The sequence below is a fragment of the Dokdonella sp. genome, assembly GCF_019634845.1.
GTDB lineage: Bacteria > Pseudomonadota > Gammaproteobacteria > Xanthomonadales > Rhodanobacteraceae > Dokdonella_A.
Window position 1 is genome coordinate 57,672 of sequence record NZ_JAHCAQ010000012.1, and the last position, 57,671, is coordinate 115,342.

Genomic DNA, 57,671 nt, shown 5'->3' on the forward strand with positions numbered 1-57,671 from the left:
GCGGATCGTGCCGTTGCGCACGAACGCGATGCGCTGACCGTCGGGCGAGAACGTCGGCCACGAATCGAGCGTGTTTACGGAGAGGTCGCGCACCAGGGTGTGCGTGGTCGCCGAATACAGGCCGATGTTGCCTTCCACCGGAATGCCGAATGCGCTCGGCCCCGGCCCACGCACGGCGACGACCCATTGGCCGTCGATCGAGCCGCTCGGATAGCCGATCTGCAGCGACGGATCGGTAGCGACCTGCACGTCGCAGGAGCTGCCGTTGCCGGGCGGCGGATATTCGATGCAGATTGTTGCGGGCGTGCCACGGCGCGCGACGATGACGTTCTCGCCAAGCCAGCCCTGTCCGGTCTGGTAGGTCGAGGATGCGATCGAAACAAAGTGACCGTTCTGGTCCGGAAAATAGTACGTGTACCAGCCAAAGCCTGCGAAGTACCAAGTCCACGACGCCTTCGTGCCGGACGGCGAAATGCGTGGCAGATCGTAGACTTCGCCGTAGGTCAGCACCTGCGCGGCGCCGCCGGCGAGCGGAACGAGGTAGATCCCGCCGGGATTCTGGCCCGGAGTCATGTACGCGGCCATGGTGCCGTCGGCGGTGATGCCGGCAGCGGTCGCGTTCTGCTTGATCGTGCGCTGCGTCATCGCCGGATGGTCGGGATCGACGGCGCAGACGGACGTGCCGCACTGGTAGACGATCGTCGATGCAGCTGGCGCAGCACTGGATGCGCAGGCCGCGAGTGCGCCGAAAAACAGTACTGCCGGGTGGGCGGGGCGATATGGAAGCAGGGTGCTGGGGTGTCGCATCAAAGTCAGCGCTCCTCGAATAATGAGCACCCCTGCGCGTTCAACGGTATCAGGGATGGGGCGGGCAGGCCAACCCCGGTCCGTGCGCTCGCATGCAACGTCGGAGGCGGCGCAGGTCAGTGCGGCGCTTTCCCGGTTGCGGTGGTTCGCCGGGCGTGCGCGCACGATCGCAAGCGCATGCGCAGAAGCGGCAGCAGCCGTTGCGGCATCGATGAGGTTGCAGTGGGCGGGCAGACCGTCGCGCAGTGCCATGGTGACGGTGGCACCGCTGTACACGTTGCTCAGGTGGGTCAGCGCCGGAGTGGTCGTGGTGAACATCCGGCTGCGGTCGTTGCGCGTTGGCCGCGGGTGACACCGCACGACGCCATCGGTTTGCGTGAACGCGACCTCCGTGTGGCGAGGGTCGCCATGCCGCCGGCGTCGGCGGGGGCGTCATCAGCACCATCGCCGGGGGCCGACATGGCGCCGTCACGCTGCGTCGCGCGGTCGGGGTCGATACCTGGCGCCGCTGGCCGGGGCCTGCCTCGTGCTGCCGGGTGCGGCCGGCAGCGTCTCAGCGGGACCGCTCCCGCGCTGCTGCGCGGCGGCGCGACGCGCTAGAATCGCCCGATGACCGAACGCCGCGCCCTGACGATCCTGTTCGCCGATGTCTCCGGCAGCACGCGCCTGTTCGAGACCCGCGGCGATGTCGTCGCCCGCCAGATCGTCGCCGCCGTGCTCGAGGCGCTGGCCGAGGTCACGCGGCGCCACGGCGGGTGCGTGATCAAGACCATCGGCGACGAGATCATGTGCACGTTTCCGGGCGCGCTCAACGGCCTGCTGGCCGCCACCGACATGCATCGGCGCATCAAGGCCGACGAGGCATTCCAGCACGACAACGTGGCAATCCGCGTCGGCCTGCATCACGGCGAGGCGCTCGTCGAGGCGGGCGACGTGTTCGGCGACGCCGTCAACGTCGCCGCGCGCATGGCCGACAAGACGCTGGCCCGCCGCGACCAGATCGTCACTACGGCGAGCACGGTCGAGGGCGTGACCAGCGTCACCGGCATGCGCATCCGCTCGCTCGGCAATGCCTGGGTACAGGGCAAACAGGCGCCGCTGGAGATCGTCGACGTGCTGTGGCAGGAGGACCTCGCGCCGGTCACGACCGTGCAGCGCGTCATGCAGTCCGAACAGGCCGCCACGGCGCGGGCGCGCCTGCTGCTGCGCTATCGCGGGCTGGTGTTCGAGCTCGGCGAGGACGCGACCTTCTCGATGGGCCGCGATCCGGCCAGCAGCCTCGTCGTCGAGACCGAATGGGTGTCGCGCAACCACGCGCTCATCGAGTGGAAGCGCGGCCACTTCATGTTTGCCGACCGCTCCACCAATGGCAGTTGGATCCGCATGGGCGCCGACCACGAAGTGCTCGTGCACCGCGACGAGGTGCACCTGCGGCGCGGCGGTTCGATCTGCCTGGGCCAGGCACACGGCGTCAACGAGGCCGACCTCGTGCACTTCGAGTGCAGCGACGGCTGAGGCCCGGCGAGCGCGAGCGGTGCTCGGCCGCCACGCCTCAGGCGCCGTCGAAACCGTTCTTGAAGATCTGGTCGAAATTGGCCGGCGGCAGGTCGCTGCCCTGGAAGATGCCGAGCGGCGAATAGCCCGAGTATCCGGGGAACACGTAGTAGATGTTGGGATTGGCCATGCGCCGCACCAGCGCCTCGCTGATGACGCGGCGATAGTCGGTGGTGGCGGCCACGTCGGTGCCCTCGTAGAGCTGCTCACCGGCCAGGCCCGGGAAGGTGCCGTAGGTGTGGCCGCCGTTGACGCGGCCACCGAGCGCGAGCATGACATTGCCGTAGCCGTGGTCGGTGCCGCCGTCGGCGTTCTCGAGCACGCGCCGGCCGAACTCGCTCAGCACGATCACGCTGACCTGGTTCATGTAGTTGGTGGGGCCTGCGGCCAGGTCGGTGTAGAACGCGTTGAGGCCCTTGGACAGGCTCTCCACCTGGTTGCCGAACCAGTCATAGCTCTGCGTCGGGTTGCCCTGGCCGACGTGGGTGTCCCAGTTGCCGAGGTCGATCGTCACCGCGCGCAGGCCCAGACCCCGCTTGATGAGGTTGGCGACATCGCGCAGTTGCTGGCCGAAGCCATTGTTGTAGGGCAGCGTGTAGTTGGCACCACCGGCCGGCGCGTAGCCGGCGAAGTCCACGTCACGCAGCAGCGCCAGCGAGGCCAGCGTCTCGGCACCGGCGCGCTCGAGCGCCGTGGTGCCGTTCCACAGGTTGTTGAGGCGCGCGATCGCGCCGGCACCGGCCACGCCCGGCGGGTCGGCGGCATCGCCGTCCCACGACCAGTGGAAGCTGTTGAGGCGGAAACTGTCGCCGCCGATCATCGTGATCGCATCGCTGCTGCCGAGCAGGCTCGCCGCAGTGATGTCACCCATCGACACCGCCGGCAACGGCACCGTGGCGGGCAGGCCGCCGCTGACGAGGTGGCGCGTGAACCAGCCGATGCTGTTGCCGGTGCCGCCGCCGATGCCGAACTCGAGATTGGCCTGCGCGTCGAAATGGCTGCGGATCACGGGCACCGGCTGCATCTGTCCGGCGGCGACCACCATGGCCAGATGCTGGCTGTTGTAGAGATCGCGCAGTTCGGCCGCACGTGGATGCAGCAGCCAGTCGGGCGTGCCGTTCAGCGCCAGGCCCGCGCCGGTGCCGGTGGTCGGGATGCGCGTGCTGCTGCGGTAGGACTGGTAGTGGCCACGGTTGGCATTGCTGGCGCTCGGCGGCAGCAGACTCAGACCGTCCATGGCACCGCGCAGGAACACGATCACCAGGGTGTCATTGCTGGCCGCGGCGGGCAGGAAGTCGCCGCTGGCGAACCAGGCCTTGGCGTGGCTGCCGCTGCCGGCGGCGAGCGTGAGCGCACTGACGCCCTTGAGGAAGTCGCGACGATTGAATGGGGTCATGGCGTCGATCCTCAGCGGCGCAGGAATTCTGGCGAGCACAGCAGCAGTGCCACCGTGGTGCGCAGGCGCGCAATCGTGTAGTGCTTGGACAGGTCGTTGGCGTTCCATCCGCCCGTGTGCGCCCCGTTGGGATCGTATTCGAGATCGAGGTCGGCGGTGGCGGCGGCATTCTGGCGCAGGAAATTGACCAGCGTGGTGCGCATCGGCTCGGGCCGGTAGCCGAGCAGGCGATCGCACCAGTAGCCGACGATATTGTCGGCGGTACGTTGCGCCTGGGTGGGCAGCGCAGCCAGCGTATGGCCCTGGATGTCGGCCAGAAATGGCGTGGCATTGTCGCCGTTGGTCGCGTGGAGCTCCGGAATCCGCGCGAGCATCCTGAAGGTCATGCCCAGTGCACTGCTGCTGGCCCAGGCCGTCTGCACGTCGGGGTAACCATTGGGGGTGGGCCAGTAGAACCAGCGGTGGCCGGTCTGCTGCACGCGGTAGACGAATTCCTGGGTGGTGGTCCAGGAGGTCGCCGGGATCGGCGTGAAGTCGGCGAGCAGGCCACGCAGTGCGCTCACCGCACTCATCGCCGGGCGCTTCATCTTGGTGCCCCAGCTCGTCTTGAACTCGCTCGATTGCAGGATCAGCGCGACGACCTGCTTGATCTGATCGGGGGCGTTGCGTGCGCTCTGGAACAGGTTCGCAGCGGCGTCGACGAGTGCGCTCGACGGATTGTCGCCGACGAAGCGCCGGCACAACTTGCCGGCGACGAAGCGCGCGGTGCCCGGATGACCGCACAGGATGTCGAACAGCTTGCGGCCGTCGTTGCCGTTGTCGCCGGCGTTGTAGGCGAAATAGCGGTTGAGGATGTACTTGTTCGACGGGTCGTGCCAGGGCAGGCGGTAGGTGTAGGTGCCGTCGTCCTCGGTCGGGTATTGCCAGTGGCCGTTTCTGATCGTCCAGCCGGTCAGCGCCCGGGCAGCCTCGTAGACATCGTTGTCGACGTACTTCAGGCGTACCGGATTGCCATCGCCGCCGACACCGATCGGCAGCGATGGATCGTCGGGGGCCAGAATGCCGCCGTAGTTCTCCACGCCGAGCGTGTGCAGCTCGAGCAGCTCGCGCGCGTAGTTCTCGTTGGGCCCGTCGCGATTGGATGCGTACTGGTCGAGGTAGTACATCATCATCGTCGACTTGGCCACTTCCTCGAGCATCGTGCGGAAGTTGCCCAGCGCATTGGGGCGGATCACGTCACGGTCGTACTGCACGAAGATCGGGCCGCCGTCGTAGTCCCAGCCGAAGGTGCTGAAATGGTCGTGCCAGAAACCGACCATGACCTCGAACAGCTGCCGCTTGCTGTAGGTCTGGCGGATGATCGTCGCCGCTTCGACCTCGGCCATCGGGCGCATGCGCTCGAAGTAGTTGCTGCCGCCGATCTGGTTGCGACGCGACCACAGCTGCGGCACGGTCATGTCCAGGGTCTGGTATCCGGCGCTGGCGATGCGATTGTCGCAATCGCCATCGGCGATGCTGGCCGGATCGAGCTGCTGCGCGAGCCAGGCGGCCCAGCGGCTTTCGTCATCGGCGCCCAAGGCGATGAACTGGGCGTGCAGCGGGGTGCTGAAGCCGTGGCTGGCGCGCGTCAGCCAGCGCACCGCGGGCGGTGGCATGGTCAGCGCCTGCGGCGTGACCGGCAGGTCGAGTTCGCGCAGGCCGGTACGGCCAGGGCTGCGCATGGCTGGCGCAGCGGTGCCGCTGCTGGGCAGCAGCGCACCGAACAGGCGCCGGCGCGAGGCGATGAAGGCGGCATTGGCGGACATGGGCGTGGCTCCGGTGGGACGGGGAAGCACGACGCCGGCCCTGGCATCATCGCGTGCCGGGCCATTCTAGACAGGTTCCGGGCCCGTGGGACGTGACCGTTTCGCCGCTTTGCGGCCATCGGTGTGCGCGGGCGCGCTGCCGCGGCCGGGCCGCGCTGCGGCTGCGGCCAGGGCCGTTCAGACGATGCGCGGTTCGGGCTCGAGCTCGATGCCGAAGCGTGCGCGTACCGCCTCGCGCACGCGCTGCGCGAGCGCCCACAACTGGGCGCCGCTGGCGTTGCCGTGGTTGACGAGGACGAGCGCGTGCTGCGCCGACATGCCCGCATCGCCTTCGCGCAGACCCTTGCAACCGGCCTGCTCGACGAGCCAGGCCGCCGACAGCTTGACGCGCGCATCGGGCTCGGGCCAGTACGGCAGCTGCGGATGCGCGGCGCGCAGCGCCTGTGCCAGCGGCGCCGCCACCAGAGGGTTCTTGAAGAAGCTGCCGGCGTTGCCGATCCGGGCCGGATCGGGCAGCTTGCGCATGCGCAGGCGCATGACCGCCTCGGCCACCTGCGGCGCGCCGGCCTGCTGCACGCCCATGGCGGCCAATTCCTCGCCCAGGCCCGCATAGTCGAGGCGCAGCGCGCGCTCGCGCGACAGGCGGAACCGCACCGCGCTGATGATGTAGCGCTCGCGCTCGTGTTTGAACAGCGAATCGCGATAGCCGAACGCGCAGGCCGCGGCGTCGAGTCGCGCCAGGCGTCCGCTGGCGCGGTCCCAGACTTCGACCGCCTCGATGAATTCGGCCACTTCGACGCCGTAGGCGCCGATGTTCTGGATCGGCGCCGCGCCGACCGTGCCCGGGATCAGTGCGAGGTTTTCCAGTCCGCGCCAGCCCTTGGCCAGCGACCACAGCACGAAATCATGCCAGCGCTCGCCGGCAGCGACGCGCAGGCGCACCTGCGCGTCGTCCTCGTCGATCACCTCGATGCCGCGCGTGTCCAGGCACAGCACCACGCCGGGCCAGTCGCGCGTGAACAGGATGTTGCTGCCGGCGCCGAGCACGAGTGGCGCCTGGGTCTTGAACCGCGCGAATCCGAGCAGTTCGGGCAGGGCGGCTTCCTGCCGCACCTCGACCAGCAGTGCGGCGCGGGCCTCGACCCAAAGGCTGTTGCGCGTGCGCAGCGAGGCGTTCTCGCTGATGGTGTAGGCGGCGCCGTGCGCGCGGCTGTTCATGGCGTGGCATCCGTGCGCCGCGCGCGCAGCGCGTCGATGCATTCGCCGATCAGGCGCGGCCCGCGATAGACGAGACCGCTGTAGAGTTGCACGAGGCTCGCCCCGGCATCGAACTTCGCGCACGCATCATCGCCGCGCATGATGCCGCCGACGCCGACCAGCGGCACGCGCGCGCCAAGGCGCTGCGCCATGCCGCGCAGCACCGCTGTCGAGCGCTGCAGCAGCGGGCGTCCCGACAGGCCGCCGCTCTCGGCGGCGAAGCGGTGGCCTGCGACGGCATCGCGCGCCAGTGTGGTGTTGGTGCAGATGAGGCCGTCGATGCCGGTGGCGGTGACGACGGTGGCGATCGCGTCGAGCTCGGGCTCGGTGAGGTCGGGGGCGATCTTGAGCAGCAGCGGGCGCCGCGCGCCATGCCGCGCGGCGAGGCGTTCCTGCGCCTCGCGCAGGGTGCCGATCAGGCGCCGCAGCGCATCTTCCTGCTGCAGGTCGCGCAGGCCCTGGGTGTTGGGCGAGGAAATGTTGATCGTGACGTAGCTCGCGCGTGCGTACACGCGCTCGAGGCAATGCAGGTAGTCGTCGACCGCATGCTCGTTGGGCGTGTCCTTGTTCTTGCCGATGTTGATGCCGAGCGGGCCATCGAAGCGCGCACGTTCGACATTGCGCACGAGCACGTCGACGCCGGCATTGTTGAAGCCGAAGCGATTGATGATCGCCTCGTGTTCGGGCAGGCGGAACAGGCGCGGGCGTGGGTTGCCCGGTTGCGCGCGCGGCGTCACCGTGCCGACTTCGATGAAGCCGAAGCCGAGCGCCGCCAACGCATCGACGTGGGCGCCGTTCTTGTCGAGGCCGGCGCCGAGTCCGACCGGATTGGGCAACTGCAGCCCGAAGCATTGCAGCGGCAACGCTGCGCGCCGGCCACCGAGCAGCGCGCCGGCGCCGCTGCGCGCGGCAAGCTCGAGTGCGCGCAGCGAGAGGTCGTGCGCGCGCTCGGCGTCGAGGCGAAACAGCAGCGGGCGGGCCAGGGCGTACATCGCGCAGCGGCCGTCAGGCGCTCGGCATCGCGTGCCGGGCGCGCGGTGCGGTGATCGCGGCCGGCCTCATCGGCGCAGCGCGCTCAGTGCATCGAGGCGAGGAAGGCAAGCCCGCCCAGGAACAGGAACACGAACATGATCGCGAGGGCGATCAGCACCATCTGCGCCCAGCCGAGGATGAGGCCAGCCAGCGCCATGCCGCTGCCCTCCATCGTGCCCGGTGCCGCGCGACGGATCTCGCTGCGCCCCATGTGGCCGCAGATGATCGCGACCAGTGCGCCGATGAACGGCAGCACGAACCAGCAGACGATGCCGAACACGAGACTGATGACCGCCAGGGTGCTGGTCTGTGGCGTGGTGGGCGGAGCAGGGGCGGGGCTGTTCATGCTTGCGGGTTCCCGTCGCATCGGAGTGGCAGCGGCCAGCGTATTCGAGCCGCTGCATCGGTTCAATCGCCGCTGCGCGCCCCGCGTGGCGCGGCGCGCGCGGACCTCGGCACGCTCAGAACTCGAACTTGATGCCCTGTGCGAGCGGCAGCGCGTCCGAATAGTTGATCGTGTTGGTCTGGCGGCGCATGTAGGCCTGCCATGCCGTCGAACCCGATTCGCGGCCGCCGCCGGTTTCCTTTTCGCCACCGAAGGCGCCACCGATCTCGGCGCCCGAGGTGCCGATGTTGACGTTGGCGATGCCGCAATCCGAGCCGCCGGCGGCGAGGAAGGCCTCGGCTGCCTTGAGGTTCTGCGTGAAGATCGCCGAGGACAGGCCCTGCGGTACGTCGTTCTGCATCGCGATCGCCTCGTCCAGCGTCTTGAACTTGAGCACGTACAGGATCGGCGCGAAGGTTTCGGTCTGCACCACCTCGTCGGCGTTATCGAGGCCGGTCACGATGGTCGGCAGCACGAAATTGCCCTTGCCTTCGATGGCCGCACCGCCGCTGGCGATCCGGCCGCCGCTGGCCTTGGCCTTCTCGATGGCGCCCAGATAGGCCGCCACCGCGTCGCGGCTGTTGAGCGGGCCCATGAGGTTGTCGGGGTTGGTCGGATCGCCGATCTTCTTCTCGATCTGCTTGTAGGCGGCGACCAGCTTCGACAGCACCTCGTCGTGGATCGATTCGTGCACGATGAGGCGGCGCGTGGTCGTGCAGCGCTGGCCGGCAGTGCCGACGGCGCCGAACGCGATCGCCGGAATCGCCAGCTTCAGGTCGGCGCTGGCATCGACGATGATCGCGTTGTTGCCGCCCAGTTCGAGCAGGCTGCGGCCCATGCGGCGCGCCACGCGCTCGCCGACCAGGCGTCCGACCTTGGTCGAGCCGGTGAAGCTCACCAGCGCGATGCGGCGATCGTCGACGAAGTTCTGCGCCAGCTCGGTGCCGGCGTCGTTGAACAGGAAGAACAGATCGGGGAAACCGCCGGCCTTGAGCGCGTCATTGCAGATGCGCAGTGCGGCCACGGCCGACAGCGGCACCTTCGGCGACGGCTTCCAGATCGAGATGTCGCCGCAGATCGCGGCGATGAAGCTGTTCCACGCCCACACCGCGACCGGGAAGTTGAAGGCCGAGATGATGCCGACCAGGCCGAGCGGATGCCATTGCTCGTACATGCGGTGGCCGGGGCGCTCGGAGTGCATGGTCAGGCCGTAGAGCTGGCGCGACAGACCGACGGCGAAGTCGCCGATGTCGATCATTTCCTGCACTTCGCCGTCGCCTTCGGGCTTGGACTTGCCCATTTCCAGGGCAACCAGCGAACCGAGCGCGTCCTTGTGGCGACGCAGCGCGTCGGCACACAGGCGGATTGCCTCGCCGCGGCGCGGCGCCGGCGTGGTGCGCCAGGTCACGAACGCTTCCTGGGCGCGGCGCAGGATCGTGTCGTAATCGCTCTGGCTCGAGGCATGGACGCGCGCGATCACCTCGTTGGTGGTCGGGTTGACCGGCTGCAGCAGGCCGGCGTCAGTGGTCGTGGACCACTGGCCGTGGCCGAGGTAGGTGCCGGAATTGTCCTGGGACAGGCCGAGGGCTTTGAGGATCTGGGCGGGCATGACGACTCCACGAGTGGGCAGGGGGCGCGCAGCACGGCGCCGAAAACCGCCGATTGTAGCAGGCGCGCGGGACCGGCCTGCAGTTGGGGGCGCGGTGCGCAGTTGCAATCACGCGACTGCGCCGGCCGCTGCGCGTGGTGTCGGCGTGGCCGGCGGCACGCCGCGATGCCGTGGCTTGCAATGCCCCCGGCACGCGCCACGCCGGCAGCGCCGCGGGCGCGGCGCGTCCCGCCACCAGCGGGTGCTTTGCGCACCGCCGCCGCGGCGTGCCCGCAGCCCGTGCGATGCCGCCATTGCGGGATTGCTCGCAGTATCCCTAGACTTCCCGATTCCGGCCCCGTAGCTCAGCTGGATAGAGCGCGCCCCTCCTAAGGGCGAGGTCACAGGTTCGAATCCTGTCGGGGTCGCCATTTCCCGCCGCCGTGTGCGGCACCGGTCGGCGCGGGCGCTGCGATGCTCCATGGTCAGAAAATCGTCGTCGTCATGCCGGCCTATCACGCCGAAAAGACGCTGGCCGAGTGCCACGCGGCGATTCCGCACGACATCGTCGACGAGGTGCTGCTGGTCGATGACGCCAGTGACGACGCCACCCTCGAGGTGGCGCGTCAGCTCGGCATCCGCAGCCATCGCCATCGCGTCAACCGCGGCTACGGCGGCAACCAGAAGACCTGCTACCGGCTCGCGCTCGACGCCGGCGCCGACATCGTCGTCATGCTGCACCCGGACTACCAGTACGAGCCGCGCCTCATCACGGCGATGGCGGCGATGATCGCCTCGGGCGTCTACGACGTCGTGTTCGGCTCGCGCATCCTCGGCAATACCGCGATCGCGGGCGGCATGCCGCGCTACAAATACGTGTTCAACCGCATGCTGACCGCGTTCGAGAACCTCGTGATCGGCGCCAAGCTGTCGGAGTTCCACTCCGGCTACCGTGCGTTTTCCAGGCGCGTGCTGGAGTCGCTGCCGCTGGCGGTCAACTCCGACGATTTCGTGTTCGACAACCAGATGCTCGTGCAGGCCCACGCGTTCGGCCAGCGCATCGGCGAGATTTCGTGCCCGACGCGCTATTTTCCCGAGGCCAGCGAGATCAACTTCCGGCGCTCGGTGGTTTACGGACTCGGCGTCGTGCGCACCGCGCTGAGCTATCGCCTGTGGAAGTGGGGCCTGCACCGCTCGCGCCTGTTCTCGACCGATCCGGGCGACCGGCTCGATGCCCGACCCGTCGATGCGCAGTGACGCCCAGCGCCAGGCGCCGCGCGCAGGCTGGCCATGGTGGCTGCTGGCGGCGGTGGCGCTGCTCGCGGGCAGCTTCCTGCGCGGATGGCAACTGCGTTCGCAGATGCTCATGGACGACGAGTGGCATGCGGTGCGCAAGCTCATCGGCGCCGACATGGAAAACATCGCCGACCATTTCGGCGTGGCCGACTACTCGATCCCGCTCACGTTGTACTACCGCTGGCTGTACGACCACGCCGCGCTCAGCGAATGGGCCATGCACCTGCCGCTGTTGACGTGCGGCATCGCCTTGCTCGTGCTCGCGCCGTGGCTGCTGCGGACAACGCTGTCGCTGCCCGAGCGCGCCAGCTGGCTCGGCCTGCTCGCCGCCTCACCGCTGCTGATCTATTTCAGCCGCACGGCACGCCCGTACGCATTGCTCGCGCTGTGCGGCGTGATCGCCTTCGTGGCGCTGCAGCGCTGGTATCGCGCGGGCGGACGCAGCCTGGGCTGGGCCGCCACCTATCTGATCGCCACCTGCGTGGCCGGCTGGGCACACCTGCTCTCACTCGTGTTCACGCTGTGGCCGCTGGCCTGCGCCGGCCTGCTCGCAGCGGCCGGTTGCCTGCGTGCGCCGCAGCGCAGTCAGTCGCGCGCGCTGCTTGGGCGCGTGTTGGCGCTGGGCGCCTCGATCGGCGGCGTGCTGCTCGTGCTGCTGTTGCCGCCGCTGCTCAACGATTGGGCCGCGCTGGCCGGCAAGGCGGCCACCGATCGCGTGACCTGGCACAGCCTCTATCGCACCGTGCTGATGGATTACGGCATCGTCGATGCGAGCCTGCTGGTCGTGATGCTGGCGCTGACCGTGGCCGGCGCCGGCTGCCTGTGGCGGCGCGAGCGTTTCCTGACCGGCAGCGTCGCCAGTGCCTGCGTGGTCGGCCTTGCCGTCATCGCGCTGGCGCAACCGGCGTGGATCCAGCATCCGGCCGTGCTCGCGCGCTATTGCGCACCGGTGTTGCCGTTCCTGCTGCTGTTCGCTGCCTGCGGACTCGTCGCCGCGCTGGCGCGCGTGCGCGCACCGGCGCTGACGGCGCTCGGTGTCGCTGCGGTGCTTGCGCTGCTCGTCGTGCGCGGGCCGCTGCCGAGCTGGTACTACGACCCCAACCAGTTCATGGGGCATGCGCTGTTCCAGTTCGACTACGACGCGCGTGACAACCCCTACGTGACGCAGTTCGAACTGGGGCCGGTGTCGGCGTTCTATCGCGAGCTCGCGCAGCGGCCAGCGCGCAGCGTGACGCTGATCGAGACGCCGGCGCACATGCATTCGAACTACGTACCCGATCCGTGGTTGCAGCAGATCCACCACCAGAACGTCAAATACGCGCTCGCCTCGCCGGTGTGCGGCGAAGGCGACTGGGACGAGTACCCGTACACGGCCACCGGTGCGCACTTCACGCGCGTGGCGCGGCTCGGCGACATCGTCGATGGGGCGAACTGGGGCGCGGACTACCTCGTCATGCGCATGCGGCCGTGGACGCTGCCGTATGGCGACAAGTTTCCGTTTCCGGTGCCGTGGCCCGACATGACGGCCTGCGTGGCGGCCGTCCAGGCCCGACTCGGCGCAGCGGTGTTTCGCGACGAGCAGATCACGGTGTTCGCGCTCAAGCGCGACGCGCGCTGATCAGTCGGCGGCTGGCGCGGCGATCGGCGTGAACGGCACCGCCGGCCGCGCCGGCAGGGCCGCGCTCCAGCGCGCGAGCTTGGCCTCGATGCTCGGCGTGGTGGCGATCTGCGGTTCGGAATGCTCGACCGTGCCATCGGCATCCGGCTCGGCGTTCTCGCGCGCCTCGACCGAAGCCCGCGCCAGCTCGAATGCCGCGCTCGGCAACGTGGTGTGGTTGAACGCCTCGACCAGCAATGCCTTGCCGAAATAGGTGATGTCGGCATCGGCTCCGCAGCCGAACGAGGTGCGGTCGCTGCGCGCCGAGGTCATCACCAGCGTCGAGTCGTCGCGCAGCGCGTCGATGAAACCGCCCGAATAGCAGGCATTGACGATCACGACCTTCCAGCGCATCGCGGGCGTGGTCTTGAACGCATCGCTCAGGTCGGCCGGCGCGAGCTGGGCCAGCGGCAGCGGATCGAGGTCGACGAGCAGCTCGTGCTCGGGCGCGCCGTGGCTCGTGAGGTAGACCAGCACGATGTCCTGTGCCGGATCCATCACGCGGGCGATGGCCTGCAACGCGCGGTGCAGGCTGGTCCAGCTCGCCAGCGGCTGCGTCGTCACCGTGGCCGGGTTGTTGACGAGCACGACCACATGGCCGGCGGCGTCGAAGCGCTGCTCGAACAGCCTGCGCGCATAGTCGACCTCGTTGCGGAACACGTCCTCGCTGCCGTCACCGGCGAACGCGACCACGTAGAGGTTGGTGCGGCCGGGCGTGCGCGGCGCGAGGCGGGCGAGTTCGGCATCGAGCAGCGGCCCCTGCGCGTAGATGGCCTGCTCGGCGTCGAAGTCGGCGCGCACCGGCGCGGCCGGTTCCGGCTCCTGCGGGTCGGCGTCGTCCGCCGCGGTCGCGGCGTCGCTGAGCTCGGCACGGTGGGCCGGCAGGGCGGTATCGACCAGCGCCGTCGACGGCAGCCACCACCACGCCGCGCCGGATACCGCAAAGCACACCAGGCTGGCCAGCAGGCTGCGCCCGAAGCGCTGCGGCATGAGCCAGTGCGCGATCACGAGCAGGACGAAAAACCACCAGAACTGTCCGACCAGTGCCAGCAGCAGCGCGAGCAGGCCGTGGTCATGCGCCTGCAGGAGGCCGGCCAGGTGGCGCAGCGGCCAGTGCACGAGCGCGGCCGCCGCAACCGTCGCCGCGAGCAGCGTGCTGGCGATGCCGGTGGCGAGTGCGCGGCGCTGCGCGAAGCGGGCAAGCAGCCAGCCCGCGATGTAGGTGAGCAGGCAGTCGCCGAGCACGGTCACCACGCCGTCTGCCTCGAAGCGCCACGGGCGCGCCGCATCGAGCGCGTCGATCACGAGCGAGCTGGCCAGGTAGGTGAGCACGAGGGCCACGAACAGCCCGGCGCCGGCTTGCAGGGCGTGGCCGCGCGGCGCGCGGAGCAGGGCGGCGCGCAGGCCGTCGAGGAGTGATCGCAACAGGTCGTTCACGCAGGATCCGGGCGGGGTGATGGCGCGGGCACCGGCCCGCGCGCGGGGCGGCGATTATCGCTGCTGGGCGCGGCGTTGGTCACTTTGCGCGTCGGCCTGCGGGCGCGTGCAGCGACTGCGCCGCGCCGCCGGCGGGTGGCTTCATGCCGGCTCGATCGCGTCGAAGTCGGCCACGCAGGGATGGCGCCCGCCGGTGGGGCAGCGCGCGGGTGCGCGCGCGAGCAGCGTCGTCTGCAGGCCGGCCGTGTGCGCGGCGTCGAGTTCGGCCTCGACGTCCGACAGGAACAGGATCGCGCCGGGTGCGGCGTCGATCTCGGCGGCGATGCGCTGGTATGAGGCCGCTTCACGCTTGGGGCCGGTCCGGGTGTCGAAATAGCCGTCGAACAGCGCAGTGAGGTCACCGGCTTCGCTGTAGCGGAAGAACAGCCGCTGCGCCGGCACCGAGCCCGACGAGTAGACGTAGATCCGCTTGCCGGCCTCGCGCCAGGCACGCAGCCGCGCCGGCACTTCGGGGTACACGTGGGCGCGATACTCGCCCGCGGCATAGCCGTCGGCCCAGATCATGCCCTGCAAGGCCTTGAGCGCGGTCGACTTGCGGTCGGCGTCGATCCATTCGATCAGCAGGTCGATGAGCTCTTGCCGCGAGGCCGCGATCTGCCCGGCCTCTTCGGCGGCAAGCTGCAGCCAGTGCTGCACCTCGGCGGTGTCGTCATGGGTCTCGATGAAGGCCGGCAGGCGTTCGCGTGCATACGGGAACAGCACGTCCTTGACGAAGTCGATCGAGCTGGTGGTGCCCTCGATGTCGGTGAGGATGGTGGTGATGGGCATGGCGGCGAGACTCGCAACTGGCGGTGGGATGTTGGATTTGGCGCTGGCCGAACAGGGCGCGTCGACCGCTGCCGCCGTCGTCAGGCGGTGTGGTCGGCGCCGCCGCGCAGGCGGGCCGCTTCGACATGATCGGCGTAGGCGCTCTCGATTGCACGCTTGACCGCCAGCGGGTCGTCGACGCGGCTGAACACCATGGCGGTTTCGCCGCGCCCGGTCAGCGCCACGTCGCCGTAGCCGAGCACGCGACCGAGGCTGGTCTGGCGCAGGTCGACGGTCTCGATCGAGGCCAGCCGCAGTTCGGTCGTGTTGCGACTGACGATGCCGGACTTGCGCACCACGCGGCGGTCGGTCACGCCCTGCTCGATGGCGCGCAGGCGCAGCCATTCCCATACGGCGCCGATGAGGGCGATGCCGAGCGTGGGCACCGCCAGCAGCACGAACAGGGCCAGGCGCCAGTACGCGCTCCAGTGCAGCGCAAAGCGCGCCAGCACGGTCTCACCGGGGGCGAGCGACTCGTCGAGGTAGCTCATGTGCGTGCGCGCGCCGCCGAGGCGTGCGGCGTCATCAACGGGAAACGCGTGGCGATGTCATCGCCCGTGAACTGGGCGACCCAGCCGTCGGGATTGCTGAACAGGCGGATCGCGACGAAGTAGGGCGATTCGCTCATGTCGAACCAGTGGCGCGCACCGTCGGGCACGCTGATGAGATCGCCGGCCTCGCACAGCACTTCGTAGACGCGCGCGTCGACGTGCAGCGTGAACTGGCCGGCGCCGGCGACGAAGAAGCGCACCTCGTCCTCGCTGTGCCGATGCTCGCTGAGGAACTTGCGGCGCAACGCGGCGCGGTCGGGGTGGTCGGGTGCCAGGCTCACCACGTCGACGGCGCGATAACCCTGCTCGCGCATGAGGCGATCGATGTCGCTGCGGTAGGCCGCGATGACCTCGTCCTGGCTGGCGCCGGGAGCCAGCGGGGCGTTGGCTTGCCAGCGTTCGAAGCGCACGCCGATCGCGGCCAGTTCGCGCGCGATGTCGGCGTGGTCGGCATGCGTGGCCAGCGGTTCGTCGCCGCGGGTCTCGTCGAAGATGCGCAATCGGCTCATCGCAGGGCTCCTCGCAGTTGGATCAGGTCGAGCTCGCATTCGAGCAGGAATTGCAGCGCATCCAAGTGGCGGCGTGCGGTCGGCATGTCCTTGCCCCACGTATAGATGCCGTGGCCGTCGATCAAGTAGCCGTGCAGCGGCCGCCCCGCGTCGAGCCAGGCGTCGACCGCGGCGACGAGTTCGCGCATGTCCTGGGTGTTGGCGAACACCGGCAGCGCAAGCACGTCCTCGTGCGTGCTGAAGCCGGTGATGGCCTTCTGCAGCTCCCAGCCTTGCAGGTTGATCACGCCGCGCGGCGCGAACAGGCGCGAGGCGACCGACTGCGTGCGCGAATGGGTGTGCAGCACCGCGCCGACGTCGGCCCAGCGCCTATAGATCTGGGTGTGCAGGGCGGTCTCGGCCGATGGCCGCAGCAGCGGGTCGAGGGCGCGGCCGTCCAGGTCGACCGCCATGATGTCGGCGACCGTGAGCTGGCCCTTGTCGCGACCCGAGATCGTCACCGCGGCGTGGTCGGCATCGAGCCGCATCGAGAAGTTGCTGCTGGTGGCCGGCGTCCAGCCGAGCGCGCCGAGCGCATGGCCGGCCGCCGCGATCTCGCGTGCGCAGGCCTCGAAGCGGGCGGGGTCGATGTGGGCTTGGCTGTTCATGCGCAAGGCAGGCCGTGATGGACGCATTAGTGTAGCCGAGCGCGTGCATGCGGCCGTGGCCAGCGCAGGCTGCGCGTCTCGGCATCTGCGACCGGCTGCTGCCACAATGCGCACTGTCCTGGCGGAGTCCGTGTCACGTGCCTGAATCGACGCCGATCGTCCTGATCCTGCTTGGCGCCGCTGTCGGCTGCCTGCTTGGCGGCGCGCTGCTGGCGCTGTGGGTGCCGCGCTGGCGGCGTGCGGCGCATGCCGCCGGGCAGGCCAGTCGCGACGCCGAGGTGGCCACGCTCGATGCCCAGCGCGAGGCCGCCCTGGCGCGCGCCGACGAGCTTGGTGCCCGCCTGCGGCGCGCCGAAAGCGACGCCGAAGCCGCGACGCAGCGCCTGCGCGAGGTCGGCGAGGCGGCCAGCGCGCAGCGCGCCGAGGCGGAACAGTTGGGCAGTCAGCTCGGCGAGGCGCGGCGCAGCCGCGACGAGGCGCAGGCGCGACTGCTCGAACTCACACGGGAGCATTCGGCGCTGCAGGCCGCCTCACGCGAACAGGCGCAGGCGGCCGCTGACCGGCTGGCGCTGCTCGACCAGGCCGAGCAGCGCCTGCGCGACTCGTTCCAGAACCTCGCCAACCAGATCCTCGACGCCAAGAGCGAGCGCCTGCGCGAGCAGAGCTCGCAGCAGCTCGGCGGCCTGCTCGAACCACTCAAGCTCCAGCTCAAGGAGTTCCGCGAGACGGTCAGCGCGACCTGGGCCAGCGACCAGCACGAACGCGGCGCACTGAGCCAGCAGATCCGGGACCTGCACGCGCTCAACCAGCGCATGAGCCAGGACGCGGTCAACCTCACGCGTGCGCTCAAGGGCGACAGCCAGGCCCAGGGCGCCTGGGGCGAGCTCGTGCTCGAGCGCGTGCTCGAGGCATCGGGCCTGCAGGCCGGGCGCGAATACGACGTGCAGGCGAGCTATGCCGATGGCGAGGGCGGGCGCCAGCGGCCCGACGTCATCGTGCACCTGCCCGAGGACAAGGACATCGTCATCGACGCCAAGATGTCGTTGGTGGCCTACGAGCGTTTCGTCGCCGCCGTCGACGATGAGGCGCGCCGCCCCGCGCTGGCCGACCACGTGGCCTCGCTGCGGCGCCACATCGACGGCCTGTCGGCGCGCAACTACCGTGATCTCGACGGTCTGCGCACGCTCGATTTCGTGCTGCTGTTCGTGCCGGTCGAGGCGGCCTTCATCGAGGCCGTGCGCGCCGATCCGGGCCTGTACGCGCATGCGCTGGGCAAGAACATATCGCTGGTCAGTCCGAGCACGCTGCTGGCCACGCTGCGCACGGTCGCGCACCTGTGGCGCATCGAGCGGCGCAACGCGCGTGCCGACGAGATCGCGCGTCGGGCGGCGCTGCTGCATGACAATTTCGCGCTGCTCGTCGATGAACTCGTCGCGCTCGGTGAGCAGTTGGGCAAGGCGCAGCGCGCGCATGCGGGCGTGCTGCGGCGCCTGACCGAAGGTGGCAAGGGCAGCGTGCTGTTGCAGGTGCAGAGCCTGGCCGAGATCGCGCCGGTCAAGAAGGCGCTGCCGGCGGGCCTGCTCGGCGCGGCCGACGCCGCCGCGGACGACGCCGCGCCGGGGCCGCCGGCCTGAACGCGGAGGTCGCCGCGCGGCCTGCGTTTCAGCCCGCGCGCAGGCGGCTGTGGCGATAGCCGTAGGCGAAGTAGACGACGAGACCGAACACACCCCAGACCAGCATGAGCATCCAGTTGTGGATCGTCATCGTCGACAGCAGGATGCCGCAGCTCACGATGCCGGCCAGGCACACCAGCGGCGCCAGCCGGATACGGAACGGACGCGGCAGGTCGGGCTGGGTGTGGCGCAGGATCCACACGCCGCCGCAAACCGCCGCGAACGCGATCAGCGTGCCCATCGAGGTGAGCTCGCCGAGGATGTCGAGCGGGAACACCGCCGCCAGCAGGGCGATGCCGATGCCGGTGATGACAGTGTTGATGTGCGGCGTGCGGTACTTGGGATGGATCGTCGTGAACAGCCGTGGCAGCAGGCCGTCGCGGCCCATGATCATGAAGATGCGCGGCTGGGCGATGATCATGACGAGCACCACCGAGGACAGGCCGATCAGTGCGCCGACTTCGACCACCACGCGCAGCCAGGCCAGTTCGGGATGGCTCGCCACCGCCGTCACCACCGGTTCGTTGGTGCCGAGCTGGCCGAACGGCGTGAGGCCGGTCATGACCGCGGCCATCGCGATGTAGAGCACGGTGCAGATCGCCAGCGAGGCCAGCATGCCGATCGGCAGGTCGCGCTGCGGATTCTTCGATTCCTGTGCCGCCACCGAGGTGGCCTCGAAACCGATGTAGGCGAAGAACACCATCGACGCGCCGCGCAGGACACCTTCCCAACCGTATTTGCCGGGGCCTTCGTTGGCCGGGATGAACGGTTCCCACAGTTGCGGATCGACGTATTTCCAGCCCGCGAAGATCACGATGAGGATGAGGCCGGTCTTGAGCACGACCATTATTGAGTTGACGGTCGTCGACTCGCGGATGCCGACATAGCACAGCGCCGTCAGCGCCAGCACGATGCCGGCCGCCGGCAGGTTCATGAGCGCGCCGGTCGGCTTGAGCTGACCGTCGAGCGGGGCATTGGTCAGCGCCGCCGGCAGGTGGATGTTGAAGTGTTCGAGGAAGCTGAGGAAATAGCCGGTCCAGCTCACGGCCACGGCCGAGGCCGAGACGCCGTACTCAAGCACGAGCATCCAGCCGATGAACCAGGCCGCCAGCTCGCCCAGCGTGGCGTAGGTGTAGGTGTAGGCGCTGCCCGACACCGGCACCATCGAGGCGAACTCCGCGTAGCACAGCGCGCAGAACGTGCAGCACAACGCGGCCAGCACGAACGACAGGATGATGGCCGGACCGGCATGGTCGGCCGCGGCCTGGCCCGTGATGACGAAGATGCCGCCGCCGATCACGGCGCCGATGCCGATGGCCGTGAGGCCCCACGGCCCGAGCGTGCGCACGAGGTCGAGCTGCTCGGCGTCGGCGCGGGCGACGTGGGCGTGCTTGATGGCGAGGAGCTGTTTGAGCATGGCGGATCCGGGGCGGGACGATCAGTGCGCGAAGCGCGTTGCAGCCGGTTGCGTCACAACCGGCCGCAGCGTCATGTCGGCATGGCAGGCAGCGCTCAGTTCGACCCCTGGCCGGCGAGCTGGCTGCGACGATAGCCGTAGAGGCGATACACGAGCAGGCCGACCATGGCCCACACGATGAACACCACCTTGGCCGTCATGCTGAGGTTGACGAACAGCAAGGCACAGCCGAGCACGGCGAGCGGGCACACCAGCCACACCATCGGCGTGCGGAACGGCCGGTGCCGCTCGGGCTGCTGCTTGCGCAGGATCATCACCCCGATCGACACCATCGCGAACGCGAGCAGGGTGCCTGCGTTGGAGGTGTCGGCGAGCTTGCCGACCGGGAACAGCGCGCCGCAGACCGACACTACCGCACCGGTCAGATAGGTGATCACGTGCGGGGTGAAGAAGCGCGGGTGGACCTTGGACAGCGCGTCGGGCAGCAGGCCGTCGCGCGACATCGTGAAGAAGATGCGGGTCTGGCCGAACATCATCATGAGGATGACCGACGGCAGCGCGATGATCGCGGCCACCCCGATGTAATTGCCGATCTGGGTGAAGCCGAGCATGCGCAGCACATGCGCGAGCGGCTCGTTGCTGCAGACCAGCGCATCGGAGCCGACGCAGGCGGCGGCCATCGCCGGGGTGCCCGGGTCGAGCGGCAGGCCGTCGGCGCCCAGCATCGGCTGCGCACCGACCGAGCCGGCGGCGCCGTAGCCGACCAGCAGGTAGAAGATCGTGCAGATCACGAGCGAGGCGATCAGACCGATCGGGATGTTGCGGTTGGGATTCTTGGTTTCCTCGGCGGCGGTCGATACCGCATCGAAGCCGACGTAGGCGAAGAAGATCGAGGCGGCCGCGCCGAGCACGCCGACGCCGCCGAGCGGGCTGCCCCAGCCGCCGGGCAGGAACGGTTCGAGGTTGCTGCTCTTGGCCACCGGCACCGCGATGGCGACGAACACGGTCAGCGCGATGATCTTGATCGCCACCAGTACCGCATTGACCTTGGCGCTCTTGGAAGTGCCGATGACGAGCAGCCACGTCACCGCCACGCCGATGATGAAGGCGAGCAGGTTGAAGCCGCCACCCGAGTAGTAGCCGGTACGCAGCCATTCGGGCAAGGCCAGCGCGCCGGGCTCGACCAGGCCGAAGAAGTCGGTATGCATGAGCAGACCGTTCATGTAGCCCGACCAGCCGACGCAGACCGCGGTCGCGCCGATCGCGTACTCGAGCACGAGCGCCCAGCCGACGATCCAGGCCACGAGCTCGCCCATGACGCCGTAGGTGTAGGTGTAGGCCGAGCCCGAGACCGGCACCATCGCGGCAAGTTCGGCGTAGGCGAACGCGGCAAGGCCGCAGACCACGGCGGCGATCACGAACGACACCATCATCGCGGGGCCGGCCTTCTGCGCGGCCTCCGCAGTGAGCACGAAGATGCCGGTGCCGATCACGGCGCCGATGCCGAGCAGGGTCAGCTGGATGGGGCCGAGCTGGCGCTTGAGCGCTTTTTTCTCGGCTGTTTCGAGGATCTGGTTGAGCGGTTTGACACGCCAGAAAATCATTGCGTCCCCTTGACGAGCTGAGATGTGCGGGTGACGGCGCGCCCGAGTCAACCCCGTGCCGTCGTGCAGCGTGTGCACGACCGCTGGCCGGACACAACGGTCCGGTACCTTACGCGAGCGCTACCGGAGCGGCAAGCTGCCATTGGGCATGTCGTGCATGCTGCTGCGCGGCAGCATGCGGCAGGTGATCGCGCAGCCATGCACCGCCCGCGCAACCATCGTCCGCAGCGGCGCATGCGCGCGCTTCGCGTGGCGCGACACGGCGCCGCGGCCAGTGGCGCGCCGCGTTCCGGCCGTCCCTGGGACGCAGTCCACTCGGCTCCTGCCTCGCCAGAGCCTGCCGCTGCTGCCGGAGTGCGGCGCATGGCGCGTGATGGACTGGACCGAGCAACCGTCCCTGGGACGCAGTCCGCTCGGCTCCTGCCTCGCCAGAGCCTGCCGCTGCGCGGCCGGAGGGCGGCGCATGAGCGCGTGATGGACTGGACCGAGCAACCGTCCCTGGGACGCAGTCCGCTCGGCTCCTGCCTCGCCAGAGCCTGCCGCTGCTGCCGGAGTGCGGCGCCATGGCGCGTGATGGACTGCCGAGCAACCGTCCCTGGGATGCAGTCCGCTCGGCTCCTGCCTCGCCACAGAGCCTGCCGCTGCTGCCGGAGGGCGGCGCATGGCGCGTGATGGACTGGACCGAGCAACCGTCCCTGGGACGCAGTCCGCTCGGCTCCTGCCTCGCCAGAGCCTGCCGCTGCTGCCGGAGTGCGGCGCAGAGCGCGTGATGGACTGGACCGAGCAACCGTCCCTGGGACGCAGTCCGCTCGGCTCCTGCCTCGCCAGAGCCTGCCGCTGCGCCGCCGGAGGGCGGCGCAGAGCGCGTGATGGACTGGACCGAGCAACCGTCCCTGGGACGCAGTCCGCTCGGCTCCTGCCTCGCCAGAGCCTGCCGCTGCGCCGCCGGAGGGCGGCGCAGAGCGCGTCAGGCTCTACCTGCGAATTCGCCGGTGGTGGTGTTGACCATGACCTTCTCGCCGGTGCTGATGTACTCGGGCACGAGGATCTCGATGCCGGTGCTCAGGCGCGCCGGCTTGGGGCGCTTGGTGGCGGTGGCGCCCTTGAGCTCGGGCGCGGTCTCGATGACTTCGAGCGTGACGTTCTGCGGCAGTTGCAGCGCCACCGGCGCGTCGTCGATGAGCTGGACGTAGCAGCCCTCGATGCCGTCGACGAGGTAGCCGGACGCATCGCCGATCGCGCTCGCATCGAGCGTGTACTGCGTGTAGTCCTCGCTGTCCATGAACACGAAGGCCTCGCCGTCCTTGTAGGAATAGCTCACCGCGCGACGCGTGAGCTCGGTCTCCTTGAGGTCATCGTCGGCGCGCAGCGACAGGTCGAGCTTCTGCCCGCCCGGCACGGCGTACATGGTGAAGCGGAAGGTGACGTTGCCGCCACGGCCTTGCGGCGAGCTGCGCTCGATGTCGCGAATCTGCCAGACCTTGCCGTCATGCTCGACGACGTTGCCCTTCTTGATGTCTGCGGCTTTCATGCGGGGAGTGGACCGTGGAAAGTGGGGAGGCGGGAACCTTGCCGTCGCGGTCGGCGCGACGTGGCGTGCGGGAAACCTTGCGGCGCGGGCGCCCGGCAGGCACCCGCTGCGCTCACTTGGGGGCCAGGCGGATCGCGCCGTCGATGCGGATGACGCCACCATTGAGATAGTGGTTGCCGAGGATGAAGGCGACCGTGTCGGCGTATTCCTCCGGCTTGCCCAGGCGCGAGGGGTAGGGCACCTGCGCGCACAGCGATTCGTACACGTTCGGCGGCATGCCATCGACCATCGGGGTGTGGAACACGCCCGGCGCGATCGTCATCACGCGCACGCCGATGCGCGCGAACTCGCGCGCCATCGGCAACGTCATGCCAACCACGCCGCCCTTGGAGGCGGAGTAGGCGGCCTGGCCGATCTGGCCCTCGAAGGCGGCGATCGAGGCGGTGTTGACGATCACGCCGCGCTCGCCGTCCGGGCCGGTCTCGTTGTGCTGCATGAGGTCGGCCGCGGCCTTGGCCACATTGAAGCTGCCGACGAGATTGACCATCACGGTGGTGGCGAAATTCTTCAGCGGCATCGGCCCTTCCTTGCCGAGCACGCGGCCCGCGCCGAGGATGCCGGCGCAGTTGATCGCGACGTTGAGGCCGCCGAGCCGGGCCTTGGCCTCGGCCAGCGTCGCGCTGACTGCCCCCTCGTCGGTCACGTCGGTACGCAAATACGCAGCGGCCGCGCCGAGCGACGCCGCGGCCGCCCGGCCCTTGTCGTCGTTGACGTCGAGCAACGCGACCCGGCCGCCGCGTGCGACGAGATGCTGCGCGACGGCAAAGCCGAGCCCGGAAGCGCCGCCCGTGATGACGGCCTTGACCTGATCGAGTTGCATGTGGCGTTCCGCTGGAAATCGGGGCGCGGATTCTACCAGCATGCGCTGTTGCGATGCCGCGACGCCTGGCGGCGGTGGCGTGTCGTGTCTGGGGGCGCGATTGCGTATCGGTAGGTTGCAAGGCAATGCGCGCGAGGCGCGCATGCCGGCGGCGCCGGATCGCCACGGTTGCAATCCGGTTCAATCATCGGAGGGGAATACCATGACACGCTTATCGCTCGACCTGCTTGCCACCGCGATCGCAATCGCACTGTCCGCCCCGTCACTTGCGGCGCCGCCGGCCCCTGCGGGTGACACGCAGGCGCTGGCGCGGGCGCTCGACATCACTCCCGAGCGCCTGCACGACGTCGTCGTGGCGACCGAGCGGCTGCTCGACGGGCGCGAACTGCGCACCGTGAAGGCACTGGATGCAGCCAGCGGCGACATCGTTGGCCGCACCTTCGACGGCGACCGTGCCGTGGACGCCGAACGCGTGCGCGCCGCAGCCGGTGCCACCTGGCGCCTGGCTTATGGCGCGATGACGCCAGCCCTGCTCGAACGGATGCAGACGCTGGCGCCATCCGATCGAGTCGTCGTCGACCTGTGGTATGTCGCCGATCTTCCGGACGACGGAGGCGGGCCGAGCGGCGAATCGGACGTCGCGGCATACAGCGGCGGAGCGGCGCTCGATGCGCCGAGCGTCGCGAGCGGCGACAAGCGCGACGCCGTCGCCTTGGAGGGGCCGCCGGCCGGACTTGCGCAGGCCGCGGCAGCCGTCACGCCCGCCGCGGAGGCCGAAAAGACAACCGACGCCGCGGCGGAGCAGGTTCGGCTCGAAGCCGAGCGTCTCGACCGCGCGGCGGCGGTCGCCGCGGTCGAGGCCGGCAATCAGTTCCGGCTCGCCGACCTGCGCAGCGCGCTGTCCGCGCCGCGCATGGCCATGGTGCAGCGACTCGAATCCGCCGGTGTCAGGGTCGTGTACGCCAGCGACATCGTGCCGTCGGTCATCGTCGAGATCGATCCGGGACGGGCCTGGTCGATCGCGCGCTGGCCCGATGTGGCGATCCTCGACGACACCGGCGGCGAGCAGGGCCCCAGTCTCGATGTCGCGCGCCCGACCGACAACGTGACGCCGATCAACGCCGTTGGCTATGACGGCAGCGGCGTGACCGTCGCGGTCGTCGAGGGCGGACGCATCTATCCGAGCAATCCGTACATGACCGTGTCGCAGAGCCGTGACACGTCGCTGGCGACCTCCGCGCACACCACCGGCGTCGGCGGCATCATCGCCAGCACCCATGGCACACATCGCGGCCTGGCGTCGGCCAGCACGTTGATCAGTGCGAACGGTCAGTACAACACGGCAGGCTCGCTCGAAGCCGCGACCGATTGGGGCGTGGCCCGCGCGCAGGTGCTCAATCACAGCTGGGGTTTCAAGAACGTTGCCAGCAACGCCTTCAATGCATTCGACCGCCGCCTCGACTACATCACGCGCAACTCGTTCCGCCTCAACGTGCACGCGGCCGGCAACCACGGCGCACCGAACTGCGGCCAGGACCCGGCGACGACCGTCTACGGCGTGGAATCGCCTGGCCGCGGCTACAACACGCTGACCGTTGGCGGCTACAACGACCACAACACCATCGGCTGGGGCGACGATGACCGCTACGTCTGCTCGGCCAGTGGCTGGCCGATCGGCGATGGTGCCGGCGGCACCCACGTCAAACCCGAAGTCGATGCCGGCGCCGCCGACATCGTGTCGCTGGCGGAAACGACGAGTTCGAGTTCGCCCTTGAGCGGTGGCCTGTGGGGAACGAGCTTTGCCGCGCCCGCCGTCTCCGCCCTCGCCGCCGACCTGATGGAAGCGGACAGCCAGCTCGCCGGTTCGCCGGTTGCGGTGCGTGCATTGATGATGGTCGGTGCCCTGCGTTCGGCTGCCGACCGGCCGACCATCGATGGCACGGCATCGGTCTACGCGACCGAGAACGGGCCGTGGTGGTTCCAGGGCGTCGACGCGTCGAGCTTTCCGAGGACCTACGAGGTGTACGCGCGTGCTGGCCAGCGTGTGCGCTTCGCGATCAACTGGCTGTCGAACGTGACGCTGAGCGGTTCGACCTATTCCAACGACAACATCCCGGGCGATCTCGACCTGCGTGCCTACCGCAGCGACGGCACCACGCAGGTGGCCTCTTCGATCAGTTCTTACAACAACTTCGAGCTGGTCGACTTCTATGCGCCGGCCACCGATACCTACAAGTTCAAGATCACGCTGTTCGGCAGTTGGAGCGGCAGCGCCACGCCGTTTGCTGCGGCCGCCCGGCTCGACGGCAGCTATCTGCCGCGCGGCGCTTGGTGGCATTTCAACGGCGCACCGAAGGCGCAGGGCACCTTCTTCGACATTCGTCCGGCGGAGGAGTACGCGGGTTGGGTACCGTACTGGCGTGGCGTCGCGCTGCGCTCGGCAACCACCGCGGACTACGACCTCGAACTGTATGACGCGTCGTGGTTCCTGGAGCCGGTCAACGCGACCGACACGTTCAACCGGCCGCGGCGCGCCGTCTCGGCCTATGCTGGCAGCGCCGTCGACTTCATCATGGTCGACGGCAACCACTGGCCATCGACGGCCCGCGAATTCTTCCGCGTGAAAAGGTATACCGGCAGCGGCGAGTATTCGATCGTCGCGGCCAACGGCGCGTACTACTCGTCCGGCAGCGGTGGTTTGTATGGCCCGTACTCGATGGACGCCAATACCTCGCTGTTCGTCGCCGACATGGGCTTCGAGGCGAACAGCGAGCGGCGCATCACGCTCGTGCCCGGCGCGGGCGCCGGCAGTGCCGACATGGGGCTGGCACTGTACCGCTCGAACGGTGCGGATTCGGCGACATGGGCGCAAGGACGCAGCCAGGCAGTCGCCACCCGCGATGCGGCCGGCGCTGGCGGCGGCGAAACGCTCCGCTATCGCTTCGATGGCACGAGCACGGACTATCTCGGCCTTGCCGTCTACAACAAGACCCAGGCCACCACGCCGACGTTCTACCTGCGCGTGACGCCCAGTGCGATCTTCACCGATGGCTTCGACGGCAATTGACGATTGAGTTCCGCGCGTCGCGGCGTGCCTGTGCCCGGCTGGAACAGCATTGCGTCGCTGCCCGTTGCGTACAGGATGCGCGCCGGGCAGCGATGTGATTGCAGGGCCGATTACAGCTCGCGCAGGTAGTAGCGGTCGCAGCCGAAGTGGCCAGTGGCGCCGAGCGCGACGGGAATGCGCCGGAAGCCGTGTCGCTGGTAGAGGTGTTGCGCCGCGTCCATGCCGCTCAGCGTTTCGATGTAGCAGCGCCGGTAGCCCAGGTCGCGGGCCGCATCGAGGCAGCGCTCGAGCAGGGCGTGGCCGGCGCCATGGCCGCGCAGCGCCGGCAGGAAGTACATCTTGCGCAGCTCGCAGGTGTCGCCGCGGCCGCCCGCGAGCGGCGCGATGCCGCCGCCGCCGAGTACTTCGCCCGCGGACTCGACGACGAAATAGGCGCAGCGTGGCTGCGCGTAGGCGGCGTGCATGGCCGCGACTTCGGCATCGTGGATCGCGAAACCGGCGCCGCCGGCGCCGAATTCGGGCATGACGCTGCGGATGATCGCGGCGAGCGCCGGATCATCTGCTGGCGCGAGTGGACGGATGACGAAGCCTGTACTCATCGGCGCGGGTCACGCCGTGGCGGCGCTGGCTGCGCGAGGCACGTCGTCGTCACAGGCTCTGGCGGAAATCGAGGTCGTAGCGTGCGCCGGCCGTGAGCGCGTGCAGGCGCAGGTTGGTGATGCGGATCGGCGCACCGGGCGTGACGTCGGCGACATTGGACTCGGCCATCTCGGCCGGGTCGAGCAGCGTGATGCCGCCGGCGCCGAGTACTTCGAGCACATTGTCGGGGCCGATGATCGCGGCGGTGGCGGCGTCGATGCCGAGGCCGAGCGCGAACGGATTGAGCGCGAGCGCACCGAGCAGGCGACCGAGGCGATCGCCGGCGTGGCCGCCCTGATCGATCACCACGCGGTTGGTGAGGCCCAACCCCGGCGCGAACTGCACGCCGCCCTGGCGCGGTGTCGCACCCTGCTCGCCGTGGGCCACCATGTGCTCGCACAGCAGCGCGGCGGCGGGACCACAGCCGGCGACGGCCATGCCTTCGGCATTGCGCCGGCGCAGTGCACGCGCCAACCGGGTGCCGCCGATGAGGGTGGACAGGCGCAGTGGCTGGTCGGTCTGCAGCAACACCAGCTGAGCCTGATCGATCGCGGCGAGCAGAGCGAGCTGCTCGCTGTCGGCGCGCGTGCGCAACAGCACGCGCATCGTCTCGGCGGCGCCGGCCGCGCGCAGCAGGCTTTCCAGTTCGGAATCGTCGCCGTCAGCGGCTTCGCCGCTGGCAACGATCACCACGCGCGGTTGCGGCGCGAGCAGCGCCAGCAGGCGGGTGAAGGTGTCGGCGGCGCGCGCTGCGTCCGCCAGCGCGCCGGCCGCGATGATGTAACCGCGGCTGCGGTCGGGACCGAGTTTGGCGGGCATGGCTGGCTCGTGCGACGAAATCGCGAGTATAGCGAGCGTGCGCGCCGCCGTTCAGGCGGCCGCGCGTGCGCGCGCGACGCGACTGGACGTTTGCCGGCCCAGTGCCTGGCTCAGCCACAAGCCGGTGTCGATGAGCCGCGCGAGGTCGATGCCGGTGGCGATGCCCATGCCGTCGAGCATGTAGACCACGTCTTCGCTGGCGACATTGCCGCTGGCGCCCTTGGCGTAGGGGCAGCCGCCGGTGCCCGACACCGCGCTGTCGATGACGGCGACACCTTCCTCCAGGCAGGCGAGGATGTTGGCCAGCGCCTGTCCGTAGGTGTCGTGGAAGTGCACGGCCAGCGCGCTCATCGGCACTGCGTCGGCGACCGCGCGCAGCATCGCGCGCGCCTTGGCCGGCGTGCCGACGCCGATCGTGTCGCCGAGCGAGATCTCGTGGCAGCCCAGCGCATGCAGGCGTTGCGCGACATGCACCACGTCGGCAAGCGGCACCTCGCCCTGGTAGGGACAGCCGAGCACGGTGGAGACATAGCCGCGCACCTGGACGCCGTCGCCGCGCGCGCGCTTGAGCACGGGCACGAAGCGCTCGATCGATTCGTCGATCGAGGCGTTGATGTTCCTGCGGCTGAACGCCTCGGAAGCCGCCGCGAACACCGCGATCTCGGTCACGCCGACCGCGCGCGCGCGCTCGTAGCCTTGCAGGTTCGGCACCAGCACCGGATAGGACACGCCCGCCGCCTTGCGGATGCCAGCGTAGACCTCGGCCGCATCAGCGAGCTGCGGCACCCATTTGGGGCTGACGAAGCTGGTCGCCTCGATGGTCGTCAGGCCGCAAGCCGACAGGCGGTCGATCAGCTCGATCTTGGTGGAGGTCGGAATGATGGCCGCTTCGTTCTGCAGGCCATCTCGCGCGCCCACTTCGACGATGCGGACCGCTGCGGGCAGGTTCATCGTCGGGGCTCCGTGGCCGTGTGCTGCAGTGAGCGCTCGAAATCCTGCAGATCCTGTCCGCTGCGCCGGAACACGTGCCAGGGCTTGTCGCTGAACAGGTCATGCTTGCGCACGATGTCGAGCATCTGCGCCCGCCCGCCGCGCAGGTAGACATGCAGTTCGTTGCGCGTCTTGTTGACCGTGCCTTCGAGCTTGCCGTCGATCACGAGTCGCGCCGCCTTGGCGCTGTCGACTTCGTACAGTTCGAGGCGGTCACCACGCAGCCGATAGCGGACGTAGTAGTAGGACTTGGCCGGCGGTGGCTCGATGGCGTGGGGTGGCGCGATCTCACCCAGACTGCGCAGCGCGCTGTCGGCGACCACGAGGTAGTCGCCGCCGCGCAGATGGACGAAATTGACCGCCACGCGCCAGCGCTTGAGCGGCGCGCCGCCCGCACCCTGCTCGAACAAGGTCAGCGCGCAGGCTTCGTCGACGAAGAAGCCGACCCGTTCCTTGTTGTCGTCGTTGCTGGCCTTGGCGCCGGGCTGTTCGAACCACAGCCCCTTCCAGCCGGTGTCGCAGGTCTCGATGTTGTCGCCCAGCGGCGCTTCGAAGCGCGTTTCGACACAGGCGCCGAGCGCCATGCAGAGCACGAGGCAGGCGACGGTGCGGATGAAGTGGGACATCGCGGACTCCGGGGGTGGCTGGGAAGCGGGCGTCACGTGGCGCAGGGCGGGCACCGGATCAGGCCTCGAGCCGCACCAGCACCGCGTCGGCATCGACGAAATCGCCAGCGGCCGCCTGCACGGCCGCGATCGTGCCGGCGCGCGGCGCCTTGAGGCTCAGTTCCATCTTCATCGCCTCCATGACGAGCAGCTCCTGGCCCTCGGTGACTTCAGTACCGGGCGAGACCTTGACCAGCACGATGCGACCTGGCATCGGCGCCAGCACGCGGTCGCCGCTCGCCGCCGCGCTCGGCGTCCATGCGAACGCGGGCGCATGCGCGAACAGGTGGCGGCGCGTGCCGTCGTGCACGATGAGGCCGTCGCGATCGAGCACGACCTGCCAGCGGCGCGCGACGCCATCGAGGTGGGCGCTCAAGGCGGTGCCGTCGAACCGGGCATGCTCGAGTACGAGCTGGCGCGTGCCGTCGTCGAGCCGATAGTTGCCGGCGGCGCCGAAGGCACTGATCTCGTGACGCTGCCCACGCGCGAGCAGGGCCACGATGCGCTTGCCGGCGTGGCCGACGCGCCAGGCATCGGCCCGCGCCCACGGCGACCATGGATCGGCGCCGGTGCGCGCGCAGCGTGGCGCCTGCGCCTCTTCGTGCAACAGCCAGGCGACCGCAGCGATGAACGGCGCGTCGGCATCGGAGGCATCGGCAGCAACGAATTCGGCCAGGTTGCGATCGAGATAGCCGCTGTCGATGCTCGCGTCGACGATTGCGCGATGGCGCACCAGGCGCTCGAGGAAGTCGATGTTCGACTTGGGGCCGATCACCGCGCACCGCGCCAGCGCCTCGCGCATGCGCACGAGCGCGGCCTCGCGCGTCTCGTCCCAGACGATGAGCTTGGCGATCATCGGGTCGTAGAAGATCGTCACGGTGTCGCCCGCGACCACGCCCGAGTCGATGCGCACGTGACGCGAGGGCGTGGGCAGGCGCAGCGTTTCGAGCCGCCCCGAACCGGGCAGGAAGCCCTGCTCGGGATCCTCCGCGTACAGGCGCAACTCGATCGCGTGACCAAGCTGCGGAATCGATTTGTTGCGCACCAGCGAGGCCGGCAGCGGCTCGCCGGCTGCCACGCGCAGTTGCAGTTCGACCAGGTCGAGGCCCAGCACCATCTCGGTGACCGGGTGCTCGACCTGCAGGCGCGTGTTGATCTCCATGAAATGGAAGTCGCCATCGGCACCGACGATGAACTCGACGGTGCCGGCATTGACGTAGTCGAGCGCCTGCGCTGCGGCGATCGCGGCCTGGCCCATGCGCTCGCGCAGGTGCGGGGTGAGGAACGGTGAGGGGGTTTCCTCGAGCACCTTCTGGTAGCGGCGCTGGGCCGAACATTCGCGTTCGTTGAGATGGATCGTGTTGCCGTGGCTGTCGCCGAAGATCTGGAATTCGATATGGCGCGGATGGTTGATGTAGCGCTCGAGCAGCACGCGGTCGCGGCCGAACGCGTTCTTCGCCTCGCGCTGGCAGCTTTCGAGACTGGCAGCGAACTCGTCCAGGCTGCGCACGACACGCATGCCCTTGCCGCCACCGCCGTAGGCGGCCTTGATCATGAGCGGAAAGCCGATGCGCTGCGCCTCGCGCGCGAGCAGGGCCGGATCCTGGTCGTCGCCGGTGTAGCCGGGCACCACCGGCACGCCGCGCGCGGCCATCAGCTCCTTGGCGCCGGCCTTGGAGCCCATCCGGCGCATCGAGTCGCCCGACGGTCCGATGAAGACGAGTCCGGCGCGCTGCACGGCATCGGCAAAATCGGGGTTTTCCGACAGGAAGCCATAGCCGGGGTGGATCGCCTGCGCGCCGGAGCGCAGTGCGGCCTCGATGATGGCGTCGCCGCGCAGATAGGACTCGGCCGGGCGCGGGCCGCCGATCGGCCAGGCCGCGTCGGCCAGCCGCACATGCTGGGCCGTGGCGTCGGCCTGCGAATACACCGCAATCGGCGCGACGCCGAGGCGGCGGCAGGTGCGGATCACGCGGCAGGCGATTTCGCCGCGGTTGGCGATGAGGATCTTGTCGAACAAGGCGAACACTCCGCGCAGGCTACCGGCCAATGATGACAGACCTCATGCCGCACCCCTAGGGATCGATCACGGCGCCGCTAGCGAACCCACGGCGGCGCCCTCTTGTCGAGGAAGGCGGCCAGGCCCTGCTGGCCTTCCGCCGATACGCGCAGGCGTGCGATCAGGGCGGCGTTGTCGCGGTCGCAGCGCTCGCACGACTCGATCGTCATGCCGCCGGTGCGCAGCGCGAGCTGCTTGGCCTCGTGCTGCGCCAGCGGCCCACCCTTGGCAAGGAAATGCAGGCTGCGCTCGACTGCCGCGTCGAGCTGGTCGGGCGCGACACACTCGTGGAGCAGGCCGATGCGCGCGGCGGTGACGGCGTCGAACACTTCGCCATTGATGAACAGGCGCCGCGCCTGGCGCTGGCCGATCGCCGCGATCACGTAGGGCGAGATCACGGCCGGCACGAGGCCGAGCTTGACCTCCGACAACGCGAACTTGGCGCCGTCGACGCCGATCGCGATGTCGCAGCAGGCCACCAGGCCGACGCCGCCGCCATAGGCCGAGCCGTTGACGCGCGCAATGGTCGGCTTGGACAGGAAGTTGAGCGTGCGCATGAGCGCAGCCAGCCGCAGTGAATCCTCGCGGTTGGCTTGCTCGCTGGCATCGACCATGCCGCGCATCCAGTTGAGGTCGGCGCCGGCCGAGAACGAGGCGCCCGCGCCGGTCAGCACCACCGCGCGCACGCCGGCGTCGCGGTCGCAGTCCAGCAGCGCGGCGGTGAGCTCGGCGATCAGCGTGTCGTCGAAGGCGTTGTGCACCTGCGCGCGGTTGAGCGTGAGCGTGGTGATGCCGGCCTGGCGTTGGATGAGGATCGAATCGGGCATGAGTGGCAGCGCGTTGCAGCAAGACGCCGATGATAGCGCCGGGCCGTTGGGTGGCCGCCGGACCGGCCGCAGCCGATCGGCCGCGGTGCGTGGCGATGCCCTGCGGCCATGCGCCGCGCCGGCGTTTGCCACGCGGCGGCGCGAGTCGGCTAGAATTGCGAATCGTTCTTGTTTGCGCGTGACGCGTGCGGCTCTCAGAACTTCGCAAAGGCCAGTCCGCCGTGGTCGGGCAGGTCGAGGACACCGAGGCGGGCGACGTGGTCGCGCGGCGCCTGCGTGAGCTTGGCTTCGTTGCCGGCGAGCCCGTGCGCGTGGTCGCCAGCGGGCCGTTCGGACGCGATCCGCTGCTGGTGCAGATCGGCTACACGCGCTTTGCGCTGCGCCGCCCCGAAGCCGCGCGCGTGCGCCTCGTCGACGAGCCGCAGCCGTGAACGCCACGGCACCGGCCCTGCATGCCGCGCTGGTCGGCAGTCCCAACTGCGGCAAGACCGCGCTGTTCAATCGCCTGACCGGCGGGCGCGCCAAGGTGGCCAACTACGCCGGCGTCACGATCGAGCGCAAGGAAGGGCGGCTGGAAACGCCAGCTGGGCGGCAGGTGCGCGTGCTCGACCTGCCCGGCGCCTACAGCCTCGATGCGGCCAGTCCCGACGAGGTCATCACGCGCGATGTCTGCGCCGGGCGCCTTGCGGGCGAAGCCGCACCCGATCTCATCGTCTGCGTGCTCGATGCGACCAACCTGCGCCTGCACCTGCGCCTGGCGCTCGAACTGGCGCAGCTCGGGCGACCGATGCTGGTCGCGCTCAACATGATGGACGTGGCGCAACGGCGCGGCATTCGCATCGACATCGACCGCCTGCAGGCCGGGCTCGGCGTGCCGGTGGTGGCAACCGTGGCGGTGCGTCATGGTGGCGCCGCGGACCTGCTGGCGGCGCTCGATCGCGGCGCCGCGCGGGTGCCACCGGCTGCGCCCGCCGGTGGCGACCTGCACGCGCGCGTGCGCGCGCTGCTCGCCGAGGCGGTGACGATGCCGCGTGCGACCGCGGCGATCGATGATGCGATCGACGCCGTGGTGCTCAATCGCGTGGCCGGCCTGGCGATCCTCGCGCTGGTGATGTTCCTGATCTTCCAGGCCGTGTTCAGTTGGGCTGCGCCGCTGCAGGACGCGGTGGCTGCGGGCGTGGCGGGCGCCGGCGAGTGGGTCGGCAGCCTGCTGGGGTCGATGCCGTTGCTGCAGAGCCTGGTCACCGACGGCATTTTTGCCGGTCTTGGCACCGTGCTCGAGTTCCTGCCGCAGATCCTCGTGCTGTTCCTGTTCATCCTCGTGCTCGAGGAATCGGGTTACCTGCCGCGCGCGGCGTTCCTGCTCGACACGTTGATGTTCCGCGCCGGCCTCACCGGTCGCTCGTTCATCCCGCTGCTGTCGAGCTTCGCCTGCGCGATCCCCGGCATCATGGCCACGCGCAGCATCGCCGATCCGCGCGATCGCCTGACCACGATCCTCGTCGCGCCGCTGATGACCTGCTCGGCGCGACTGCCGGTGTACACGCTGCTGATCGCCGCGTTCATCCCGCGCCGCGACGTGTTTGGCATCTTCAACCTGCAGGGCATCGTGCTGTTCGTGCTGTATCTCGCCGGCATCGTCAGCGCGCTTGCGGTGGCCTGGGTCATCAAGCGCCTGCAGCGTGATCGCAGCGAGCACATGCTGTTGATGGAGTTGCCCTCGTACCGGCTGCCCGATCCGCGCAGCATCCTGCTCGGGCTGTGGGAGCGTGCGCTGATCTTCCTGCGCCGTGTCGGCGGCATCCTGCTCTCGCTGACGATCCTGCTGTGGTTCCTGTCGAGTTTTCCGGCGCCGCCCGAGGGCGCCACGCTGCCGCCGATCGACTACAGCTACGCCGGCCACATCGGGCGCTGGATGACGCACGTGTTCGCGCCGATCGGCTTCAACTGGCAGATCTGCATCGCGCTGATCCCGGGTCTGGCCGCGCGCGAGGTGGCGGTGTCGTCTCTGGCCACGGTGTATGCGCTGTCGGCCGCCAGCGAGGAAGCCGCCGCTGCGGCGCTGGGCACCACGATCGCGGCGCAGTGGTCGCTCGCCACGGCCCTGTCGCTGCTGGCCTGGTACGTGTTCGCGCCGCAGTGCATGTCGACGCTGGCGGTGATTCGCCGCGAAACGAATGGCTGGCGTTATGTGTGGATCAGCGCGGTCTACCTGTTCGCGCTGGCTTACCTCGCCTCGTTCATCACCTACCAGCTCACGCTGGCGCTCGCATGAACGCGACGATCGTGCAGGGCGTGGTCGTCGCGCTGATCGTCGGCTGGGCCACTTGGTCGGCGTTGCGGCGCCTGCTGCCGCAGACCTCGCGCCGCTGCATCGCGCGCGTGCTCGGCTGGTTCGATCGTCCCGCACTGCCGGACGCCTGGCGCCGACGCGCGCGGGCCTGGCAGCCGCGCAGCAGCCAAGGTGGCTCGTGTGGCACGGGATGCGCCTCCTGCGGCGGCTGTGGCGGCGCGGACCTGGCGCGCGCGGACCCCGGGCCACGGCCGCTCGTATTCACGCCCGGGTCGCGGCGCAAGGATGGCGGCGCGCGCGATCCGCAGGGTTAGGCCGCTCGCTCCGCCAGCGACATGGCCGTCCGCTGCGGGCGCAGGTTGCGACGCATCGGGCACGCCCGCTCGTGGCAGGCGTGTCTACAATGTGCGCATGGACATCTGCAGCCTGCATCGCGGCACCCAGCCGCTGCTCGTGAGCCTGCCGCATGACGGCAGCGAGCTTCCCGCCGACATCGCCGCGCGGCTCACGCCTGCGGCGCGGCGCGTGCCCGACACCGATTGGCATGTCGCGCGGCTCTACGAGTTCGCGCGCGAACTCGGCGCTTCCGTGCTCGTGCCGAGGTATTCACGCTATGTCGTCGATCTCAACCGCCCGTCCGACAACGCTTCGCTCTATCCGGGCCAGAACACGACCGGACTGTGTCCGATCGTCCAGTTCAGCGGCGAGCCCGTGTACCAGGCCGGCGAAGAACCGCGGCGCGAGGAAATCGAACGCCGCGTGGCGACGTACTGGCAACCGTACCATGACGCGCTCGCTGGCGAGATCGCGCGCTTGCGCGCGGCGCATGGCCGCGTCGTGCTCTGGGAAGGCCATTCGATTCGCAGTCGCGTCCCGTTCCTGTTCGAGGGACGCTTGCCCGATTTCAACCTTGGCACAGCCGACGGCGCGAGTTGCACAGTGGGCTTGCAGCAGCGCCTGGCCGCGATCCTTGCGTCGCATCGGCAGTACACGCACGTCATCAATGGTCGCTTCAAGGGCGGCTACATCACGCGCCACTACGGCCGTCCCGGCGATGGCGTCGATGCGGTGCAGCTGGAGCTCGCACAGATCAATTACATGGACGAGGATACGTTCGAGTATCAACCGCGCCGCGCGCAGCACACGCAACAGCAATTGCGGGCGCTGCTGGTGGCCGCACTTGCGCAACCCGCCGCGCCCTAGCGCTCGAAGCCGGTGCCGACGTCCTGGTCGCAGCTGATGGTGACGTCACCGGGCCGACGGTCAAATCCAGGGCTCCTGCCGGCAATCATGGCCGCCGGCGCGCCACTGCCGGTGAGGGCGTGCACGATGACGCGGCCGTGTGCGTGCGGAGTGCTGGCGCCGATCGACACCAGCGCGCTGACCGCGCGCATCGCGGCCAAGGCCCGAGACAGACTCGCCGGTTGTCGGGGGCGGGCCTGCACCGGGACGAAGCGACGCCGCTCAGGGGTCGAAGCCGTTGGCGAAGAGGCGGTCCGGCGGCACTGCGAACGGCTCACCGACCGTGTACGGGCTGACGTTGCTGCCGACCAGTTCCTGCACGGGTGCCACGTTGCCACTGGCATCGGCGGCAAACGTCAGCAGGCGGTTGTTGGCCGGGTCGTTGTCCGTGCCGGCCGTCACCACGATGCGGCGCAGCCAGGGATCGAAGCCCAGATTGCTGTTGTAGTAGCCCACTGGCAGGTCGAGATGGGTTGCAGCGCCCTCGATCACGTGGAGCGGCTGCGCGTCGCCGCTCGCGTCCTCGGCGAACACGAGGATGCGACCGTGCTTGATCGTCATGCCGCTCGACTCGCGTTCGATCGTCAGCACGAACAGGCGATGGCCGACAGGATCGTGGGCGAGTCCCCGTGGGTCGCGGACTGCGCTGCCGGTGATCATGCGCGTGGGCGCAACGTAGCCCGTGGCCGTGCGCGCGTGGAAGATGATTCGCCCGTCGTAGGACGGGCCATCCGAGTAATCGACCACGGCGAGTTCATCGCTGCTCGGGATATGGATGAGACTCGTCGGATTGCGCAATTCGGTCGGTGATCCGCTGTTGCCGCCATAGCTGATCCCGCGCAGCGGCGCCGCCTGATCGCCGCTGGCCTGCAGTGGCCAGGTGTAGATGCAGCAGTTGCTCGCGATGACCGCCAGCTCACCGAACTGTGGCAGCGGCACGCTGCGACGCGGCTGGCCCAGAAGCGGCGGGTTGAGCACGCGCAGTGGCGCCACATTGCCATGGGCGAACGCCGGGTAGACGCGGATCGCCCTGCCGTAGTAGTCGGACACGTAGATCACCTCCTCGCCGGCTGCGTAACTTCCGGTTGCTGGCGTGTCGAGCTGGGTGTCGGCGCCGCTGATCTCGCGGATCGGCAGGTCCGCGCCCTGCGCATCGGCGTCGAATACACGCAGCGGGTGGCCCAGCGGCTGGCCGAACTGGAAGCCACCAAGCACGATGTCGGCGTCGGCCGGCAGGGCCGTGAATGTGAGCGTGGTGGCGATGAGGGTGGTGAGCAGGGACTTGCGCATGACTGGACTCCGGACGGTTGCCTGTCAATACGCGCTTTCGCGGCCAAATCCCTCACCGCGCGAATCCCTCGCCTCGTTGCCGGCAGCAGCGGCGCCATGCAGGCGGATTGCCTGGCCGGCGACGACCGGTCGCTGTTTGGTCAGCCGTCGAATCCATCCTTGAAGATGCGGTCGAAGGTGACCGCAGCCGTCCCCGGGCTACTGCCAAAACCGGTGTTAGCTCCCTGCAGGACGGCCAGCGGGAAGGCGCCGCCGTATGCGAACCTCGAATGCACGACGATGCGGCCGCGCGCGCTCGGGTCGGTGGTGGCGATGGAAACGAGGATGTGTCCGCTGTTCTCGTCGAAACCGAGGCCGCTCGGATACTCGCCGCTCGCCATCACCATCGAGGCGAACGGCCCGTAGATCACGCGCAGCGGGGTGGCGTCGCCCACGGCATCGGCGGCGAACGCGATCACACGCGCCGAATGCTGAGGGTCGGTGTCAGGCGGGCCGACGACGGCGAATATCGTCTGCGTTTCCTCATCGACCGCCACGCGCACGTTGCTGCGACCGCCCAGCTGCGTGCTCGGGCCTTCTATCACACGCAATGGCGTCGCCGCGGAACCATCGCTCAGACGCGAATAGATCAGGATGCGATTCGGATAACCTGCGGCGGAATCGTCCTTGTAGTCGCCGACGACGATCTCGCCGCGACGCCGGTTGAGCGCGATCCCGGCCGGATTGTTGAGCTGGCTTGCGGAAACGTTGTTGCCGCCCCAGGGAATGTTGCGGATCGGGTTGACGTTGCCACCATTGGCCAGTCGCGGCCAAGTGACGATCGAGCGCATGCGGGCAATGGCGACCATCTCATCGTGCGCTCGGTCGACGCGTACCGCGCGTACCTGGCCAAGCAGTGGCGCGTTCATCGTGCGCAACGGCGCTGCGGCGCCGCTGGCGCGTGCATCGTAGACGCGGATTGCCTGCCCCCAAAAGTCGGCGACGTAGAGCACATTCTCGCTCGGCTCGAATTCGACTGAATTGGCCGTGACGATCGGATTGGCGTTTCCCGGCACGAGGCTGCGCAGCGGCGCGACGTTGCCACCGGCACTGTCGGCGAAAAAGACGATGGAGCCTGAACCGGACTGGCTTGGATAAGTGCCATTGCCGACGACGAGTTCGGCCTGCGCAAACGGCGTGGCGAGACAAAGCATCGACAACAGGCAAACAATGTGCGGACTCTTGCGCATGATCGGATCTCGGGTGAGGGCAGGTTCCCGTAACGGAGAAGCGCGGCCGAAATCCCAAGCCGGCGCGGCACGCCACCTCACGCGGATGCGATAATCGGCCTTTGCCTCCCGAGGAGCCTGCGATGAACGCCGCCAACCGCATCGACACCAGCCGCACGATTCGCGCGCCGCGCGGCAGCACGCTCACGTGCAAGAGCTGGCTCACCGAAGCACCGTTCCGCATGATCCAGAACAACCTCGATCCCGAGGTCGCCGAGAACCCGCACGAGCTGGTCGTCTACGGCGGCATCGGCCGCGCCGCGCGCAACTGGGAATGTTTCGACGCCATCCTGCGCAGCCTGCGCGAGCTGGGCGACGACGAAACCCTGCTCGTGCAATCGGGCAAGCCGGTGGGCGTATTCCCGACCCACAAGGATGCGCCGCGCGTGCTGATCGCCAATTCCAACCTCGTGCCGCACTGGGCGACCTGGGAGCACTTCAATGAGCTCGACCGCAAGGGCCTGATGATGTACGGGCAGATGACGGCCGGCTCGTGGATCTACATCGGTTCGCAAGGGATCGTGCAGGGCACCTACGAAACCTTCGTCGAACTCGCCCGCCAGCATTACGGCGGCAGCTGGCAGGGGCGCTGGATCCTCACGGCGGGCCTGGGTGGCATGGGCGGCGCGCAGCCGCTGGCCGCTTCGCTTGCGGGTGCGTGTTCGCTCAACATCGAGTGTCGCCAGTCGAGCATCGACTTCCGCCTCAAGACGCGCTACGTCGACGAGCAGGCGGCCGACCTCGACGACGCACTCGCGCGCATCGCCACGTACACGACTGCCGGCCAGGCGAAGTCGATCGCGCTGCTCGGCAACGCGGCGGACATCCTGCCCGAACTCGTCCGCCGCGGCGTGCGCCCCGACGCCGTCACCGACCAGACCAGCGCGCACGATCCCGTGCACGGTTACCTGCCGATCGGCTGGAGTGTCGAACAGTGGCTGACCGAGCAGAAGGCCAGTCCCGAAAAGGTGCGCGACGCGGCGAAGAAGTCGATGCGCGTCCACGTCGAGGCGATGCTGGCGTTCCACGCCCAAGGCATCCCGACGATCGACTACGGCAACAACATCCGCCAGATGGCCAAGGACGAAGGCTGCGCGAACGCGTTCGACTTCCCCGGCTTCGTGCCGGCCTGCGTGCGCCCGCTGTTCTGCCGCGGCATCGGCCCGTTCCGCTGGGTGGCGCTGTCGGGCGATCCCGAGGACATCTACAAGACCGATGCCAAGGTCAAGCAGCTCATCCCCGACGACGCGCACCTGCACCGCTGGCTCGACATGGCACGCGAGCGCATCAGCTTCCAAGGTCTGCCCGCGCGCATCTGCTGGGTCGGCCTCGGCCAGCGCCACAAGCTCGGCCTCGCCTTCAACGAAATGGTGCGCAACGGAGAACTCAAGGCGCCGATCGTGATCGGTCGCGATCATCTGGATTCGGGCAGCGTCGCCTCACCGAACCGCGAGACCGAGGCGATGCGCGATGGATCCGATGCCGTTTCCGACTGGCCGTTGCTGAACGCGCTGCTGAACACCGCCGGCGGCGCGACCTGGGTCAGCTTCCACCACGGCGGTGGCGTCGGCATGGGCTACAGCCAGCACAGCGGCGTGGTCATCGTCTGCGACGGCAGCGAGGATGCCGACCGTCGCATCGCCCGTGTGCTGTGGAACGACCCCGGCACCGGCGTGATGCGGCATGCGGATGCGGGTTACGAGATTGCCAAGGCGTGCGCGCGGGAGCAGGGGCTCAAGCTGCCGATGGCGTAGGCGCGGCACCGGTCCGGCGCGGGACCGGTCGTCACGGTGCCACGAGGTCCTGTGTGGCGCTAGCTGCGAGCGCGCTGCGCGTTCGCGCTCGCCGGCATTGAATCGGCACCACGGATCGAATATCTTGTGTCCGTCGATGGTGCCCAGCACAACATCTGGGGCGTTGCCTGATGGCAACGCGGGAATCCGGTGTGAATCCGGAACTGCCCCGCAGCGGTGATCGGGAACGAAAGGCGCAGATCGCACCGGGGTGAACGCCCCGGCAAGCGGCGCCCGTAGGAGAGGTCCAAGCCTCGTGCCCGAGAGTCCGAATACCGGCCGTCGACCGCCGTGCCGCAAGGCGTGGCGTTGGCTCGAAGGCCCTCGCGGGAGGGACCGGCCGGAAGTCTGCTGCGATCGCTCGCCGCTTCCGCCGTCGCTGCCGCAGGTCCTTCCCTCGCTCGCGGGAGCGAAGGCCGGCGGATCGCGGGCAATCTCAAGCCGTGAGTCGTCGCGCCTGTCTCCTGCGGGTTCATTGCTCGTGAAGGAGGACACCGTGACACCGATCGATCTCGCCGCCGAAACGGCCGCCGCGGGCGCTGCGCCCGCGCCACAGTCGGGCCAGGACGCCTTTCGCCTGACCTCGCCGCATCCGGGTCCGGTCGCCATGCAGGTGACCAAGCGTTCAGGCGCGAAGGAGCCGGTCGACCTCAACAAGATCGTGCGTGCGGTGACGCGCTGCTGCGACGGGCTCGCCGACGTCGATCCGATGCGCGTGGCCCTCAAGACGATTGCGGGCCTCTACGACGGCGCGACCACACGCGAACTCGACGAGCTGTCGATCCGCACCGCCGCCTCGTTCATCGCCGAAGAACCCGAGTATTCCAAGGCCGCGGCGCGCCTGCTCGCCGGCTATATCGACAAGGAAGTGCAGGGCCTGGGCATCTATTCGTTTTCGCAGTCGATCCGCCTGGGCTTCGACGCCGGCCTCATCAACGAGCGTGTGCTCGAATTCGTCGAGGCCAACGCGCGCAAGCTCAATGACGCGGTCGATGCCCAGCACACGCTGCGCTTCGAGTATTTCGGCCTGCGCACGCTGTACGACCGCTACCTGCTCAAGCACCCGACGCGGCGCCAGGTCATCGAGACCGCCCAGCAGTTCTGGATGCGCGTGGCGTGCGCGCTCAGCGACAGCGTGCCCGACGCGATCGATCTGTACGGCCTGTTCGCGCGGCTCGACTACGTGCCGAGTTCGCCGACGCTGTTCAACTCCGGTACGCGCCATGAGCAGCTGTCGAGCTGCTTCCTGCTCGATTCACCCGAGGATTCGCTCGAAGCGATCTACGACAAGTACCGCGACGTCGCGCTGCTGTCCAAGTTCTCCGGCGGCATCGGCCTGGCCTACCACCGCGTGCGGGCGGAAGGTTCGCTGATCCGCTCCACCAATGGCCTGTCCAACGGCATCGTGCCGTGGCTGAAGACGCTCGATTCCTCGGTCGCGGCCGTCAACCAGGGTGGCAAGCGCAAAGGCGCGGCCTGCGTCTACCTGGAAAGCTGGCACGCCGACATCGAGGCCTTCCTCGAACTGCGCGACAACACCGGCGACGAGGCGCGCCGCACGCACCACCTCAACATCGCCAACTGGGTCCCGGACTTGTTCATGCGCCGCGTCGAGGCCGACGCCGACTGGTCACTGTTCGATCCGCGTGACGTGCCCGATTTTCCCGACCTGTGGGGCGCCGCGTTCGACAGCGCCTACGCGCAGGCCGAGGCACGCGGGCTGGCCCGCAAGCAGGTCAGGGCGCGCGATCTGTATGCACGCATGATGCGCACGCTGGCGCAGACCGGCAACGGCTGGATGACCTTCAAGGACGCCTGCAACCGCGCCGCCAATCAGACCGCGAAGGCCGGCCACGCGATCCACCTGTCGAACCTGTGCACCGAAATCATCGAAGTGACGAGCAGCGGCGAAACCGCGGTCTGCAACCTCGGCTCGATCAATCTCGCCCAGCACCACGATGGCCGTGCCTTCGATTTCGACAAGCTCGCCCATACCGTGCAGGTCGCGGTGCGCCAGCTCGACCGCGTCATCGACCTCAACTTCTATCCGATCGACAGCGCGCGCGCCTCGAACCTGCGTTGGCGGCCGGTCGGTCTCGGCCTGATGGGGCTGCAGGACGTGTTCTTTGCGCTGCGCCTGCCGTTCGACAGCGATGCTGCGCGTGCCTTGTCGGCGCGCATCGCCGAAGAGATCTACTACTGGGCGCTGCGCACCTCGCTGGAACTGGCGCGCGGGAAGGGCGCGCATCCGGCCTTCGCCGACACGCGCGCCGCCCGCGGCGAGCTGCAGTTCGACGCCTGGAACGTGACGCCGACCGACGGCGCGCGCTGGGACGCACTGCGCGCGGAGATCAAGGCGCATGGCCTGCGCAATTCACTGCTGATCGCGATCGCCCCGACCGCGACGATCGCCTCGATCGCGGGCTGCTACGAGTGCATCGAGCCACAGGTGTCGAACCTGTTCAAGCGCGAGACGCTGTCGGGCGATTTCCTGCAGGTCAACCGCTATCTGGTCGACGAACTCAAGCGGTTGGGGCTTTGGACCGCCCAGACCCGCGATGCGATCAAGCTCGCCGAAGGCTCGGTGCAGTCGCTGGCGACGCTGCCGGCGGAACTGCGCACGATCTACCGCACGGTCTGGGAGACGCCGATGCGCGCGCTCATCGACATGGCCGCCGACCGCGGCGCGTTCATCGACCAGAGCCAGTCGCTGAACCTGTTCATCGAGAATCCGAACATCGGCCAGTTGTCGAGCATGTACATGCATGCGTGGAAGAAGGGCCTCAAGACCACCTACTACCTGCGCTCGCGCCCGGCGACGAAGATCGCCAAGACCACTGTCGGCGCCGCGCCGGCGAAGACCTACAGCGATTCGGAAGCAGTCGTCTGCTCACTCGAAAACCCCGAAATGTGCGAGGCCTGCCAATGAGCGCGCCCAACCGCCTGCTCGATCCGGGCTTCGATCTCACGCTGCGGCCGATGCGCTATCCGCAGTTCTACGAGATGTATCGCGCCGCGATCAAGAACACCTGGACCGTCGAGGAGGTCGACTTCCAGATCGACCTGGCACACCTCGCCCAGCGCATGACGCCGGCCGACCAACACCTGATCCAGCGCCTCGTCGCGTTCTTCGCGACCGGTGATTCGATCGTGTCGAACAACCTCGTGCTCAACCTTTACCGACACATCAACGCGCCCGAAGCGCGCATGTACCTGTCGCGCCAACTGTATGAAGAGGCGCTGCACGTACAGTTCTACCTGACCCTGCTCGACAACTACATTCCGGAGCCGGAGCGGCGCGCGCAGGCGTTCGCGGCGGTCGACAACATCCCCTCGATCCGCCGCAAGGCCGCGTTCTGCATGCGCTGGATCGACTCGATCCAGTCGCTCGAACGCATTGCCAGCGATGCCGACAAGCGCCAGTTCCTGCTCAACCTCACCTGTTTCGCCGCCTGCATCGAAGGCCTGTTCTTCTTCGGCGCGTTCGCCTACGTCTACTTCCTGCGTTCGCGCGGCCTGCTGCCGGGCCTGGCCGCCGGCACCGCGTGGGTGTTCCGCGATGAATCGGCGCACATGGCATTCGCCTTCGAGGTGCTCGACACCGTGCGCCGCGAGGAACCGCAACTGTTCGATTCACAATGGGCCGAGCAGGTGACGCGGATGATCGGCGAGGCGGTCGATTGCGAGACCCAGTTCGCCGAGGACGTGCTCGGTGGCGGCGTGGTCGGCATGACGATCCCGGAGATGCGCCAGTACCTCGAATACGTCGCCGACCGTCGTCTGGCCACGCTGCGGTTGCCGACGCGCTACGGGGCGCACAACCCGTTCCCGTTCATGGAACTGCAGGACGTGCAGGAGCTGACCAACTTCTTCGAACGCCGCGTATCGGCCTACCAGGTCGCGGTGCAGGGCGAAGTCGGCTTCGACCATGCGTTCTGACGACATCGGCGCTTCGCGCACGCGCCAGACACGCTGCGTCGAGATCGTGTTTCCCGACCACTGCAACCATCTGGGCAGCCTGTTCGGCGGCCAGGCGCTGGCATGGATGGACAAGGCCGCGTTCCTCGCCGCCAGCCGATTTTCGGGATGCACCGTGGTCACGGCGCGCTCCGATCGCATCGACTTCCGCGAGCCGGTCAAGCTCGGCGAGATCGTCGAACTGGTGGCCACCGTCACCAGTGTCGGGCGCAGTTCGATGACGGTGCGCGTGTCGCTGCTGCACGAGGCCGAACCAGGCGGTACCGCACGGCCGGCGACGACCGGCGAGTTCGTGATGGTCGCGGTCGACGACAGCGGTCGCGCGGTTGCGGTGCGGCGCGGCGCCAGCGATGCCTGACATTGCGGGGACGCCTGGGCGGTCACGCGAGCCGTCGGCGCCGGCGCGACGCTCGCGGATGGCACTGGCAGGGTGCGCGCATGCGGCGCGCGGGCACGGCCGCTCGCAGTGGGCGCGAGTCTGCTAACTTGGCGCTCCCTGCGAACGGAATGCCCCGATGAATGATGTCGCCCATACCGATGCCGGACTGGCCGAACGCGGCCGCGTGGTCGCCGAGCTGCTGCTCACGCGTGGCCAGACCATGGTGACGGCCGAATCGTGCACGGGGGGCTGGATCGCCAAGGTGCTGACCGACATTCCCGGCAGCTCGGCCTGGTTCGAATGCGGCGTGGTCGCCTACGGCTACGAGGCCAAGGAGGCCTTGCTCGGCGTGCATCCCCAGACGCTCGAGCGCACCGGCGCGGTGAGCCAGGAAACCGTCATCGAGATGGTGTCGGGTGCCCTGGCGCGCTATGGCGCGAGCGTGGCGGTGGCGGTCACCGGCGTGGCGGGTCCGAGTGGCGGCACGCCCGACAAACCGGTCGGCACGGTCTGGATCGGCTGGAAGCGGCGCGGCGGCTACGCGCATGCGCAAGTGTTCCACTTCGACGGCGACCGCGAGGCCGTGCGGCGCCAGACCGTCGCCGCGGCGCTCGATGGCGTGCGCCAGATTCTTACGAACTGACACGGCGTTTGGCGGTCGGCGTTGGCGGCGCTGTGGGATAATCTGCGCCTTGTGCCGTCTCCGCTGCTGAGACGGCGCGGCGGCACACTGGCCGCCACCACCGACGAGGACCCGTGATGGACGACAACAAGCGCAAGGCGCTGGCTGCGGCGCTCAGCCAGATCGAAAAGCAGTTCGGCAAGGGCGCGGTCATGCGCATGGGCGACAAGACCGACGAGGCGATCGACGTCGTCTCCACCGGTTCGCTCGGCCTCGACATCGCGCTTGGCGTCGGCGGCTTGCCGCGTGGCCGTGTGGTGGAAATCTACGGACCCGAATCCTCGGGCAAGACCACGCTGACGCTGCAGGTCATCGCCAACTGCCAGAAGAACGGCGGCACCGCCGCCTTCGTCGACGCCGAACACGCGCTCGACCCGAGCTATGCCGAAAAGCTCGGCGTCAACGTCGATGACCTGCTCGTGTCGCAGCCCGACACGGGCGAACAGGCGCTCGAGATCGCCGACATGCTGGTGCGCTCCAATGCCGTCGACGTGGTCGTGATCGACTCGGTGGCGGCGCTGACGCCCAAGGCCGAGATCGAGGGCGAAATGGGTGATTCGCATGTCGGCCTGCAGGCCCGCCTCATGAGCCAGGCGCTGCGCAAGCTCACCGCGAACATCAAGAAGTCAGGCACCTTGGTCATCTTCATCAACCAGATCCGCATGAAGATCGGCGTCATGTTCGGCAATCCGGAAACGACCACCGGCGGCAATGCACTCAAGTTCTATGCCTCGGTGCGGCTCGACATCCGCCGCATCGGTTCGGTCAAGCGCGGCGAGGAAGTGATCGGCTCGGAAACGCGCGTCAAGGTGGTCAAGAACAAGGTGGCGCCGCCGTTCCGCCAGGCCGAGTTCGAGATCCTCTACGGCGAGGGTTCCTCGCGCGAAGGCGAGTTGATCGAACTGGGCGTGGCCCACAACCTCGTCGACAAGTCGGGCGCCTGGTACAGCTACAACGGTGATCGCATCGGCCAGGGCAAGGACAACACGCGCCTGTACCTCAAGGAACACCCCGAGATCGCCAATGCGATCGATGCCGCGCTGCGCGCCAAGCTGCTGGTCAAGGCCGGGGCCTCGCCGTTGCCGGCGGTCGAGGTCGAGGAAGCCTGAAGCCGCTGCGGTCGCGCGCGTGGACCTGCTGCGCGCGCGTGCCGGCCCGTTGCACAACCTGTTCGTGGCCCTGCGGCCCGATGCTGCGGCCGCTACGGCACTCGCGGCCGCGGTCGCCGCACTGCGCGCGAGTGGCGCAACGGCGGGACGCTGGGTTGCCCAGTCACGTCATCACCTGACGTTGCAGTTCCTTGGCAGCCACGCCGCGCTCGACACCGCGCTCGTGGCGCGCGTCTGCGCCGCGGCGGCGCGGGTGCGCGCGGCGCCGTTCGAACTCATCCTCGACCGCTTCGGCAGTTTCGATCGACACAGCGGCGTCGTGTGGCTCGGCCCGACGCAGGTACCGGCGGCGCTCATCGCGTTGCATGCGGCACTCGTCGCGGCGTTGCGGCAGGCTGCGCTGCCGTTGCCGCCGACGCAGCCGTTCGTGCCGCATGTGACTGTGCTGCGCAACGCGCAGGCCGCGTTCGCGGCGCCGTGTTCGCCGCCGGTGCGCTGGCCGGTCGGGCAGTTCATGTTGATCGACAGCCCGCTGCGGCCGGCGCTGCCGTATCGCGTGCTCGGGTGCTGGTCGCTGGCGGATTCCGACACCGGCAGTTGAACGGGCGCGCCTGCCGCTACAATGCGCCGATGCGCTTGAACAAACATATCGCCGACAGCGGCCACTGCTCGCGGCGCGAGGCTGATCGGCTCATCGCCGCGCAGCGCGTCAAGGTCAATGGCGTCGTCGCCGGCATCGGCACCCAGGTCGAGGAAGGCGACGCCGTGCTCGTCGACGGGCAGGCGCTGGCCACGCGCAAGCCGCGCAAGGGTGGGCGACGGCACGTCTACATCGTGCTCAACAAACCGGTCGGCATCACCTGCACCACCGAGCACGAGGTGGGCGGCAACATCGTCGATTTCATTGGCCATGAGCAACGCATCTTTCCGATCGGGCGGCTCGACAAGGACTCCGAAGGCCTGATCCTGCTCACCAGCAATGGCGACATCGTCAACGACATCCTGCGCGCCGAGAACCGCCACGAAAAGGAATACCTGGTCGCGGTCAACCGGCCGGTTACTCCCGAGTTCCTTGCTGGCATGGCGCGCGGCGTGCGCGTGCATGGCCAGCTCACCAGGCCATGTCGTACCTCGCGCATCGCCAAGTTCGGCTTCCGCATCGTGCTCACGCAGGGCCTCAACCGGCAGATCCGGCTGATGGCGGCCGCGTTCGGCTATCGCGTGACGCAACTGCGCCGCGTGCGCATCGTCAACATCCGGCTCGGCGCGCTCAAGCCCGGTCAGTGGCGCAACCTGACCGAACCCGAATTGCGCGAACTGCTGCCGGCGCGCACCGACTGGTGAGAGCGGCGGCCCGATCGAGCATCAGGGCCTGCAGGCTTGGCAGCGTGGTGTTGGCACTGGTGCCGAAGCCAATGTCATCGCTCCGGATCGCTACCACTTGGCTTGCGCCGTCCCGGCGGTAGCCGGTCCGCAGCCGCGGCCCGGCGTCCGCCCGCATTGCTCACTCGGCGAGCGCGGCGTTGTGATAGACCTCCTGCACGTCGTCGAGCGCGTCGAGCCAGTCGAGCAGGTCGCGCAGCGTCTCGGCAGCCTCGCCGCTGACGCCCGTGCGGTTCTCGGGACGCATGACGATGTCGGCGCGCAGCGGCGCAAAGCCCGCCGCCTGCAGTGCCGCCTTGACCGCCTCGAACTGTTCGGGTGCGCACAGCACTTCGCTGTGGCCATCGCCAGCCACGACGTCATCGGCACCGGCGTCGATGGCGACTTCGAGGATGCGATCCTCGCTGCCGGCGGCGGTGGTGGCGAACACGAGTTCGCCGATGCGCTTGAACTGGAACGCAACCGAACCGCTGGTGCCGAGATTGCCGCCGTGCTTGGTCAGCGCGTGACGCACCTCGGCCACCGTGCGCGTGGGGTTGTCGGTCATGGCGTCGATGATGAGTGCGATGCCACCGGGGCCGTAGCCCTCGTAGCGCAGTTCCTGCATGTCGTCGGCGCCATCGGCACCCGAGCCGCGGCGGATCGCGCGCTCCATCGTGTCCTTGGGCATGTTGGCCACGAGCGCCTTGTCCATGGCGGCGCGCAGGCGCGGATTGCCGGCCGGGTCGGCACCGGTGCGTGCCGCGACCGTGATCTCGCGGATCAGCTTGGTGAAGATCTTGCCGCGCCGAGCATCTTCGGCGTTCTTGCGGTTCTCGATGCTGGGGCCTCTGCCCATGGTCGTGCCTGCGTAGCGGAAATGGCGAACGGGCGATTTTAGCGCGGCGCCGCGCCGATCGACATGGCGCCGCAGGCGGTCATGGCGTGCAACCCTGCGGCACCGGCGTCAGGCGCCCGATGTCGAGCGTGCCGCTTTGCCCGGCATGGCTGCCGCTGGTGAAGCGGTACTCGAAGCGCCCCGCGCTGCAGCTGGTGAAGACGAGCCGGCCGGTACCGACCTGCACCGTCTGCGTCGTTGCCGGCGCATCGAAGATTCCGCCGGTACTGTCGTAGATGCCGATCGAATCGAAGCTCGTCTGTGTGGCCGTGGCCAGGCTTTGCAGCGTGAACCAGTGCTGGCCATTGGGCCCGCTGCTGGCGGTACCGCTTGGCAGGAACGTGTACCAGGCGCCGAACAGCACGCCTTGCGGCGGGTTGAAGTCGAGGATCAGGCCCTGGCCGCTGTTGGACGGATCGGGCCAGGCGCCGCCGCGCGCGTAGTTGGCCGGCGCCGCCTGCGGGTTGGCGCAATTGACGTCGGCCAGCAGGCGCTGCAGCGGAATGAGACCGCGACGGCCGTCGGTGAAGCTGTACGACAGCGCGGCGTGGTTGCAGTCGTTGAAGTTGATGCTGGCCTCGCCGACGACCTGGGTGGTGGTGGCTTGCGCCGAGTCGAAGCGGCCGCCCAGGGTCTGGTAGATCGACATCGTCGAGTAACTGGTCTGGTCGACCGTGCCCTGCACCGTGTACCAGCGCTGATGCCCGCTGAGGTCGAACGTGAACCAGCCGGCGAACAGGTTGCCGCGGCTGGTGCCGAACAGGTCGGGTGAGATTTCCATCACCAGGCCTTGGCTGTCGGTGACCGGATCGCCCCAGGAACCCGTGAGCGCGAAGCGGTTGGCCGTCATGTTCCATGCATCGAGCAGGTTGGAGATGTCGAGCGAGCCCAGGCCCGTCGCCATGTCGTAGCCGGTTCCGACCAGATAGCCCTCGACACCGCCGCTCAGGCTCGTGGGTCCCGGCAGGCTGTTGTTGCAGAGGCTGGCGGTGCCCACCGAGCAGGTGCTGACGCCGCTGCTTTCGACCGTGACGTCGTGATAGATGTCGTGGCTGCTCGCCGCCAGCGAATACAGGCGCGGGTTGAGGTTGCCCTGCGCGTGCAGCGCCTTCTGGTTGATGAGCGCCGCCACGCCGGCCATGCTCGGCGCCGAGGCCGAGGTGCCACCCCACAGCAGGAAATGGAACTTGTTGTCGTCACCGGGCACGCACGAGGCATTGGATGCCGCCATGCAGCCGAAATAGCCGTTCTTGACCGAGGCGCCGAACGACACGTCGGGCAGGTAACGCCCCTGCGTCGCGGTCGGCATGCCCGGCGCGACCTGCCAGGCCGGCCGCCTGACATAGGTGCTGACGCCGCCGCCGGTGGCGGCGACGTGGCTCTTGCCGTCCTTGTCCAGCGGCTCGTTCCAGGCGCCCTCGCGGATGTAGCCCTTGGCCGACACGAAGCCGCTCGTGTTGCCGGGGTTCCAGAACGCCCGGTCGTCGGTGCCGATGCCGAAGCTGGTGCCGCCGACGCAGGTCACGTGGCCCGATGCACACAGGATGTTGGTGCTGCGCACGAGACCGGGCTCGGGCACCGTGAAGTACTTGGCGCAATCGGCTGCACCGGCATCACCCGAGGAAACGAATACCGACTGGCCCTGCATCGCCGCCTGCAGGTAGACGTCCTCGAGCCAGTTGGCCACCGCCTGCGAATTGGCGCCCTCGCAGGAACCGAAGCTGACCGAGATGATCGACGCTTCGAGTGGTTCGGCATCGACCGCGTGGATGAGTGACAGGATCAGGCCGTCGCTGTTGTTGCGGTCGCCGCTCACGATGAGCTTGATGTCGGCGCCCGGCGCCACGCTTCCGGCGCGGGTCACGTCGAGCGTGGCCTCGCCCTGGTCACCCAGCGACTCGTCCGGGTCATCGCAGCTCGGCGTGCCGGTGGTGCCGCAGGTGGTGGCGGGCGGGCCCGGATCGCTGCCATCGGGCGGAATCACCACGATCGGCGTCTTCATCGTGACGTTGGTGCGCTGTCCGAAGGCCTGGATGTCGGCGTCGTTGACGCGCGCGCGGCCAAGCACGGCGATGGTCTGGCCGCGGCCGTCGAGACCCTGTGCGGTGGCGCGTTCCTGACCGTAGATCTTGGCGAAGTCACCCGGTGTCACGTAGTGCGCGCAGACCGTGCCCTGGCAGTTCGACATCGCCGGCTTGCCGCTGCCGCTGAACACGGCCTCGTGCCGCTCGCGGTGCGCCAGCGGCGTGAAGCGCACTTCGCTGAGGCCCACTACGCCGCCGATGATGTCGGCCATGTCGCTTGCAATCGCCACTTCGCCCGCGGGCGCCATGCGCTTGCGGCCGTCGGCGGTCTGGTACCAGTGCAACTGCGTGCCGAAGGCGGCGCCGACGGCGGCGGCGCTGCCGGCAAAGCGCATCCGCGTGCGGCTGTTGGCGATCGCTTCGACCCGCAGGCCGTGGCCAAGCAGCCAGCTGCTGACCCGTGCGATGTCGGCGTCGCTGGCGCCGAACCGCGCGCCGATCTCGCTCGGCGTGAGCCAGCGCTGGTAGTTGGGCGAGGCCGGGTCCTGCACCTGGGCGAGATAGGCATCGAAGGCCGCCTGGCGCTCGGGCGAACGCTTGAGCGAGAGCTGCAGGGCGCCCAGCTCGAGCGCCTGCGACACGGCGCCGCGATCGTTCTTGGCGCTGGCCCAGGCGACGCCCTGGTCGCGCAGCACGGCGCGCTGCGGGCTGGCGACGCGCAGTGCGGCGGGCGGCGCGGCGGCGATCGCCGCCGTTGCTGCCAGAGCCACCAGTACGGCCAACAGGTAGGCGCGGCGCGGCGTGGCGCGCGCCGGCGGGGTGACTCGGGGGTGGGTGCTCATTGCGGCGCGGGTCCGGTCATGCGGGAGCCCGGCATGATCCGGGTGCGGCTGCTGCCGTGCAAGTCGCGCCCCGCGGCAACCTGCCGCTGACGTGATCCGTGCCGGGTGTCACGGATTCGACCCGCGGTGGCGGGGCGGCTTGATCCAGATCAGGGCCGGCCGCGGCGCGGCAGCCGAGCATCAGCCGACCGCAAAGGGGAGTGGTGCGATGGCCTGGGCAGCGATGTGGCGGGGCGGATGCTTGGCCGTGATGGGCCTGTCGGCAATCGCGGCGGCGGCCGATCCGCTGCCGCTGACCCAGCGCGATTTCCTCGTGCCGGGGACACAGGTCGGCGATGTCGATGCGAGCACGTTCTTCCCGCCGCAGTTGTGTTCGGCCTGCCATTCGCACACGCCCAACGACTCAGCGCCCTACGACAGCTGGCGCGGCAGCCTCATGGCGCAGGCCGGGCGCGATCCGCTGTTCTTCGCCCAGATGACCACCGCCAACCAGGACGTGGCCAATGTCGGTTCCTACTGCCTGCGCTGCCATGTGCCAATGGCGGTGGTCAGCGGCAGCGTCGCCACACCCGATGGCAGCGCACTGGGCAACCGCGACAAGGATGGGGTCGACTGCCATTTCTGTCACGCGATGGTCGACCCCGTGTACAAGCCCGGCCTCAGCCCGCCGCAGGACCAGGCCATCCTCGCCGCGCTCGACCAGGTGCCGGCGCACGCCGGCAATGCGATGTTCGTCCTCGACCCCGAAGGTCTGCGGCGCGGTCCGCGCAGCGATGCGTTGCCGCCGCATTCGCTGGCCACTTCGCCCTACCATCGCAGCGCCGCGCTGTGCGGCAGTTGCCACGATGTCGGCAATGTCGCGGTGTCGCGCCAGGGCGATGGCACTTACCGCTACAACGCGCTCGACACACCGGCACCGACCGCTGACCCGGCGCAGCATTTTCCGCTCGAGCGCACCTATTCGGAGTGGCGTTTGTCGGCGTTCGCGAGCGGCGGCGTCGACATGGGTGGCCGCTTCGGCGGCGATGGCGGTGGCGTGGTGTCGACCTGCCAGGACTGCCACATGCCGGTGCGCGGCGGCCAGGCCTGCACCAGTGGCCCCGACCGGCCCGACCTGCGCAGCCACGATTTCGCCGGCGCCTCATCGTGGGTGCTCGACATCATTGGTCGCTACAACGCCGGCGACCCGGCCGTCGATCCGGCCGCGATCGCCACCGGCATGGCGCGCGCCAACGATATGCTCGGCCGCGCCGCGTCGCTCGAACTCGTGCAGCAACCCGGCGGCGTGCTGCGCGCACGCGTCATCAACGAATCGGGCCACAAGCTGCCGACCGGGCACATCGAAGGTCGCCGTGCCTGGGTCGAAGTGCGCGTGCTCGATGCCGCGAGCAACGTGCTGCGAACCTATGGCGGCTACGACGCCGCGACCGCCGAGTTGGACGAAGACAGCACGGTGGTCTACGAGATGGCGGTGGGCCTGTCGCCGGCCGCCGCGGCACTGACCGGCCATCCCGTCGGGCGCACCACCCACATGGCGCTGGCCGATACCGTGGTCAAGGACAGCCGCATTCCGCCGCGTGGTTTCGTCAACGCGGCCTTCGCCGCCGCCGGCGCACCGACGGTCGGCCGTGACTATGCCGATGGCCAGTACTGGGACGACGTGCGCTTCTGGTTGCCGCAAGGCGCCGCGCAGGTGCAGGTGGCGGTGCACTACCAGACCGCGACGCGGCACTACATCGAGGCGCTGCGCGATGCCAACGTGACCGATCACTGGGGCGATACGCTGCATGATCTGTGGGAGCAGAGCGGACGCTCGCCGCCGGTCACGATGGCGAGCGGCAACCTCGCGATCGGCGACTTCCTGCGTGGCGACTTCAACGGCAACGGCGCGCTCGACCAAGCCGATGCCGACCGCCTGGCGGCCTGCATCGGCGCCGGCGCTGCCGGCATCGAGGCCTGCCTCGCTGGCGACTTCAACGGTGATCGTCGCGTCGATTGCAGCGATGCACAGGCATTCGCCGCGGCCTGGCCTGGTCCGGGCGCGGCGCCATTGCCGCCGGTGTGCGTGGCCGGCACGGCGCGGGCGGTGCCGGCCAGTTCGGGCTGGGGGCTGGCCCTGCTCGGCGCGCTGCTGCTGCTGGTCGGCGCCGGCGCACTGCAGCGGTCCCTGCGCAGGCGCCGCCGCGTCTAGTCGCCGGCGCTGCTGGCCAGGCCGACACGCGGCCTGCGCGCGGGCCGCGGGGCGCTCGGCTACAATCCGCGCCCCGCATCGATGCCAGTCCCATGATCGCGTTCCGAAATTTCGCCCTGCGCCGCGGCGAACGCCTGCTGCTGTCCGACGTCGACATCGCCCTGCATGCGGGCGCCAAGGTCGGCGTCGTCGGCCGCAACGGCTGTGGCAAGTCGAGCCTGTTCGCCACCGTCATGGGCGAAGTCGAAGCCGACAAGGGTGACATCGACCTGCCCAAGTCGCTGCGCATCGCCAGCGTGGCGCAGGAAACGCCCGCGCTGGCCGATGCGGCGATCGATTTCGTGGTATCGGGTGACCGCGAAGTGCACGCGATCCTCGAGGCCGAGAAGGCGGCGACGATCGCCGAGGATTGGGATGGCGTCGCCGCCGCGCACCAGCGGCTGGCCGAAATCAACGGCTACGACGCCGAGGCGCGCGCCGGACGCCTGCTGCATGGCCTCGGCTTCCGGCCGGCGACCCACCGCATGGCCGTGGCCGAATTTTCGGGTGGCTGGCGCGTGCGCCTCAACCTTGCCCGTGCCCTCATGCAACCGTCCGACCTGCTGCTGCTCGACGAACCGACCAATCACCTCGACCTCGATGCGGTGCTCTGGCTGGAGCAGTGGCTGCAGAAGTACCCAGGCATGCTGCTGATGATCTCGCACGACCGCGAGTTCCTCGACGGCCTGTGCACCCACACGCTGCACCTGCACGAAGGCCGCGCCAGGCTCTACACGGGCGACTACACGAGTTTCGAGCACCAGCGTGCCGAGCACCTGCGTCTGCAGCAGATCGCATTCGAGAAGGAACAGGCCGAACGCGCGCACCTGCAGGCCTTCATCGACCGCTTCAAGGCCAAGGCCAGCAAGGCCAAGCAGGCACAGTCGCGCATGAAGCGGCTGGCCAAGCTCGCCGGTACCGAGGCCGTGCGCGCCGAGCGCGAGATCCGCATCAACCTGCCGGAGCCGCTCAAGCTGCCGCACTCGCTGCTGCGCCTGAACGCGGTCGAGGCCGGCTATCGCGTGGCCGGTCGCGTGCAGGCGGGGCCGTCCGATCACGACATCGCGCAGGAAGGCGATCACGTGACGATCCTGCGCGGCGTCAAGTTCGCGCTCGAAGCGGGCGACCGCATCGGCCTGCTTGGCCCCAACGGCGCCGGCAAATCGACCCTGGTCAAGACGCTGGTGGGCGAATTGCCGCTGCTCGCCGGCGAACGCACCGCACATCCCGATCTCGTGCTGGGCTACTTCGCCCAGCACACGGTCGAATCGCTGCACGCCGGCCAATCGCCGATCGACCATCTGCGCGACATCGCGCCCGGCGTGGCGACGCAGGATTTCCGCGACTATCTCGGCCGCTGGCAGTTCCCCGGTGACCGCGCCTTCGAGAGCATCGATGGCTTCTCGGGTGGCGAACGCGCGCGCCTGGCACTTGCGTTGATCGCCTGGCGCAAGCCCAACGTGCTGCTGCTCGACGAGCCCACCAACCATCTCGATCTGGAAATGCGCGAAGCGCTGGCCGAGGCGCTCAGCGACTTCGATGGCGCGATCGTGCTGGTCTCGCACGACCGTCACCTCACCGGCCTGGTTTGCGACACCTACTGGCGCGTGGCCGATGGCAAGGTCGAGGAGTTCGACGGCGACCTCGACGCCTACGCGGCCTGGCTGCGCGCGCGCGGCAGCAACGGCGGCGGCGAAGGCGACGAGCGCGGCAAGTCGCGCGACAAGGACAAGGCGCAGCAGGACAAGCCCAAGGACAAGGCGCAGCAGGACAAGGGCAAGGACAAGGCGCAGCAGGACAAGGGCAAGGACAAGGGCGGCAGGGTTCCCGACTACACGCCGCGCGACCGCAGCAAGGGCAAGGCGCGCTGAGCCCGCTGCACGCCGCGCCGCGCGGCGTGGCCGCTACACTGCGTGCTGCGCCGCGTCCCCGCCGCCACTGTCCACCTGCACCGACATGCTTGCCCTCGCCCAGACCCTGTTCGCACCGCTCGACATCGGCGCTGTGAAGCTCGCCGCCGATGCCCGCGTGCTCGTGCTCGGCGCGCGCGACGGGCAGGGCTGGCGCCAGCACGCGGGACCGCACTGGTGCTGCGAGCAGGGCTTCAGGCCATGGCACGACGCGCTGCGGGCCGCCGGTCTGGCGGCGACCGAGCGCGTGGCCGATGCCACTTTCGACGCCGCACTGATCTTCACGCCGCGCCAGCGCGAGCGCGCGCGGGCGCTGTACGCGCGCGCCGCCGCGCTGGTGGGCGAGGGCGGCACGATCCTCGCCGCGCAGCGCAACGACCAGGGCGCGCGTTCCGCGCAAGCCGATTTCGGCGCGCTGCTGGGCGCGGCCGAGCAGCACACGCAGCGCAAATGCCGCGTGTTCTGGGCGCGGCGCCAGCACGACCGGATCGATGCGGAGCGGCTGGCGCAGTGGCAGGCATTGGATACGCCGCAGCCGATTCTCGGCGGCCGCTGGTGGAGTCGGCCGGGTCTGTTCGCGTGGGATCGCATCGATGCCGGTTCGGCCCTGCTCGCCGCGCAGTTGCCGACCACGCTGGCCGGTCGCGTCGCCGATCTTGGCGCCGGCCACGGTTACCTCGCCTGCGCCATCCTCGAGCGCTGCCCGCAGGTGGACGCGCTCGATCTGTACGAAGCCGAGGCGCTCGCGCGCGAACCGGCGCTGCGCAATCTGGCGGCGGCTGTCGCCGCCAGCGGTCGCGCGGTCGACACCCATTTCCACTGGCATGACGTGCGGCAGGGCCTGACGCGATCATACGACGCGATCGTGACCAATCCGCCGTTCCACGAAGGCCGCGCCGACGAGCCCGAACTGGGCCGCGCCTTCATCGCCGCGGCCGCCGCCGCGCTCGCGCCCACCGGTGAACTGTGGCTCGTCGCCAATCGGCACCTGCGCTACGAAGCGCTGCTCGTGCAGCGTTTTTCGCAGGTGCGCGAACTGGCCTGTGATGACGGCTACAAGGTCATCCACGCCACGGGGCCGCGCGCATGAAACTGGTCAGGCACATCGCCCGACTCGGCTATGGCAGCCGCAAGCAGGTGCTGGCCTTGCTGCGCGAGGGTCGCATCACCGCGGCGGACGGACGCGCGCTCGCCGCCGACACTGCGCTCGACCATGCATTGCTGCGACTCGACGGCGAGCCACTCGACGTGGCGCCCGGTTTCATCGCGATGCTGCACAAGCCGGTCGGCTACACCTGCTCGCGCAAGGATGCGGGGCGCCTCGTGCACGATCTGTTGCCGCCGCGTTGGCGCGCGCGCGAGCCGCAGGTGTCGACAGTCGGGCGCCTCGATCGCGAAACCTCGGGCCTGCT

At 69.0% G+C, this 57,671-nt stretch carries 46 protein-coding genes, 1 tRNA gene, 1 pseudogene and 1 riboswitch (2 of these 49 cut by a window edge); of the genes and pseudogenes, 22 read left to right on the forward strand and 26 right to left on the reverse strand.

Annotation, left to right across the window (positions count from 1 at the left end):
- A protein-coding gene (locus KF903_RS10010; protein WP_291214211.1) for a hypothetical protein crosses the window boundary here: on the reverse strand, positions 1-1,125 show its 5' portion. The gene continues 111 nt to the left of window position 1, outside the view; the window shows 1,125 of its 1,236 coding nt (coding positions 1-1,125); its start codon is at positions 1,123-1,125; its stop codon lies off the left edge, out of view.
- Between the two features lie 291 nt (positions 1,126-1,416).
- Between KF903_RS10010 and KF903_RS10015 the strand changes: the two genes are divergently transcribed.
- Positions 1,417-2,322 carry an adenylate/guanylate cyclase domain-containing protein gene (locus KF903_RS10015; protein ID WP_291214212.1) on the forward strand — a complete coding sequence of 302 codons (906 nt, stop codon included), beginning with the start codon at positions 1,417-1,419 and terminating at the stop codon, positions 2,320-2,322.
- A 37-nt stretch (positions 2,323-2,359) separates the two neighbouring features.
- Here the strand turns inward: KF903_RS10015 and KF903_RS10020 are convergent, their stop codons facing one another.
- The 6 genes from KF903_RS10020 to KF903_RS10045 form a co-directional block, all read right to left on the reverse strand.
- Entirely contained in the window at positions 2,360-3,757 is a 1,398-nt protein-coding gene (locus tag KF903_RS10020; RefSeq protein ID WP_291214214.1) for a DUF1501 domain-containing protein, read from the reverse strand.
- An 11-nt stretch (positions 3,758-3,768) separates the two neighbouring features.
- Positions 3,769-5,562, reverse strand: coding sequence for a DUF1800 domain-containing protein (locus tag KF903_RS10025; protein ID WP_291214216.1), 1,794 nt, complete (start codon positions 5,560-5,562; stop codon positions 3,769-3,771).
- A gap of 177 nt (positions 5,563-5,739) precedes the next feature.
- Positions 5,740-6,780 carry a UDP-N-acetylmuramate dehydrogenase gene (gene murB, locus KF903_RS10030; RefSeq protein WP_291214218.1) on the reverse strand — a complete coding sequence of 347 codons (1,041 nt, stop codon included), beginning with the start codon at positions 6,778-6,780 and terminating at the stop codon, positions 5,740-5,742.
- On the reverse strand, positions 6,777-7,811 hold the full coding sequence (locus KF903_RS10035; protein ID WP_291214220.1) for a quinone-dependent dihydroorotate dehydrogenase: 1,035 nt from the start codon (positions 7,809-7,811) through the stop codon (positions 6,777-6,779). Before KF903_RS10035 ends, murB begins: the two co-directional genes overlap by 4 nt.
- A gap of 83 nt (positions 7,812-7,894) precedes the next feature.
- A complete protein-coding gene (locus KF903_RS10040; protein WP_291214222.1) occupies positions 7,895-8,197 on the reverse strand; it encodes a DUF4190 domain-containing protein in 303 nt (100 codons plus the stop codon).
- Between the two features lie 115 nt (positions 8,198-8,312).
- Positions 8,313-9,845, reverse strand: a complete 1,533-nt coding sequence (locus KF903_RS10045; RefSeq protein WP_291214225.1) for an aldehyde dehydrogenase family protein — start codon at positions 9,843-9,845, stop codon at positions 8,313-8,315.
- 333 nt (positions 9,846-10,178) lie between these two features.
- Between KF903_RS10045 and KF903_RS10050 the strand changes: the two genes are divergently transcribed.
- From KF903_RS10050 to KF903_RS10060, 3 genes are all read left to right on the forward strand, one after another.
- Positions 10,179-10,255, forward strand: a tRNA-Arg gene (locus tag KF903_RS10050).
- A gap of 43 nt (positions 10,256-10,298) precedes the next feature.
- Positions 10,299-11,081 (forward strand): glycosyltransferase family 2 protein, encoded by a 783-nt coding sequence (locus tag KF903_RS10055; RefSeq protein ID WP_291214227.1) that lies wholly within the window; start codon positions 10,299-10,301, stop codon positions 11,079-11,081.
- Positions 11,071-12,738: a hypothetical protein gene (locus KF903_RS10060; protein ID WP_291214229.1), complete on the forward strand. Its 1,668-nt coding sequence runs from the start codon at positions 11,071-11,073 to the stop codon at positions 12,736-12,738. The genes KF903_RS10055 and KF903_RS10060 overlap by 11 nt, the downstream gene beginning before the upstream one ends.
- Here the strand turns inward: KF903_RS10060 and KF903_RS10065 are convergent, their stop codons facing one another.
- From KF903_RS10065 to KF903_RS10085, 5 genes are all read right to left on the reverse strand, one after another.
- Positions 12,739-14,214, reverse strand: coding sequence for a C13 family peptidase (locus KF903_RS10065; RefSeq protein WP_291214231.1), 1,476 nt, complete (start codon positions 14,212-14,214; stop codon positions 12,739-12,741).
- 141 nt (positions 14,215-14,355) lie between these two features.
- Positions 14,356-15,042, reverse strand: coding sequence for an acireductone synthase (gene mtnC, locus KF903_RS10070; RefSeq protein ID WP_291214233.1), 687 nt, complete (start codon positions 15,040-15,042; stop codon positions 14,356-14,358).
- An 80-nt stretch (positions 15,043-15,122) separates the two neighbouring features.
- A complete protein-coding gene (locus tag KF903_RS10075; protein WP_291214235.1) occupies positions 15,123-15,572 on the reverse strand; it encodes a PH domain-containing protein in 450 nt (149 codons plus the stop codon).
- A complete protein-coding gene (locus KF903_RS10080) occupies positions 15,569-16,141 on the reverse strand; it encodes an acireductone dioxygenase (protein ID WP_291214236.1) in 573 nt (190 codons plus the stop codon). The genes KF903_RS10075 and KF903_RS10080 overlap by 4 nt, the downstream gene beginning before the upstream one ends.
- On the reverse strand, positions 16,138-16,788 hold the full coding sequence (locus KF903_RS10085; protein WP_291214238.1) for a methylthioribulose 1-phosphate dehydratase: 651 nt from the start codon (positions 16,786-16,788) through the stop codon (positions 16,138-16,140). Before KF903_RS10085 ends, KF903_RS10080 begins: the two co-directional genes overlap by 4 nt.
- A 137-nt stretch (positions 16,789-16,925) precedes the next feature.
- Between KF903_RS10085 and rmuC the strand changes: the two genes are divergently transcribed.
- Positions 16,926-18,422, forward strand: a complete 1,497-nt coding sequence (gene rmuC / locus KF903_RS10090) for a DNA recombination protein RmuC (protein ID WP_291214240.1) — start codon at positions 16,926-16,928, stop codon at positions 18,420-18,422.
- Between the two features lie 28 nt (positions 18,423-18,450).
- Here rmuC and KF903_RS10095 read toward each other — a convergent pair whose 3' ends face one another.
- The 4 genes from KF903_RS10095 to KF903_RS10110 form a co-directional block, all read right to left on the reverse strand.
- A complete protein-coding gene (locus tag KF903_RS10095) occupies positions 18,451-19,878 on the reverse strand; it encodes an amino acid permease (protein ID WP_291214242.1) in 1,428 nt (475 codons plus the stop codon).
- A 95-nt stretch (positions 19,879-19,973) separates the two neighbouring features.
- Positions 19,974-21,482, reverse strand: a complete 1,509-nt coding sequence (locus tag KF903_RS10100; RefSeq protein ID WP_291214244.1) for an amino acid permease — start codon at positions 21,480-21,482, stop codon at positions 19,974-19,976.
- Between the two features lie 967 nt (positions 21,483-22,449).
- A complete protein-coding gene (gene yeiP / locus KF903_RS10105) occupies positions 22,450-23,013 on the reverse strand; it encodes an elongation factor P-like protein YeiP (RefSeq protein ID WP_291214246.1) in 564 nt (187 codons plus the stop codon).
- A 112-nt stretch (positions 23,014-23,125) separates the two neighbouring features.
- On the reverse strand, positions 23,126-23,893 hold the full coding sequence (locus tag KF903_RS10110) for an SDR family NAD(P)-dependent oxidoreductase (RefSeq protein WP_291214249.1): 768 nt from the start codon (positions 23,891-23,893) through the stop codon (positions 23,126-23,128).
- 202 nt (positions 23,894-24,095) lie between these two features.
- On the opposite strand from KF903_RS10110, the gene KF903_RS10115 reads away from it, so the two are divergent.
- Positions 24,096-26,960 (forward strand): S8 family serine peptidase, encoded by a 2,865-nt coding sequence (locus KF903_RS10115; RefSeq protein ID WP_291214251.1) that lies wholly within the window; start codon positions 24,096-24,098, stop codon positions 26,958-26,960.
- Between the two features lie 110 nt (positions 26,961-27,070).
- On the opposite strand, the gene KF903_RS10120 is transcribed toward KF903_RS10115, so the two are convergent.
- The 6 genes from KF903_RS10120 to KF903_RS10145 form a co-directional block, all read right to left on the reverse strand.
- Complete coding sequence (locus KF903_RS10120; RefSeq protein WP_291214253.1) at positions 27,071-27,559, reverse strand: GNAT family N-acetyltransferase; 489 nt, start codon at positions 27,557-27,559, stop codon at positions 27,071-27,073.
- Between the two features lie 49 nt (positions 27,560-27,608).
- Positions 27,609-28,418: a cyanophycinase gene (locus KF903_RS10125; RefSeq protein WP_291214255.1), complete on the reverse strand. Its 810-nt coding sequence runs from the start codon at positions 28,416-28,418 to the stop codon at positions 27,609-27,611.
- A gap of 51 nt (positions 28,419-28,469) precedes the next feature.
- Complete coding sequence (locus KF903_RS10130) at positions 28,470-29,363, reverse strand: hydroxymethylglutaryl-CoA lyase (protein ID WP_291214307.1); 894 nt, start codon at positions 29,361-29,363, stop codon at positions 28,470-28,472.
- 2 nt (positions 29,364-29,365) lie between these two features.
- Positions 29,366-30,034 (reverse strand): hypothetical protein, encoded by a 669-nt coding sequence (locus tag KF903_RS10135; RefSeq protein ID WP_291214258.1) that lies wholly within the window; start codon positions 30,032-30,034, stop codon positions 29,366-29,368.
- Between the two features lie 58 nt (positions 30,035-30,092).
- On the reverse strand, positions 30,093-32,093 hold the full coding sequence (locus KF903_RS10140) for a biotin carboxylase N-terminal domain-containing protein (protein ID WP_291214260.1): 2,001 nt from the start codon (positions 32,091-32,093) through the stop codon (positions 30,093-30,095).
- Between the two features lie 77 nt (positions 32,094-32,170).
- The gene (locus KF903_RS10145) at positions 32,171-32,959 is read right to left on the reverse strand and encodes an enoyl-CoA hydratase-related protein (RefSeq protein WP_291214262.1); all 789 of its coding nucleotides are present in this window, start codon (positions 32,957-32,959) and stop codon (positions 32,171-32,173) included.
- Positions 32,960-33,144: 185 nt separating this feature from the next.
- On the opposite strand from KF903_RS10145, the gene KF903_RS10150 reads away from it, so the two are divergent.
- The 4 genes from KF903_RS10150 (at position 33,145) to hutG (ending at position 36,455) form a co-directional block, all read left to right on the forward strand.
- Complete coding sequence (locus KF903_RS10150) at positions 33,145-33,390, forward strand: ferrous iron transport protein A (RefSeq protein ID WP_291214264.1); 246 nt, start codon at positions 33,145-33,147, stop codon at positions 33,388-33,390.
- On the forward strand, positions 33,387-35,234 hold the full coding sequence (locus tag KF903_RS10155; RefSeq protein ID WP_291214266.1) for a ferrous iron transporter B: 1,848 nt from the start codon (positions 33,387-33,389) through the stop codon (positions 35,232-35,234). Before KF903_RS10150 ends, KF903_RS10155 begins: the two co-directional genes overlap by 4 nt.
- Complete coding sequence (locus tag KF903_RS10160; protein WP_291214268.1) at positions 35,231-35,566, forward strand: DUF6587 family protein; 336 nt, start codon at positions 35,231-35,233, stop codon at positions 35,564-35,566. The genes KF903_RS10155 and KF903_RS10160 overlap by 4 nt, the downstream gene beginning before the upstream one ends.
- A gap of 97 nt (positions 35,567-35,663) precedes the next feature.
- Positions 35,664-36,455 (forward strand): N-formylglutamate deformylase, encoded by a 792-nt coding sequence (hutG, locus tag KF903_RS10165; RefSeq protein WP_291214270.1) that lies wholly within the window; start codon positions 35,664-35,666, stop codon positions 36,453-36,455.
- A gap of 261 nt (positions 36,456-36,716) precedes the next feature.
- On the opposite strand, the gene KF903_RS10170 is transcribed toward hutG, so the two are convergent.
- Together KF903_RS10170 and KF903_RS10175 are read right to left on the reverse strand one after the other, a co-directional pair.
- Positions 36,717-37,784: a hypothetical protein gene (locus KF903_RS10170; RefSeq protein ID WP_291214272.1), complete on the reverse strand. Its 1,068-nt coding sequence runs from the start codon at positions 37,782-37,784 to the stop codon at positions 36,717-36,719.
- A gap of 140 nt (positions 37,785-37,924) precedes the next feature.
- Complete coding sequence (locus KF903_RS10175; RefSeq protein ID WP_291214274.1) at positions 37,925-39,013, reverse strand: hypothetical protein; 1,089 nt, start codon at positions 39,011-39,013, stop codon at positions 37,925-37,927.
- A 122-nt stretch (positions 39,014-39,135) separates the two neighbouring features.
- Here KF903_RS10175 and hutU point away from each other — a divergent pair, with 122 nt between their 5' ends.
- The 8 genes from hutU to KF903_RS10215 all read left to right on the forward strand — a co-directional run bounded on the left by hutU (position 39,136) and on the right by KF903_RS10215 (position 48,337).
- Positions 39,136-40,806 (forward strand): urocanate hydratase, encoded by a 1,671-nt coding sequence (gene hutU, locus KF903_RS10180; protein WP_291214276.1) that lies wholly within the window; start codon positions 39,136-39,138, stop codon positions 40,804-40,806.
- A gap of 120 nt (positions 40,807-40,926) precedes the next feature.
- A riboswitch (cobalamin riboswitch) is annotated at positions 40,927-41,144 on the forward strand.
- 308 nt (positions 41,145-41,452) lie between these two features.
- Positions 41,453-43,774: a ribonucleoside-diphosphate reductase subunit alpha gene (locus KF903_RS10185; RefSeq protein WP_291214309.1), complete on the forward strand. Its 2,322-nt coding sequence runs from the start codon at positions 41,453-41,455 to the stop codon at positions 43,772-43,774.
- A complete protein-coding gene (locus KF903_RS10190; RefSeq protein WP_291214278.1) occupies positions 43,771-44,784 on the forward strand; it encodes a ribonucleotide-diphosphate reductase subunit beta in 1,014 nt (337 codons plus the stop codon). Before KF903_RS10185 ends, KF903_RS10190 begins: the two co-directional genes overlap by 4 nt.
- Complete coding sequence (locus KF903_RS10195) at positions 44,774-45,181, forward strand: acyl-CoA thioesterase (protein WP_291214280.1); 408 nt, start codon at positions 44,774-44,776, stop codon at positions 45,179-45,181. The genes KF903_RS10190 and KF903_RS10195 overlap by 11 nt, the downstream gene beginning before the upstream one ends.
- Positions 45,182-45,338: 157 nt before the next feature.
- Positions 45,339-45,845 (forward strand): CinA family protein, encoded by a 507-nt coding sequence (locus KF903_RS10200; protein ID WP_291214282.1) that lies wholly within the window; start codon positions 45,339-45,341, stop codon positions 45,843-45,845.
- A gap of 116 nt (positions 45,846-45,961) precedes the next feature.
- Positions 45,962-46,993, forward strand: coding sequence for a recombinase RecA (gene recA / locus KF903_RS10205; protein WP_291214284.1), 1,032 nt, complete (start codon positions 45,962-45,964; stop codon positions 46,991-46,993).
- Positions 46,994-47,012: 19 nt separating this feature from the next.
- Positions 47,013-47,594, forward strand: a complete 582-nt coding sequence (gene thpR, locus KF903_RS10210; protein WP_291214286.1) for an RNA 2',3'-cyclic phosphodiesterase — start codon at positions 47,013-47,015, stop codon at positions 47,592-47,594.
- Positions 47,595-47,623: 29 nt separating this feature from the next.
- Entirely contained in the window at positions 47,624-48,337 is a 714-nt protein-coding gene (locus tag KF903_RS10215; protein ID WP_291214288.1) for a pseudouridine synthase, read from the forward strand.
- Between the two features lie 160 nt (positions 48,338-48,497).
- Here the strand turns inward: KF903_RS10215 and KF903_RS10220 are convergent, their stop codons facing one another.
- Positions 48,498-49,214 (reverse strand): YebC/PmpR family DNA-binding transcriptional regulator, encoded by a 717-nt coding sequence (locus KF903_RS10220; RefSeq protein ID WP_291214290.1) that lies wholly within the window; start codon positions 49,212-49,214, stop codon positions 48,498-48,500.
- Positions 49,215-49,293: 79 nt separating this feature from the next.
- Positions 49,294-52,119: a S53 family serine peptidase gene (locus tag KF903_RS10225; RefSeq protein WP_291214292.1), complete on the reverse strand. Its 2,826-nt coding sequence runs from the start codon at positions 52,117-52,119 to the stop codon at positions 49,294-49,296.
- A gap of 247 nt (positions 52,120-52,366) precedes the next feature.
- Here KF903_RS10225 and KF903_RS10230 point away from each other — a divergent pair, with 247 nt between their 5' ends.
- The 4 genes and pseudogenes from KF903_RS10230 to KF903_RS10245 form a co-directional block, all read left to right on the forward strand.
- A complete protein-coding gene (locus KF903_RS10230; protein ID WP_345777754.1) occupies positions 52,367-54,310 on the forward strand; it encodes a hypothetical protein in 1,944 nt (647 codons plus the stop codon).
- A 92-nt stretch (positions 54,311-54,402) separates the two neighbouring features.
- A pseudogene (locus KF903_RS10235) lies at positions 54,403-56,025 on the forward strand (ABC-F family ATP-binding cassette domain-containing protein); the annotation flags it as partial.
- 280 nt (positions 56,026-56,305) lie between these two features.
- A complete protein-coding gene (locus KF903_RS10240) occupies positions 56,306-57,349 on the forward strand; it encodes a methyltransferase (RefSeq protein ID WP_291214294.1) in 1,044 nt (347 codons plus the stop codon).
- On the forward strand, positions 57,346-57,671 hold the 5' end (the start) of the coding sequence (locus tag KF903_RS10245; RefSeq protein ID WP_291214296.1) for a 16S rRNA pseudouridine(516) synthase. It continues 394 nt past the right edge of the window; 326 of the gene's 720 nt are visible here — the first part of the coding sequence; it begins with the start codon at positions 57,346-57,348; the stop codon falls past the right edge of the window. Before KF903_RS10240 ends, KF903_RS10245 begins: the two co-directional genes overlap by 4 nt.

Excerpts from the sequence above, each read along its gene's own strand:
- KF903_RS10015 (WP_291214212.1), top strand. The coding sequence starts at position 1,417 with ATGACCGAACGCCGCGCCCTGACGATCCTGTTCGCCGATGTCTCCGGC.
- KF903_RS10020 (WP_291214214.1), bottom strand. The coding sequence starts at position 3,757 with ATGACCCCATTCAATCGTCGCGACTTCCTCAAGGGCGTCAGTGCGCTC.
- KF903_RS10025 (WP_291214216.1), bottom strand. The coding sequence starts at position 5,562 with ATGTCCGCCAATGCCGCCTTCATCGCCTCGCGCCGGCGCCTGTTCGGT.
- murB (WP_291214218.1), bottom strand. The coding sequence starts at position 6,780 with ATGAACAGCCGCGCGCACGGCGCCGCCTACACCATCAGCGAGAACGCC.
- KF903_RS10035 (WP_291214220.1), bottom strand. The coding sequence starts at position 7,811 with ATGTACGCCCTGGCCCGCCCGCTGCTGTTTCGCCTCGACGCCGAGCGC.
- KF903_RS10040 (WP_291214222.1), bottom strand. The coding sequence starts at position 8,197 with ATGAACAGCCCCGCCCCTGCTCCGCCCACCACGCCACAGACCAGCACC.
- KF903_RS10045 (WP_291214225.1), bottom strand. The coding sequence starts at position 9,845 with ATGCCCGCCCAGATCCTCAAAGCCCTCGGCCTGTCCCAGGACAATTCC.
- KF903_RS10055 (WP_291214227.1), top strand. The coding sequence starts at position 10,299 with ATGCTCCATGGTCAGAAAATCGTCGTCGTCATGCCGGCCTATCACGCC.
- KF903_RS10060 (WP_291214229.1), top strand. The coding sequence starts at position 11,071 with ATGCGCAGTGACGCCCAGCGCCAGGCGCCGCGCGCAGGCTGGCCATGG.
- mtnC (WP_291214233.1), bottom strand. The coding sequence starts at position 15,042 with ATGCCCATCACCACCATCCTCACCGACATCGAGGGCACCACCAGCTCG.
- KF903_RS10075 (WP_291214235.1), bottom strand. The coding sequence starts at position 15,572 with ATGAGCTACCTCGACGAGTCGCTCGCCCCCGGTGAGACCGTGCTGGCG.
- KF903_RS10080 (WP_291214236.1), bottom strand. The coding sequence starts at position 16,141 with ATGAGCCGATTGCGCATCTTCGACGAGACCCGCGGCGACGAACCGCTG.
- KF903_RS10085 (WP_291214238.1), bottom strand. The coding sequence starts at position 16,788 with ATGAACAGCCAAGCCCACATCGACCCCGCCCGCTTCGAGGCCTGCGCA.
- KF903_RS10095 (WP_291214242.1), bottom strand. The coding sequence starts at position 19,878 with ATGCTCAAACAGCTCCTCGCCATCAAGCACGCCCACGTCGCCCGCGCC.
- KF903_RS10100 (WP_291214244.1), bottom strand. The coding sequence starts at position 21,482 with ATGATTTTCTGGCGTGTCAAACCGCTCAACCAGATCCTCGAAACAGCC.
- yeiP (WP_291214246.1), bottom strand. The coding sequence starts at position 23,013 with ATGAAAGCCGCAGACATCAAGAAGGGCAACGTCGTCGAGCATGACGGC.
- KF903_RS10110 (WP_291214249.1), bottom strand. The coding sequence starts at position 23,893 with ATGCAACTCGATCAGGTCAAGGCCGTCATCACGGGCGGCGCTTCCGGG.
- KF903_RS10115 (WP_291214251.1), top strand. The coding sequence starts at position 24,096 with ATGACACGCTTATCGCTCGACCTGCTTGCCACCGCGATCGCAATCGCA.
- KF903_RS10120 (WP_291214253.1), bottom strand. The coding sequence starts at position 27,559 with ATGAGTACAGGCTTCGTCATCCGTCCACTCGCGCCAGCAGATGATCCG.
- KF903_RS10125 (WP_291214255.1), bottom strand. The coding sequence starts at position 28,418 with ATGCCCGCCAAACTCGGTCCCGACCGCAGCCGCGGTTACATCATCGCG.
- KF903_RS10135 (WP_291214258.1), bottom strand. The coding sequence starts at position 30,034 with ATGTCCCACTTCATCCGCACCGTCGCCTGCCTCGTGCTCTGCATGGCG.
- KF903_RS10145 (WP_291214262.1), bottom strand. The coding sequence starts at position 32,959 with ATGCCCGATTCGATCCTCATCCAACGCCAGGCCGGCATCACCACGCTC.
- KF903_RS10160 (WP_291214268.1), top strand. The coding sequence starts at position 35,231 with ATGAACGCGACGATCGTGCAGGGCGTGGTCGTCGCGCTGATCGTCGGC.
- hutG (WP_291214270.1), top strand. The coding sequence starts at position 35,664 with ATGGACATCTGCAGCCTGCATCGCGGCACCCAGCCGCTGCTCGTGAGC.
- KF903_RS10170 (WP_291214272.1), bottom strand. The coding sequence starts at position 37,784 with ATGCGCAAGTCCCTGCTCACCACCCTCATCGCCACCACGCTCACATTC.
- KF903_RS10175 (WP_291214274.1), bottom strand. The coding sequence starts at position 39,013 with ATGCGCAAGAGTCCGCACATTGTTTGCCTGTTGTCGATGCTTTGTCTC.
- hutU (WP_291214276.1), top strand. The coding sequence starts at position 39,136 with ATGAACGCCGCCAACCGCATCGACACCAGCCGCACGATTCGCGCGCCG.
- KF903_RS10185 (WP_291214309.1), top strand. The coding sequence starts at position 41,453 with ATGCAGGTGACCAAGCGTTCAGGCGCGAAGGAGCCGGTCGACCTCAAC.
- KF903_RS10190 (WP_291214278.1), top strand. The coding sequence starts at position 43,771 with ATGAGCGCGCCCAACCGCCTGCTCGATCCGGGCTTCGATCTCACGCTG.
- KF903_RS10195 (WP_291214280.1), top strand. The coding sequence starts at position 44,774 with ATGCGTTCTGACGACATCGGCGCTTCGCGCACGCGCCAGACACGCTGC.
- KF903_RS10200 (WP_291214282.1), top strand. The coding sequence starts at position 45,339 with ATGAATGATGTCGCCCATACCGATGCCGGACTGGCCGAACGCGGCCGC.
- recA (WP_291214284.1), top strand. The coding sequence starts at position 45,962 with ATGGACGACAACAAGCGCAAGGCGCTGGCTGCGGCGCTCAGCCAGATC.
- KF903_RS10215 (WP_291214288.1), top strand. The coding sequence starts at position 47,624 with ATGCGCTTGAACAAACATATCGCCGACAGCGGCCACTGCTCGCGGCGC.
- KF903_RS10220 (WP_291214290.1), bottom strand. The coding sequence starts at position 49,214 with ATGGGCAGAGGCCCCAGCATCGAGAACCGCAAGAACGCCGAAGATGCT.
- KF903_RS10225 (WP_291214292.1), bottom strand. The coding sequence starts at position 52,119 with ATGAGCACCCACCCCCGAGTCACCCCGCCGGCGCGCGCCACGCCGCGC.
- KF903_RS10240 (WP_291214294.1), top strand. The coding sequence starts at position 56,306 with ATGCTTGCCCTCGCCCAGACCCTGTTCGCACCGCTCGACATCGGCGCT.